This window comes from Vibrio sp. T9 (assembly GCF_003123985.1).
Classification (GTDB): Bacteria; Pseudomonadota; Gammaproteobacteria; order Enterobacterales; family Vibrionaceae; genus Vibrio; species Vibrio diabolicus.
Window position 1 is genome coordinate 346,029 of the sequence record NZ_NIGY01000005.1, and the last position, 57,170, is coordinate 403,198.

General features: G+C 45.7%; 56 protein-coding genes (1 of these 56 only partly in view). 26 read left to right on the plus strand and 30 right to left on the minus strand.

The features are described from left to right. Nucleotides 1-414 precede the first annotated feature (414 nt). Nucleotides 415-1,641, plus strand: coding sequence for a sodium/glutamate symporter (gene gltS, locus CBX98_RS12400; RefSeq protein WP_046875620.1), 1,227 nt, complete (start codon nt 415-417; stop codon nt 1,639-1,641). 154 nt (nt 1,642-1,795) lie between these two features. Beyond that, nucleotides 1,796-2,662, plus strand: a complete 867-nt coding sequence (locus tag CBX98_RS12405; protein WP_109169331.1) for a glycerol kinase — start codon at nt 1,796-1,798, stop codon at nt 2,660-2,662. Between the two features lie 90 nt (nt 2,663-2,752). Here the strand turns inward: CBX98_RS12405 and nagB are convergent, their stop codons facing one another. Continuing rightward, nucleotides 2,753-3,553, minus strand: coding sequence for a glucosamine-6-phosphate deaminase (gene nagB / locus CBX98_RS12410; protein WP_006740926.1), 801 nt, complete (start codon nt 3,551-3,553; stop codon nt 2,753-2,755). Nucleotides 3,554-3,927: 374 nt separating this feature from the next. Between nagB and CBX98_RS12415 the strand changes: the two genes are divergently transcribed. After that, on the plus strand, nt 3,928-4,179 hold the full coding sequence (locus CBX98_RS12415) for a DUF3081 domain-containing protein (RefSeq protein WP_005392042.1): 252 nt from the start codon (nt 3,928-3,930) through the stop codon (nt 4,177-4,179). A 151-nt stretch (nt 4,180-4,330) separates the two neighbouring features. On the opposite strand, the gene CBX98_RS12420 is transcribed toward CBX98_RS12415, so the two are convergent. Further along, entirely contained in the window at nt 4,331-4,684 is a 354-nt protein-coding gene (locus CBX98_RS12420; protein ID WP_005392041.1) for a DUF413 domain-containing protein, read from the minus strand. A 148-nt stretch (nt 4,685-4,832) separates the two neighbouring features. On the opposite strand from CBX98_RS12420, the gene CBX98_RS12425 reads away from it, so the two are divergent. Further along, on the plus strand, nt 4,833-5,726 hold the full coding sequence (locus CBX98_RS12425) for a LysR family transcriptional regulator (RefSeq protein ID WP_005374436.1): 894 nt from the start codon (nt 4,833-4,835) through the stop codon (nt 5,724-5,726). An 81-nt stretch (nt 5,727-5,807) separates the two neighbouring features. Here the strand turns inward: CBX98_RS12425 and CBX98_RS12430 are convergent, their stop codons facing one another. The 3 genes from CBX98_RS12430 to CBX98_RS12440 form a co-directional block, all read right to left on the minus strand. After that, nucleotides 5,808-6,503, minus strand: coding sequence for a pirin family protein (locus CBX98_RS12430; RefSeq protein WP_109169332.1), 696 nt, complete (start codon nt 6,501-6,503; stop codon nt 5,808-5,810). 9 nt (nt 6,504-6,512) lie between these two features. Beyond that, complete coding sequence (locus CBX98_RS12435; RefSeq protein ID WP_006740929.1) at nt 6,513-6,956, minus strand: DoxX family protein; 444 nt, start codon at nt 6,954-6,956, stop codon at nt 6,513-6,515. A 327-nt stretch (nt 6,957-7,283) separates the two neighbouring features. After that, nucleotides 7,284-7,487, minus strand: coding sequence for a hypothetical protein (locus CBX98_RS12440; protein ID WP_017633816.1), 204 nt, complete (start codon nt 7,485-7,487; stop codon nt 7,284-7,286). A gap of 194 nt (nt 7,488-7,681) precedes the next feature. On the opposite strand from CBX98_RS12440, the gene CBX98_RS12445 reads away from it, so the two are divergent. From CBX98_RS12445 to CBX98_RS12455, 3 genes are all read left to right on the plus strand, one after another. Further along, entirely contained in the window at nt 7,682-9,049 is a 1,368-nt protein-coding gene (locus CBX98_RS12445; protein WP_109169333.1) for an AlkA N-terminal domain-containing protein, read from the plus strand. Next, nucleotides 9,046-9,528, plus strand: coding sequence for a methylated-DNA--[protein]-cysteine S-methyltransferase (locus CBX98_RS12450; protein ID WP_109169334.1), 483 nt, complete (start codon nt 9,046-9,048; stop codon nt 9,526-9,528). Before CBX98_RS12445 ends, CBX98_RS12450 begins: the two co-directional genes overlap by 4 nt. A 100-nt stretch (nt 9,529-9,628) precedes the next feature. Continuing rightward, a complete protein-coding gene (locus tag CBX98_RS12455) occupies nt 9,629-10,447 on the plus strand; it encodes a hypothetical protein (protein WP_109169335.1) in 819 nt (272 codons plus the stop codon). A gap of 79 nt (nt 10,448-10,526) precedes the next feature. Here CBX98_RS12455 and CBX98_RS12460 read toward each other — a convergent pair whose 3' ends face one another. After that, the gene (locus CBX98_RS12460; RefSeq protein WP_006740933.1) at nt 10,527-11,135 is read right to left on the minus strand and encodes a YitT family protein; all 609 of its coding nucleotides are present in this window, start codon (nt 11,133-11,135) and stop codon (nt 10,527-10,529) included. Nucleotides 11,136-11,336: 201 nt separating this feature from the next. Between CBX98_RS12460 and CBX98_RS12465 the strand changes: the two genes are divergently transcribed. Next, entirely contained in the window at nt 11,337-11,732 is a 396-nt protein-coding gene (locus CBX98_RS12465) for a GFA family protein (RefSeq protein WP_053809316.1), read from the plus strand. Between the two features lie 37 nt (nt 11,733-11,769). On the opposite strand, the gene nhaD is transcribed toward CBX98_RS12465, so the two are convergent. After that, the gene (gene nhaD, locus CBX98_RS12470) at nt 11,770-13,200 is read right to left on the minus strand and encodes a sodium:proton antiporter NhaD (protein ID WP_053809315.1); all 1,431 of its coding nucleotides are present in this window, start codon (nt 13,198-13,200) and stop codon (nt 11,770-11,772) included. 420 nt (nt 13,201-13,620) lie between these two features. Continuing rightward, nucleotides 13,621-14,646, minus strand: coding sequence for an acyltransferase family protein (locus CBX98_RS12475; RefSeq protein ID WP_109169336.1), 1,026 nt, complete (start codon nt 14,644-14,646; stop codon nt 13,621-13,623). Between the two features lie 251 nt (nt 14,647-14,897). On the opposite strand from CBX98_RS12475, the gene CBX98_RS12480 reads away from it, so the two are divergent. Together CBX98_RS12480 and CBX98_RS12485 are read left to right on the plus strand one after the other, a co-directional pair. After that, entirely contained in the window at nt 14,898-15,488 is a 591-nt protein-coding gene (locus CBX98_RS12480) for a TetR/AcrR family transcriptional regulator (protein ID WP_046875612.1), read from the plus strand. Nucleotides 15,489-15,617: 129 nt separating this feature from the next. After that, on the plus strand, nt 15,618-16,475 hold the full coding sequence (locus CBX98_RS12485) for an alpha/beta hydrolase (RefSeq protein WP_109169337.1): 858 nt from the start codon (nt 15,618-15,620) through the stop codon (nt 16,473-16,475). 174 nt (nt 16,476-16,649) lie between these two features. Here the strand turns inward: CBX98_RS12485 and CBX98_RS12490 are convergent, their stop codons facing one another. Beyond that, nucleotides 16,650-19,196 (minus strand): glycosyl hydrolase family 18 protein, encoded by a 2,547-nt coding sequence (locus CBX98_RS12490; protein ID WP_109169338.1) that lies wholly within the window; start codon nt 19,194-19,196, stop codon nt 16,650-16,652. A gap of 369 nt (nt 19,197-19,565) precedes the next feature. Then, nucleotides 19,566-20,069 (minus strand): DUF2850 domain-containing protein, encoded by a 504-nt coding sequence (locus CBX98_RS12495; RefSeq protein WP_104972159.1) that lies wholly within the window; start codon nt 20,067-20,069, stop codon nt 19,566-19,568. A 326-nt stretch (nt 20,070-20,395) separates the two neighbouring features. On the opposite strand from CBX98_RS12495, the gene CBX98_RS12500 reads away from it, so the two are divergent. After that, nucleotides 20,396-20,680: a pyrimidine/purine nucleoside phosphorylase gene (locus tag CBX98_RS12500; RefSeq protein ID WP_005392006.1), complete on the plus strand. Its 285-nt coding sequence runs from the start codon at nt 20,396-20,398 to the stop codon at nt 20,678-20,680. Between the two features lie 131 nt (nt 20,681-20,811). Next, nucleotides 20,812-21,093 carry a hypothetical protein gene (locus tag CBX98_RS12505; protein WP_104972160.1) on the plus strand — a complete coding sequence of 94 codons (282 nt, stop codon included), beginning with the start codon at nt 20,812-20,814 and terminating at the stop codon, nt 21,091-21,093. A gap of 3 nt (nt 21,094-21,096) precedes the next feature. Here the strand turns inward: CBX98_RS12505 and CBX98_RS12510 are convergent, their stop codons facing one another. Beyond that, the gene (locus CBX98_RS12510) at nt 21,097-22,245 is read right to left on the minus strand and encodes a GGDEF domain-containing protein (RefSeq protein WP_104973238.1); all 1,149 of its coding nucleotides are present in this window, start codon (nt 22,243-22,245) and stop codon (nt 21,097-21,099) included. A 533-nt stretch (nt 22,246-22,778) separates the two neighbouring features. Between CBX98_RS12510 and CBX98_RS12520 the strand changes: the two genes are divergently transcribed. Next, the gene (locus CBX98_RS12520) at nt 22,779-24,119 is read left to right on the plus strand and encodes an MATE family efflux transporter (RefSeq protein WP_109169339.1); all 1,341 of its coding nucleotides are present in this window, start codon (nt 22,779-22,781) and stop codon (nt 24,117-24,119) included. A 96-nt stretch (nt 24,120-24,215) separates the two neighbouring features. On the opposite strand, the gene CBX98_RS12525 is transcribed toward CBX98_RS12520, so the two are convergent. The 3 genes from CBX98_RS12525 to CBX98_RS12535 all read right to left on the minus strand — a co-directional run bounded on the left by CBX98_RS12525 (nt 24,216) and on the right by CBX98_RS12535 (nt 27,493). Further along, a complete protein-coding gene (locus tag CBX98_RS12525; protein WP_109169340.1) occupies nt 24,216-25,895 on the minus strand; it encodes a pseudouridine synthase in 1,680 nt (559 codons plus the stop codon). Nucleotides 25,896-26,012: 117 nt separating this feature from the next. Beyond that, nucleotides 26,013-26,633: a DsbA family protein gene (locus CBX98_RS12530; protein ID WP_109169341.1), complete on the minus strand. Its 621-nt coding sequence runs from the start codon at nt 26,631-26,633 to the stop codon at nt 26,013-26,015. Continuing rightward, nucleotides 26,627-27,493, minus strand: a complete 867-nt coding sequence (locus CBX98_RS12535; RefSeq protein ID WP_109169343.1) for an MBL fold metallo-hydrolase — start codon at nt 27,491-27,493, stop codon at nt 26,627-26,629. Before CBX98_RS12535 ends, CBX98_RS12530 begins: the two co-directional genes overlap by 7 nt. Before the next feature lie 126 nt (nt 27,494-27,619). Here CBX98_RS12535 and CBX98_RS12540 point away from each other — a divergent pair, with 126 nt between their 5' ends. Continuing rightward, nucleotides 27,620-28,507 carry a LysR family transcriptional regulator gene (locus CBX98_RS12540; protein WP_109169345.1) on the plus strand — a complete coding sequence of 296 codons (888 nt, stop codon included), beginning with the start codon at nt 27,620-27,622 and terminating at the stop codon, nt 28,505-28,507. 95 nt (nt 28,508-28,602) lie between these two features. Further along, a complete protein-coding gene (locus tag CBX98_RS12545; protein WP_109169346.1) occupies nt 28,603-29,406 on the plus strand; it encodes an HAD family hydrolase in 804 nt (267 codons plus the stop codon). Nucleotides 29,407-29,511: 105 nt separating this feature from the next. Here the strand turns inward: CBX98_RS12545 and CBX98_RS12550 are convergent, their stop codons facing one another. The 5 genes from CBX98_RS12550 to CBX98_RS12570 form a co-directional block, all read right to left on the minus strand. Continuing rightward, nucleotides 29,512-29,901 (minus strand): hypothetical protein, encoded by a 390-nt coding sequence (locus CBX98_RS12550; protein ID WP_242446587.1) that lies wholly within the window; start codon nt 29,899-29,901, stop codon nt 29,512-29,514. A 24-nt stretch (nt 29,902-29,925) separates the two neighbouring features. Then, nucleotides 29,926-31,023 carry a GGDEF domain-containing protein gene (locus tag CBX98_RS12555; RefSeq protein WP_109169350.1) on the minus strand — a complete coding sequence of 366 codons (1,098 nt, stop codon included), beginning with the start codon at nt 31,021-31,023 and terminating at the stop codon, nt 29,926-29,928. Nucleotides 31,024-31,028: 5 nt separating this feature from the next. Beyond that, a complete protein-coding gene (locus tag CBX98_RS12560; RefSeq protein ID WP_005391987.1) occupies nt 31,029-31,484 on the minus strand; it encodes a hypothetical protein in 456 nt (151 codons plus the stop codon). Nucleotides 31,485-31,935: 451 nt separating this feature from the next. Then, on the minus strand, nt 31,936-32,775 hold the full coding sequence (gene fghA, locus CBX98_RS12565) for an S-formylglutathione hydrolase (RefSeq protein WP_047009747.1): 840 nt from the start codon (nt 32,773-32,775) through the stop codon (nt 31,936-31,938). Nucleotides 32,776-32,836: 61 nt separating this feature from the next. Then, the gene (locus CBX98_RS12570) at nt 32,837-33,985 is read right to left on the minus strand and encodes an S-(hydroxymethyl)glutathione dehydrogenase/class III alcohol dehydrogenase (RefSeq protein ID WP_005391984.1); all 1,149 of its coding nucleotides are present in this window, start codon (nt 33,983-33,985) and stop codon (nt 32,837-32,839) included. 293 nt (nt 33,986-34,278) lie between these two features. Here CBX98_RS12570 and CBX98_RS12575 point away from each other — a divergent pair, with 293 nt between their 5' ends. Together CBX98_RS12575 and CBX98_RS12580 are read left to right on the plus strand one after the other, a co-directional pair. Continuing rightward, nucleotides 34,279-35,085, plus strand: coding sequence for an arylamine N-acetyltransferase (locus CBX98_RS12575; protein ID WP_109169352.1), 807 nt, complete (start codon nt 34,279-34,281; stop codon nt 35,083-35,085). 80 nt (nt 35,086-35,165) lie between these two features. Then, complete coding sequence (locus CBX98_RS12580; protein WP_020841645.1) at nt 35,166-36,038, plus strand: LysR family transcriptional regulator; 873 nt, start codon at nt 35,166-35,168, stop codon at nt 36,036-36,038. Nucleotides 36,039-36,137: 99 nt separating this feature from the next. On the opposite strand, the gene CBX98_RS12585 is transcribed toward CBX98_RS12580, so the two are convergent. From CBX98_RS12585 to CBX98_RS12595, 3 genes are all read right to left on the minus strand, one after another. Next, complete coding sequence (locus CBX98_RS12585; protein ID WP_109169353.1) at nt 36,138-36,911, minus strand: siderophore-interacting protein; 774 nt, start codon at nt 36,909-36,911, stop codon at nt 36,138-36,140. Nucleotides 36,912-37,122: 211 nt separating this feature from the next. Further along, a complete protein-coding gene (locus CBX98_RS12590) occupies nt 37,123-39,045 on the minus strand; it encodes a S9 family peptidase (RefSeq protein WP_109169354.1) in 1,923 nt (640 codons plus the stop codon). 255 nt (nt 39,046-39,300) lie between these two features. After that, entirely contained in the window at nt 39,301-39,885 is a 585-nt protein-coding gene (locus CBX98_RS12595) for a LysE family translocator (RefSeq protein ID WP_006740964.1), read from the minus strand. A gap of 114 nt (nt 39,886-39,999) precedes the next feature. Here CBX98_RS12595 and CBX98_RS12600 point away from each other — a divergent pair, with 114 nt between their 5' ends. Beyond that, entirely contained in the window at nt 40,000-40,440 is a 441-nt protein-coding gene (locus tag CBX98_RS12600) for an Lrp/AsnC family transcriptional regulator (RefSeq protein WP_031813570.1), read from the plus strand. Nucleotides 40,441-40,655: 215 nt separating this feature from the next. Beyond that, nucleotides 40,656-41,834, plus strand: a complete 1,179-nt coding sequence (locus tag CBX98_RS12605; RefSeq protein WP_006740966.1) for a lytic polysaccharide monooxygenase — start codon at nt 40,656-40,658, stop codon at nt 41,832-41,834. A 116-nt stretch (nt 41,835-41,950) separates the two neighbouring features. Here CBX98_RS12605 and CBX98_RS12610 read toward each other — a convergent pair whose 3' ends face one another. The 3 genes from CBX98_RS12610 to CBX98_RS12620 are packed head-to-tail and all read right to left on the minus strand — an operon-like array spanning nt 41,951 to nt 43,581. Further along, a complete protein-coding gene (locus CBX98_RS12610; protein ID WP_046875594.1) occupies nt 41,951-42,571 on the minus strand; it encodes an HAD-IB family hydrolase in 621 nt (206 codons plus the stop codon). Between the two features lie 38 nt (nt 42,572-42,609). After that, nucleotides 42,610-42,921, minus strand: coding sequence for a cupin domain-containing protein (locus CBX98_RS12615; protein WP_029865421.1), 312 nt, complete (start codon nt 42,919-42,921; stop codon nt 42,610-42,612). Nucleotides 42,922-42,930: 9 nt separating this feature from the next. Next, on the minus strand, nt 42,931-43,581 hold the full coding sequence (locus tag CBX98_RS12620; protein ID WP_005391967.1) for a Qnr family pentapeptide repeat protein: 651 nt from the start codon (nt 43,579-43,581) through the stop codon (nt 42,931-42,933). Between the two features lie 496 nt (nt 43,582-44,077). On the opposite strand from CBX98_RS12620, the gene ompW reads away from it, so the two are divergent. From ompW to CBX98_RS12635, 3 genes are all read left to right on the plus strand, one after another. Beyond that, nucleotides 44,078-44,722, plus strand: coding sequence for an outer membrane protein OmpW (gene ompW, locus CBX98_RS12625; RefSeq protein WP_005391962.1), 645 nt, complete (start codon nt 44,078-44,080; stop codon nt 44,720-44,722). Between the two features lie 214 nt (nt 44,723-44,936). Further along, nucleotides 44,937-45,962, plus strand: coding sequence for an HlyD family secretion protein (locus tag CBX98_RS12630; RefSeq protein ID WP_006740969.1), 1,026 nt, complete (start codon nt 44,937-44,939; stop codon nt 45,960-45,962). Continuing rightward, nucleotides 45,959-47,449, plus strand: coding sequence for an MDR family MFS transporter (locus CBX98_RS12635; protein WP_109169356.1), 1,491 nt, complete (start codon nt 45,959-45,961; stop codon nt 47,447-47,449). Before CBX98_RS12630 ends, CBX98_RS12635 begins: the two co-directional genes overlap by 4 nt. Before the next feature lie 96 nt (nt 47,450-47,545). On the opposite strand, the gene CBX98_RS12640 is transcribed toward CBX98_RS12635, so the two are convergent. Next, nucleotides 47,546-47,791 (minus strand): Rho-binding antiterminator, encoded by a 246-nt coding sequence (locus CBX98_RS12640; RefSeq protein WP_005460845.1) that lies wholly within the window; start codon nt 47,789-47,791, stop codon nt 47,546-47,548. A gap of 180 nt (nt 47,792-47,971) precedes the next feature. Here CBX98_RS12640 and CBX98_RS12645 point away from each other — a divergent pair, with 180 nt between their 5' ends. The 3 genes from CBX98_RS12645 (at nt 47,972) to ygjK (ending at nt 53,137) form a co-directional block, all read left to right on the plus strand. After that, the gene (locus tag CBX98_RS12645) at nt 47,972-49,108 is read left to right on the plus strand and encodes an MBL fold metallo-hydrolase (protein WP_109169413.1); all 1,137 of its coding nucleotides are present in this window, start codon (nt 47,972-47,974) and stop codon (nt 49,106-49,108) included. Between the two features lie 455 nt (nt 49,109-49,563). Further along, nucleotides 49,564-50,331, plus strand: coding sequence for a transcriptional regulator (locus CBX98_RS12650; RefSeq protein ID WP_109169358.1), 768 nt, complete (start codon nt 49,564-49,566; stop codon nt 50,329-50,331). 115 nt (nt 50,332-50,446) lie between these two features. After that, nucleotides 50,447-53,137, plus strand: a complete 2,691-nt coding sequence (ygjK, locus tag CBX98_RS12655) for an alpha-glucosidase (protein WP_065764567.1) — start codon at nt 50,447-50,449, stop codon at nt 53,135-53,137. A gap of 133 nt (nt 53,138-53,270) precedes the next feature. Here the strand turns inward: ygjK and CBX98_RS12660 are convergent, their stop codons facing one another. The 4 genes from CBX98_RS12660 to CBX98_RS12675 all read right to left on the minus strand — a co-directional run bounded on the left by CBX98_RS12660 (nt 53,271) and on the right by CBX98_RS12675 (nt 56,723). Continuing rightward, nucleotides 53,271-53,783 (minus strand): O-acetyl-ADP-ribose deacetylase, encoded by a 513-nt coding sequence (locus CBX98_RS12660; RefSeq protein WP_005391939.1) that lies wholly within the window; start codon nt 53,781-53,783, stop codon nt 53,271-53,273. Between the two features lie 58 nt (nt 53,784-53,841). After that, the gene (locus tag CBX98_RS12665; protein ID WP_005391937.1) at nt 53,842-54,267 is read right to left on the minus strand and encodes a VOC family protein; all 426 of its coding nucleotides are present in this window, start codon (nt 54,265-54,267) and stop codon (nt 53,842-53,844) included. A gap of 154 nt (nt 54,268-54,421) precedes the next feature. Further along, nucleotides 54,422-55,264, minus strand: coding sequence for a LysR family transcriptional regulator (locus tag CBX98_RS12670; protein WP_109169360.1), 843 nt, complete (start codon nt 55,262-55,264; stop codon nt 54,422-54,424). A 151-nt stretch (nt 55,265-55,415) separates the two neighbouring features. Beyond that, nucleotides 55,416-56,723: a DUF1254 domain-containing protein gene (locus tag CBX98_RS12675; RefSeq protein ID WP_109169415.1), complete on the minus strand. Its 1,308-nt coding sequence runs from the start codon at nt 56,721-56,723 to the stop codon at nt 55,416-55,418. 141 nt (nt 56,724-56,864) lie between these two features. On the opposite strand from CBX98_RS12675, the gene CBX98_RS12680 reads away from it, so the two are divergent. After that, nucleotides 56,865-57,170, plus strand: partial view of a LysR family transcriptional regulator gene (locus tag CBX98_RS12680; RefSeq protein WP_029846112.1) — the 5' end (the start) only. The gene runs 609 nt beyond the window's last position; 306 of the gene's 915 nt are visible here — the first part of the coding sequence; its start codon is at nt 56,865-56,867; the stop codon falls past the right edge of the window.

The following is a 57,170-nucleotide window of genomic DNA, read 5'->3' on the forward strand; positions in this document are numbered from 1 at the left end:
AGTGAATCTCTTGGCTGAAATGGTGTTATATATAGGTATAACACCTAGTGTGCCGGAGAGAAAGTAATAATTTAAAATTAAGCGTATGTTCCAGCCTTCGCTTTCCCTAAATATCTACCTATGTGATAGCTATTTTGAAGACTTTATTGTGAACATAAATTAGACACTTCTCATAAGTTGAGAAGTGTTATTTTTCTAATCCAATCAAGGTATTTACCACCAGCTTGGTATTGGTATTCTCATATAATGATAATCAGTGGGATTTTGGGTGCATCCATTTCTTACTTGATGAGAATTTGTGGCAAATACACCCTAGAAAACAAAAGGTTCGAGAGGCAATCTGATTGACTTAGGCACCTATCTCACGTTGAGCGCTTGCTCAATGAATGAGAAAGAGGAGAGTAAAGAGGTCTCATGAATCAGGTAATATCTATCGGCCCACAAGAGTCGTTTCTCGTCGCAATTTGCGTGTTATTTTTAGGGCAGTTCATTAACACCAAATTACCAACCTTAAAGAAATTCAATATCCCAGAGCCAATTGTTGGTGGTCTAGTTGTGGCTTGCGTGATCACGACGATGCACTTAAATGGTGTGGATGTATCATTTGATTTGCCACTGCAAAACACCTTTATGCTGATGTTTTTTGCGACGGTTGGCTTAGCCGCGAATTACACCCAACTGATTAAAGGCGGTGCGAAAGTTTTCATCTTCCTTGTTGTGGCATCGGTCTACATTCTTATCCAAAATGCGGTCGGCGTATCCTTAGCAACCGCATTGGGGTTAGATCCACTCATGGGGTTGATCGCCGGCTCTATTACGCTTTCTGGCGGACATGGAACTGGTGCGGCGTGGTCGCAAACTTTTCAAGAAATGTATGGTTTGCACAATGTCCTAGAAGTGGCGATGGCTTCTGCTACGTTTGGCTTGGTCATGGGCGGGATTATTGGCAGCCCTGTCGCGCAAAAGTTACTCAACAAGCACAACTTAGAATCGGAATACGGACGCACCAACCAAAGCCATCAGAGTTTCCCTGAATTGGTGACCTATAACGAACATGAAGAAGATCGTGTCACGGCGAAAAGAGTTGTAGAAAGCTTATCCATTATTTTGCTTTGCGTGACAGGCGCGAGCTATCTAGAGAGTTGGGTGAGCAGTTTTGGCATCAAGTGGTTAATGATCCCAGATTTTGTTTATGCGCTGTTTATTGGTGTTGTCATCACCAACATCATGGAAGTGACCAAGGTGCGCAAGGTTGATTTAGAAACCGTTGATATTCTTGGTACGGTTTCGCTATCGCTGTTCCTTGCCATGGCTCTGATGAGCTTGAAATTGTGGAATATCTTTGATCTTGCGATCCCGTTCCTTATTATTCTTGCTATTCAGTCGGCCGTACTCGCGGTGTTCACTTATTACATAACATTCCGCATGATGGGCAGTAATTACGATGCCGCGGTGATCGCCAGTGGACATTGTGGTTTCGGTTTAGGTGCCACACCGACTGCGGTCATGAATATGGGCTCTATCGTGAGTCGTTATGGTCCATCACCACAAGCATTTATGGTGGTTCCAATTGTCGGTGCATTCTTCATCGACATTGTGAATTTAGTGATTTTGCAAGGATGCATCGCTTTTATTAAATAACATTCGCTTTTTTACCGAAATAACAAAGCCAGCACCTATACGCTGGCTTTGCTATTTGTAACACGAAATCTTGTTTCTCTGACTTCAAGCCGTGAAATCAATACGTTACTATGATGACATAGTGTTCAGTTTTACAGCAGCATGAGGTACCCACATGTCTGAAAAAATATCGACGTCGGCATTAGCGAAAATGCGTAAGGTTGAAGCCAAGCTGTTGTTTGCCGATCTCAAACGTGCTGGCTACATTGTTCGCCAAGACGAAAAATGGATTCTGACGGAAGAAGGCGCCAAGTTTGGCGGCGAGTATGTGGATCACCCTAAATTTGGCCAGTTCATCGTCTGGCCGACCAATTTACATATTGAGCTGACTTCCAGCTCAGGGAAAACATTAAGCGCCACGCAGCTGGGTGAAAAGCTGAAACTGAATGCGAAGCGCATGAACCAACTGTTGAGTGAGTTGGGGTGGATCGCCAAATCTGAAGAAGGTTGGAGTGTCACTGAAGCTGGTATACGCGCTGGTGGCCAGCAAAGAACCGATAAAGAGACACAAAATACCTTTGTCGTATGGCACGATGTGGTGCTGCGTAATAAGCGTCTTAAGCAGTCTGTCATTGAATTTTTAGGGCAAGATGCGGAGTCACACTCCACGGATAAATCTTACTCAAGCTTTCGCCAAAAGTTTGAAGCCAAACACCGAACATTAGATGGGCATTACGTGCGCTCTAAGGGGGAGTTGCTCATCGACAACTGGCTGTACTTGGCTGGTGTGGTGCACGCTTATGAACGTCAGCTGCCGATTGACCAAGATGTCACCAGTGATTTTTATTTTCCAGGCGGTAAAGTCTATTTACAGTTTTGGGGAAGTGATACTGGGGAGATGGCTGAGGCTGACCGTGAGACCATTCGTACTGTTTATGAGCAGCATCATTTTAACCTTATCGAAGTCGAACCGAGTGAACTAGACAAGTTAGATGAAGTGCTGCCTAAGCGTCTTCGTCAGTTTGGTATTAAAGCTTATTAACGACTTAAGCCCGCTGTTCAGATAAGAAAAAACCCGTGATTGATCACGGGTTTCGTATTTTAGTGTGCATCTAGGCTGTCATCCTATGGATTAAAAACCTTTGATGTTTTCCGCTTCTAGCTCCGAGAAGTACTTCACTGTCTTCACTTTCAGTTCTTGTTGAGCTGGCTCGTCACATACAATCACTGCTTTAGGGTGAAGTTGAAGTGCAGAAACCGTCCATAGGTGGTTTACACAACCTTCTACTGCTGCTTCAAGTGCTTGAGCTTTGTTATGACCTGTTACCAGAATCATCACTTCTTCTGCGTCTAGCAGTGTACCCACACCGATAGTCAGTGCGTATTTAGGCACTTGGTTGATATCGCCGTCAAAGAAGCGAGAGTTCGCAATGCGAGTGTCTTCAGTCAGTGTCTTGATGCGAGTACGAGAAGACAGAGATGACGCTGGCTCGTTGAACGCGATGTGACCGTCGTTACCCACGCCGCCCATGAACAGGTTGATCTTGCCGTAAGACTTAATTTTGTCTTCGTAACGCTTACATTCTGCGTCGTGATCGTCAGTGTTACCGTTCAGTAGGTTGATGTTTTCTTCTTGGATATCAATGTGATTAAAGAAGTTGTTGTACATGAACGAGCGGTAAGACTCTGGGTGATCTGCAGGGATGCCAATGTACTCATCCATGTTGAAAGTCACGACGTTTTTGAAGCTCACTTCGCCGGCTTGGTAAAGCTCGATTAAGGCTTTGTAGGTTGCTAGAGGAGTGCCACCAGTTGGTAGACCCAGAACGAATGGACGCTCAGCAGTAGGTTTAAAGTCGTTGATACGCTTAGCGATATGCGCAGCTGCCCACTTACCTACTTGTGCTGCTCGAGTTAACGGGATAAGTCTCATTTTGTGCCCCTAGTTATTGGAATTTACGATGTACCGAAACATTAATTCGCATTATAAAATAAGTAATGACGAACTGCTATTGTTTTAGGTCAAAATTTTGCTTTTTCTTTAACCAGTGTTGATTTTATCGACTGTTTTTATATCTAAATGCTTTTATAAGCCGATTTTTTACAAAGAAATTGCATTATGAAACTGACGAATTGACAGATAAAATTTATGATCTAAATTAAGTTCTGTCTTCGCACTTAACCTTGTTTTTTAACAACCTACAGAGTGTGAAACCGCACACGAACTTCAAATATTATGGGATGGACATGGCACGACGCTCATTCCTTAACCATAATTGAAATGTGTAAACCAGTGAGGAATTCGGTATGAAAAATGAGTTAGATCCGAGCAAAGTACTACAGGCTTACGAATGTGTGATGAACAACGGTACACCAACCGAATTTGGCAAAATGTATGAAGGTGTAGAAGCGTTTTCCGATTACGACGGGTACAACGTTTTCTTACGAGGGAATGGTGTTGAGCTAAAGGTTGGCTTCCACAATACCTATCAATTGGAGTACGACCAAGAGCACTTGAAAGAGAGCTTTTTGAAAAAGATCGCGATGCTTGCCAAGTAGACTAGCACTAAATACTAAAAAAGCCCTTGGGAGAACGCGCCCTTGGGCTTTAGGAGAAGAAATGAGCTTGTTTTGCTCGCTCAGTCAAACCAAACGAGCTTTCGCCTATTACCTACTGCTAGAAAAAGGCGAGAATTAGTTTATTTGGTTATTAATCGTCTTCGACCAAACTCTCTTCAATGTAATCTTCTGTCGCGTCAGGCTTATTACGACCATTTAGCGTGTGGAAGCGCTTGCGACCACGAGCAAGTTGGGTGTACTTTAGCCACGTACGCTCAAGTTTTGTTTTTGCTTTGCCTGGGTTTTCTAGCACCTTGATGAAGTGTTTCTCTTCGCTATTTTCAGGTGTTAATTCGCCTGACTCTAAGCCAAGCATAGTATCCCCATAAATTGTTAGGATTTCCTCTTCCGAGAGAGTAAAATCGCCAGACTTTGCAAAGCCGCGTGGGAATTTTACGTTGTCGTAAAAACGTTTTTTGCCATGACGGAATTCAGTGTCAGACATGTCAACAGCCTCTGTAACCGTTATTGATGAATGTAGTGAACTACGGCGAAAATTAGGCGTAAAGCTAACAAAAGAAAAACAAAACTTTTTTGTCGTCATGATTTTAATTAGTTGTTAATCTGGTTTTATATTAACCAGGAGATGGTTTATGGATGTAAAAGTCTTTCGAACATTTTTAGAGCTGGCAAGGGTTCGTCACTTCGGACGCGCCGCTGAGAATCTTTATATTACCCAAGCTGCAGTGAGCGCACGTATCAAACAATTGGAAAGTTACTTCGATACGCAATTGTTTATTCGTGATCGAAATAACATAAAGTTGACCTCTGCAGGTGAGCGCTTAATCAGTTATGCAGAGGTGATGGTCACCACATTGCAACAAGCGAAGCTAGAGTTATCGCTTGAAGATGGCAAAGCGCTGCAATTAACGTTAGGCGGTACGCCAAATATTTGGGACGCCTACTTGCAGAACTGTTTAAGTGTCGTCACAGATTCATTTGGAGGCTATGGCTTCATGGCAGAAGTGATGGGGCGGGAAATGCTCAGTCGCAGCTTGCTAGAGCGCACGTTAGATATGGCATTTGCGTTCGACCAAATCAAAGCTGATGAGCTTAACTGCAAAAAAGTGGCCGATGTTGTTCTCGTTCTGGTATCGACTGAGAAAGACTCTTTAGACACCGTTTTTGAAAACAAATACGTGTATGTGGATTGGGGAACGCGCTTCTCATCAGAACATTCTGAACGTCACCCTAAGATCCCGGCTCCGTATCTGCGCACCTCAACAGCGCGTATAGCATTGGACTTTATTTTAGAGAAGGGCGGTGCCGCTTACTTACCCATCTCTCTGGTAGAGCCCTTTATCGCCAATGGGCAGCTTCACAAGGTGTCTGGCGTAGAAGATTGGTGTCGCCCTATCTATTTGAGCTATCGTAAAGCTAGCTCGTCTGTAGACGCGATTAAGCAAGTGGAAGAAATTGTCAAAGAGATTGATCCACTGACGGCTTACAGTTTTCAGCAAATTGGTTCCGGCACTTCCGACGAATAGCGTTGAGTGAAAAGTCAGAGAAATTAAAAAGCCGCCTTGGAAAATCCAGGCGGCTTTCTTTTTATCTCGATGAATCGATAGTTATGGCAAGTCAAATAGCAGGGCGGTTGTGCTCTCGTTCGATGTATTGCGTAAAACAACCTTACTTTGCTGTTCGACCTTCGCGCCGTCGCCCGCCGTCAAGGTGGTATTGTCGATGCTAAGGCTTCCCGTTACTTGGTGAACGAATAAGTTTCTACCCGATTCTATCTCAAAGTTAAGTTCGCTATTTGGTTCAAGAATTAACTGATGTAATGTGGCATCTTGCTTAATAAGTAGCGTACCGTTTTCTCCTGTTGGAGTCGCGATAGTTGTTAGTCCAGGCGTGCGACCAAAGTCTTTTTGCTGATAACCTGGTTTGGTTCCAAATGTATTTGGCTGAATCCAAATTTGTAGAAAGCGCAGCGTGTCGCGGTTCGACGCATTGTACTCACTGTGGTAAATCCCTTTCCCTGCCGACATGAGTTGGAATTCCCCGGCAGGTAATGTTTTCACGTTACCTTCGCTGTCTTTGTGCGCGATAACACCTTCCAGCACATAGCTGATGATCTCCATATCACGATGGCCATGTGTATCAAAACCTGCGCCAGGTTGGACTACATCGTCATTAATGACTCTCAGCTCAGAAAAGCCCATATGTTGAGGATCGTAATAGCTACCGAAAGAAAACGTATGTCTGCTATCAAGCCAGCCAAAGTTTGCTCGACCTCGGTCTGCTGCATGTCTTACCGTAATCATAGAGCCTCCCTAAGAGAGTTTTTTGTTCAAGAAGTTATCTAGCGCGGCCTTACCTGCGCCAGAAAACGCCAGTGAAACACTTGCTGCCAGTAAAGCTAAGCCAAACTCGTAACCGTTGTTTGCCATGAACAAACCGTTTTCAAAGTGGACGGAGAATATCGCTACCACCATCGTGAACGCTAAAGCAACGGCTGCTGGGCGAGTTAGTAGGCCAAGCAAGATGAACAAGCCGCCAAAGAACTCTGCGCTGCCAGCAAGGAATGCCATTAGCACGCCAGGACCTAAACCGATGGATGCCATCCACTGACCTGTACCTTCTAACCCATAGCCACCAAACCAACCAAACAGTTTTTGTGCGCCGTGCGCCATAAAGATAATGCCGATTGGAATGCGAAGTGATAGTGCGCTGTAACCTGCGTTTGAAGTGGTGATTTTCTGTAATAGTGCTTTCATGATTCTGTCCTCTGACTCTTTTCAATGAGTGGGAAGCGTGTGCTCCCGTGCTGTTGAGAACAGTTTAGGTGGCGGTGAGAATAAAAATAACGGGAGTATTTTGATAAACTCGTTCTAAAAAATTGAATAATGGATTTTTGTTATTTTTAATCAGTTGCTTGAGTGTTTTTTATGAGTTTTTTATGCCAGTTTTGTCGTGTTTTAAATCAGGTTCCATCATTATTTTCGATAAACATTTTTGCTGTTAAACAAAAAAAAAGAGCACAGGTTGCTGTGCTCTATTGCTTTCGCTATTTACAAGGGAGAAAGGTGTGTTAAAGAAAACCGTCAGAGGTTCATTAAGCTCTCTAGTGACTCCTCTACATTGTTGTAGTGATAGGTTCGAATATTACGTCCATCCGTGGCATTAATTTGAATTTCTGAGATCTCGTTATCTGAGTCTCGTTCGATAATTCCAATTGAATGATCTACGGATTTACTGGTAATAACCTTTTGGTTTCTTAGTACAATTACGCAAGTGTGTAAGTCCATGCCAATTCCCTTTAGCCGACGTTGTTGTGATGTTCTGAATCTAACTTTAGTGTACAAAAGCGCTAATGCCAATAAATCTCAATATTGAGTTCCGAAAATGGCTAATTGTAGACGCTTAAGCAAGCTACAATAACATTATATTGAACTATGCCTATGAACAATAAATGACAAAAGGCATGAGCAAGGAAAGCACTATGTTTATTCACCCCCATACCTCACTGACTTTCGAGCAGTGTCATAAGGCGCGAGTCGCGCGAGACAGCCGCTTTGATGGGCGATTTTATGTGGCTGTGAAAACAACGGGGATCTTTTGTCGCCCAATTTGTCCGGCTAATTTACCTAAAGAAGAAAATGTAGAGTACTTCACCGATAAAGCGCAAGCTCTCCAAGCGGGGTACCGTCCTTGTTTGCGCTGTCGACCTGATAGCGCGCCGGGTTCCTGGGCATGGAAAGGCGTAGAAACGACCTTTCAACGAGCGATTTCGTTAATTGATCGAGGGGAGTTGCATCACCACTCGGTGTCTGAGCTAGCAGGGCGTGTTGGGATTTCGGATCGCTACTTACGTATGTTGTTTGAGCAGTATCTAGGCATGTCACCCAAGCAGTATGCGCAATATCAACAATTAATGTTCGCCAAACAGTTACTTCATTCCAGTTCTATGTCGGTCACGGAAGTAGGCTTCGCCGCCGGTTTTAATAGTACACGCCGCTTTAACGATGCTTTCCAAAAGTTTCTCAAATTGACGCCTTCTCAAGTCCGTCGCAAAGAGTTTGACGGTATGGGTAGCAATCGAATTGCCTTGCCTTATCGAGGTGAATTGAATTGGCAGCACATGTTGAACTTCTACCGTTTACGAGCGATTGAGGGGGTTGAGCTGGTGAGTGATGAGAGTTATCAGCGCAACGTTTGTCTGGATACCAGTAAAGCATGGTTTAAAGCGACCAAAGGTGAAGGGTACCTAGAGCTAGCGTTTGAAATTGAAGATGTAACGAAGCTGCAAAACTTGGTGTCTGACATTCGTCGTATGTTCGATCTCGACGCCGATATTTGTACTGTCGAGCAGCATTTGGATTATGTCGCACCAGGGCTTGTGTCGAGTAAAGGTATTCGGATTCCTGGTGTATGGAATGCATGGGAGGCTGGAGTTCGAGCGATTTTAGGCCAACAAGTGTCGGTTAAAGCGGCGATTGGTCAACTTAACTTATTGGTGACCACACTTAGTGGAGAGTCAGAAAAACGCTTTTTCCCGACACCAGATGCGATAGCGAATACCGACGTGAGCTTTTTGCGCATGCCGCAAAGCCGTAAAGAGACGCTAGTGCGCTTCGCCCAGTTCATGCAGGACAACTCAGAAGCCGAACCTCAGCAGTGGCTAGTCTTGAAAGGCATTGGACCTTGGACAGTCAGTTATGCTCAACTGCGAGGGCAATCTCAACCCGATTGCTTTTTAGATAAAGACTTAGTGGTGAAAAAGGCGATGCAGCGTTACCCATCACTGAATACGCATACTGCGGCCCCTTGGGGAAGCTACGCAACGTTTCACTTATGGAATCAATCATGAAAACATTTTATACCGAAATGCCGAGCCTATTAGGAACGGTGACCATCCAATCTAACGCTGAGGGCTTGCTTGGCATTTGGTTTGAAACATGCACCACTAAGCCGAGTGAACTGGGAGCGCGAGACGATCAACATCCGGTTTTGCGCCAAGCTGTTACCCAGTTGAATGAATATTTTTCTGGCCTACGCAATGAATTTGATCTGCCTTTGGCGGCTACAGGCACGGATTTTCAAAATCGAGTTTGGCAGGCACTAACGACCATTCCATACGGCGAAACGTGGAGCTATCAAGATCTCGCCAACGCGATTGGCAACCCTAAAGCTGTGCGCGCTGTTGGGTTGGCAAACGGCAAAAATCCTATTTCTATCGTGGTGCCTTGTCATCGCGTTATTGGCAAAAGCGGTAAATTGACAGGGTATGCTGGTGGAGTAGAGCGCAAGCAACGTTTACTTGCGTTGGAGCAAGGTACACCGCTTTAAGTGAGGCGATTCTCATATTGTGACTAAGCGTGCTGCACAGGGGAAACGATAGTGTAGAGTTTCATATTCGTTATACGAATAGAAAAAGGATAATAAGGACATGCCTTTCAAAACGGATTTTGATGCATTCATGAGTGAGTGTTGGCAGCATCACGAAGCACAGCCCGAACAAACTTATGCTCAATTGGAAACGGCTCTGAGTGAGGTGGAAAACGTTAGCCACCTCGAGCGAATATTCGCATTGATGCTGCACACCGCGATTGGTCACCTCCAGTGCCCAGAACAGTTTCTTACCTGTTTAGAGCACTTTGATGAACGCAAGGTTGCCGAGAGTTCGGCATTGCAACGCAGTATTGCCGTTGCGCGCTTTTTCGTTGATGGCACTGACTGTGTGGGGTTGTTAGCAGAGCAAGACCAACGACGAGTTTACGCTTTGATTTCGAATGAACTTTCTGCGCTTGCTCAGCTTGAACTGGCGAGCCAATGGCTGGCGAAAGCCGCGCTAGGTATGACACCACAAGATGCTGAAGGGCCGCTAGCAAGCTCTATTGCAATCACAGCAAACAACTTGGCGTGTCAGTATGAAGCGCTGGCTGAGCGCACGAATGTGGAAAAATCGAGGATGCTAGAAGCGGCCAAGCTCGCGTTGGATTACTGGAAAGTGGCGGGTGGTTGGATGCAAGAAGAACGTGCAGAGTATCGCTTAGCGATGAGTTTACTCAAAGCGGGTGAAGCCGGACAAGCCAAGCAGCATGCCGAGCGCTGCGAAGCCATTTGTCAGCAAAATGGTGGCGACGCGTTTGAGCTGTTCCATGCGCATGATTTGCTGATGCAAGTACACTTCCATCTTAGCCAGAAATATAAAGCTCAAGTGGATGTGGGGATGCAGCAATACTGCGCAACGAGTTCGTTGACATGATCTCAACGTTGAATAAAAAAGCCCCGAGCGAATGGCTCGGGGCTCATATTTTGTAAGTTCACTCATTACACGATGTTGATTATGCTATTTGCGCTTTTGCCTGGTATCGTCCTGGTTTATGGTTCATCGCCAAAATCAAGTTTGTCGCCACGGCACCCAGGACGGATAGAGCGATAAGGTGCACATCCACAATGAACAGCGACATCACTACGATGGCACAATCGAGCGCCATCTGAACTTTACCAGCTCGAATCCCAAAACGTTCCTGAAGGTACAACGCTAGAATGTTAAAACCGCCTAAACTCATCTTGTGACGGAAAATCACCAACATACCTATTCCAATTAACCCACCACCTAGAAGTGCTGCATAGAAAGGTTCGATTCGTGAAATTTCAATCACATGGTGCAGATGATCGACCGCAAAAGAAACAATCGAGACCGCAATGAAGGTATTAATGGTGAAGCGCCATCCCATGCGCATTACAGACAAAATATAAAAAGGGAGGTTGAGAGCGAAAAATATCTGACCAAAGCTGAAGTCACTCACTTTGGTAAGGAAGATCGCCAAACCAGCCGTACCGCCGGTGAGCAATCCTACTTTGCTGAAAAATATTACCCCAAGCGACACTAACGCACTGCCGAGCGTCAGAGCCAAGAGGTTCTCTCTTAGGCTATGATCTTTATCCATAAAATTTTTTCCTTGGTTTAAAAACCGCGCCGGAGACAACACGTCCATCCAACGAGATAAACAGTTGCCAAAATAGCAACTAACAAATCGGCCAATAAAATGTCGCGAAAAGTGATGAATGTCGAGTTTTTGGACAAGATTGTGCTGATGCTAGCCTGTTTAACATAATGTACACAGGTAGAAAAACAACAAGGAAAAGTTATGATTAAGAAAGTCGGCACTACCCAAATCAACGCATTACATCGACTGAGTTGTCACTGCGGAAAAGTTGAACTGGAACTTGCATTACCTAATGGTATTGAGAAGCCGAGACGATGTGATTGCTCCATGTGTCGACGTCGCGGCGCGATTGTGGCATCTGTGCCTCTGAATGGTATTCGTATCGTGCAAGGCGAAGATGTTTTGAAGCTGTATCAGTTTAACACTCGCACAGCGAAGCACTTTTTCTGTGGCGAATGTGGTATTTATACGCACCATCAGCGTCGCTCTGACCCGAGTGAGTACGGCTATAATGTCGGCTGTTTAGAGGGCGTCAACCCATATGAATTGGGAACTATCGAAGTGATGGATGGCGTTAACCACCCATCCGACAGTTAGGTTATATCGCAAGTTAAGCGCCTGACGCGCGGTGCTTTTAGGTAAATAAACCGCTATTCATCCACAAGTGTACCGCAATACTGGCGGCATAACCCAAGGCGATGACGGGAGCCCATTTTAGGTGGCCAAAGAAGGTATATTGACCACGCGCGGCTCCCATTAATGCGACACCTGCCGCAGAGCCTATTGAAAGCAAGCTGCCCCCCACACCCGCAGTCAATGTGACAAGTAACCAGTTCCCCATCGACATGCTTGGTTCCATAGTCAGTACAGCAAACATCACCGGAATGTTATCGACGATGGCAGATAGAACACCAACCATCACGTTGGCCCAGACAGGGTTCCATTGGTTGTACATGATGTTTGAAACCAGTTCGAGATAGCCAAGTAAGCTCAAACCGCCGACACACATCACTACGCCGTAGAAGAACAGCAAGGTGTCCCATTCTGCGCGAGATACACGGTGGAACACGTCAAACGGAACGACTGAACCTAAGCGTTTTAATGCGTGATCGTCGCCATTGGCAATTGCCATGGCCGCTTTTTTTGCCAAGGAATGTTTGAGTGTTTGGCGTAAGAAGTAGCCGAAAAATTGTAAGTAGGCCAAGCCCATCATCATGCCCATAACTGGTGGGAAGTGCAGCAAAGCGTGGAAAGAGACTGCGGTGGCAATCGTCAGAATGAATAGTGCGACAATACGTCTCGCGCCGCGTTTCAGTTCTACGTGTTGATGAATCGTATTCGGTTTGGTGTTTGGAACAAAGAGTGACATCAAAAACGCAGGAACCAAATAGTTCACCAGTGACGGGACGAATAACGGGATGAATTCAGCAAAGCTGACATGCCCGGCTTGCCACACCATCAGGGTCGTAATGTCACCAAACGGGCTGAATGCACCGCCAGCGTTGGCAGCGATAACAATGTTGATACAGGCAAGATTCACGAATCTAGGATTATCACCAGAGACTTTCATCACCACAGCGCACATCAAGAGGGCTGTGGTTAAGTTATCGGCAATCGGTGAAATAATAAAGGCGAGAAACCCCGTCAGCCAAAACAGCTTTTTGAAGCCAAAGCCTTTGCCGACCATCCACGCCTGTAAGGCATCGAAGAGTTTGCGCTCTTCCATAGCATTGATGTAAGTCATCGCTACTAACAAAAACAGCAGCAGTTCCGCGTATTCCAACAAGTTGTGTTCTAGTGCGGATTTGGCGATTTCTGGCTGGTTGTGTTGAGCAAAGGTGTAGCCAATCAGAATCCAAATTAACCCTGCAGCGAGCAGCACAGGCTTGGATTTTCTCATTTTCAGATACTCTTCCAACATAACCAGTATGTAAGCAATCGAAAAGATAATGAGAGCCGCGTAACCGACACCAGAATTAACAAGGTTCAGTTCATTGGTGGGTGCAGCAAAGGTGGCGCTAGAGAACAACAAACAGCAGAAAGCCACAATTGGATAGATTGGCATAGACATTTCTCCTTTGTCTGGTTGGAGAAATATTAGCCACAAATTAATGAGTTAGTTGTGAGAGAGCTCGAATTAACAGTAGGAGTTAGGAAATGATAGTGTGCGCCACTATTTTCTGAGTGACGCAATGCTTGCTGCGCCAAATAAAACCACAGCGGCATACAAACCGTAAGTTAACCAATGGCTAATCTCTAAAAAAGGAACGAGTCCTTGACCTGCCCACATACAGCCTCCGTTTAATGAGCAATGTTGTAATATTCGAGCCAATTTAAAGGAAATGAACAATGTTTTTTGTGAGTGACGGCAAATTCTGAAGGATTAGAAAGTCAAAAATTGGTCAGTGAGAGAGAAATCTCATTTTTAACTGGCTAGCTCTAACCCTTTTGAGTTAGAGCTAGCTATATCGAGCGCTGAATGGATTTAGCGCAGCAGCCATTTTCTCAACGGTGAAGCCTCAATTGCTTTCACAAGCAGTATGGTTGCGACAATCGTTGCAAGATAAATAAACACATCTTTCGCAAGGTATTGCAACCCGATAAATCCAGCGACATTCATCATAATAATTATCACAAGCAGATGGCTAACATAAATGCCTAACACGCTAGGAGATAGTTTGAATACCCAAGGCATATCGCCAAAATGTGGGTGGACTAACAGCCACATGAAGACACCCAGGGCCCAGATAACAGTACCAAACAGGAAGTCGTGAGAATTAAAAGCGACCTCGTGTTGCATTAGCCAATAAGCTTCACCAAAATGCAGCGCCATACCAAGAAGAATGCATCGAATCGTATTGTTTCGCGACCATCGCCACTGTTCTTCTCGTGCTAGATAACCCAGTGTTACCAGCAAAGTACTGAAAAACGGCCCATTACGAGTAAAGAAAGGCGCTGGCAGATCGGTAATAGTCGAATAACTGCCAGCAAACACGCCGTATATGTATAGTAATACGGCGGTTGGCAGTACCAATTGAGCCATATTGATATGCACGAGGAAGGCAATTAAGGCAACGGCAATGACCAGAGCTGGAATAAACCACAGGTGAACGAGCCCGCCTTCGACGAGTGAATTGAGCGGGGTCGACATTAAGTAGCCCCAGTAGCCCTGCCTTTCGGCGAGATACCCCGCCTCAGCGACAGTTTGCCACTGGAATGGCATCAATAAACTGAGCACGCTCCAAATGAGCCAAACCTTCATCAGTGGTTTGGCGTAGTTTTTTAGTGTTTCGATAGGTGCGCGGCTTAGTTTGGGCTGGATAAGATAACCAGAAATGAGAAAAAACAGTGGCACAGCAAAACGAGCCAATTGGTTGAGCATATAGCCAACCCACGGTATTCCATCCCATTGCCAGTATGTCAGGGCCATCTGGCAGTGCAATCCTATAATTGCAAACATCGCAATAATACGCGCAAACTCTAAGCTGGCTATTTTTTGTTTCTTTGCCATTACATTACTTACCTAAATAAAAAAACTTAGGTGAAAGTAGCAGGTTGTGGCTGAATTAATGCGTGAAAAAGTCAACAGACTCGCGCTTACACTGAAGCTGTGTTTAAATTTAAGACTTACTTCAAACTTCTTAATTATTAACCCATTAACCAACTCAATACGTGATTAGCGAGTCGAAAATGACACTAATGTATGGTTAGACCAGTTAACTCTAGATTGCAAAAAAGAACGATCGTGCTAAAAATAAGATTATGCAAAAAGGAAAAGTGACAAAAGAGTTTATTCTGCAACGGGCTTTTGAGATCGCCAGCGAAGACGGATTAGAAAGTCTTACGATTGGTGAGTTAGCCAAGCAATGCGGTATGTCGAAAAGTGGTCTGTTTGCTCACTTCAATTCGAAGTTGAATTTACAACTATCGGTATTGGAGCACGCCAATAAAGTGTTCGCTGCTCGGGTTATTGAGCCTGTTCGTGAAGCAGGGGATGGCAATATCGAACGTAAAATTCGAGGGTTGCTCGACTCTTGGATGACTTGGAACCACGCATTTCAAGGAAGTTGTATGTTTCTAGACGCTTGGAATGACACGGCAGATAAAGATTGCCCACTTCAGGCCGGACTGCGTAAATCCATAGACACTTGGCTGAGCTATTTGGAGATCCAAATAACGAAAGGCAAAGAGAAGCAAGAATTTGCAGCAGACATAGATACACGCCAAGCAACGTTTGATTTATACGGTCTTTATTTGAGTGCGCATGTTTTTTACTCAATTAAAGGTGAGGAAGAAAGCTTGCGCCTGTTTTGGCAAGGGATCGACAACTTATTTTCTCGCTGGAAAGGCTGATACCAGTTATTCGCTTTCCAGATTTGTAGACATAAAATCATAAAGAGCGGCTGAGTTCGCTCTTTCTTATCAGCATAAAAAGCACGACCGTTCTATTTTTGTGCTTAGCTGATAGTTAAGGACATAATCATGAGTGAAAAAATTTACTTTAATACATCGCAACGTTTCAGTATTAAGCGCAGTTTGGTGAACATCAGTACGCGTTTACACCATACGCTGGCCCCTTCCCATGCAAAGAATACCGCGCGTAAGTTGCTCCTGACACCTGCTCGCACAGCACCTAAAAACACCGAACCTCAAGGACTTACCAAGGGTGAAATTAAAGGGCATGCAGGCATTATCAAAACCTACACTTTGGGCTCTGGACCTATTTGGGTGTTAACTCATGGTTGGTCTGGCACCGCAAGTCAGTTTTATCCGTTGATGGAACATATTGCGTCGAAAGGGTTCACCGCTTTGGCATACGATCATCCAGCACATGGTGAGAGTGAAGGGCAGTATGGGCACATTCCGGGTTTTGTCAAAGGGTTAGAAGATGTGTTAGATACGGTAGACGATATTGTTGGTCTAGTTGGGCACAGCATGGGCACCGCTTCTGCTCTTGAGTGCAGACATAGCAAATTAGAAAACAAGCCTTTACTGCTTATTGCACCGGTATTGAATTACGTAGAGAACCTATTCGGTAGCATTGCGCGTTCAGGTTATTCGATGAAGCTTTTTAATGCTGTGGTTTCAGAAGTTGAAGATCAATTTGGTTACCCATTACAGTCAATTGATCCGCTAAAGCGTTTGGCTGAGCGCTCGTCTCCAGCCATCATTGTTCATGATGAGCAGGATAAGTTCACTAAGTACAGTATTTCTGCACAAGCCGCTGAAGAGATTGAAAATGTTGAGTTAGTGACAACGCAAGGTCAAGGCCATGGCCGAGTGATGAAGTGTGCACAAGTCTTCAGTAGTTTTGACCGTTTACTCGATCGTTCTTGGTAATCTTCATGCTTGCTAATTGGCTCGGTCCGTTTTGGGCTAATTCGATTTGAAATCAATACCTAGGATTGTTTTTCGTCTATGGTATCGCTTTTCTCGTTATGAGATAAAAACAAAAAAGGACAGCCGAAGCTGTCCTTTGATCGTTAACTTTACAGAAAGTCTGCAAGGTTGGGCTTAGTTACAGTTAGCTACGCCAACTTCTTTCCAAACGCCCCATTCGCCAGATTGGCTAGGATCGTCACCCTGAGTCCACCATTTCGCTTCCCAAGTTTTACCTGCATGAGTGACTTGGTTGCCGCCTGTGTACACTGCGCTTGCATCCCATGCGTTGTCACAGGTACCAGGGTTTGGATCGGTGGTATGCTGTGCAACAACAACAGTTGCGCTTGCCGTTGAAGACGCTTTGCCGTCGCTCACACTTACGGTAAAGCTTAGGCTAGTGTCTTGCGGGTATTCAGCAGCAGTGAAAGTTACTTTAGAACCTTCAACCGTTGCGTTCAAACCTTGAGGAAGCGTCCAGTTGAAAGTAAGAGTATCGTTGTCTGCATCGCTAGAGGCTGACGCATCTACAACTACAACGTCACCAGCGTTTGCTGTTGCTGGAGCAACAACTTGCGCTACTGGCACATTGTTTGCTGGGTCAACCACACCTGCTGGCTTCACAGTTACTACAACAAGGTCAGATGCCGTTGCACCTTCGTTGTCAGTCACCGTTAGCTTGAAAGTTAATTGCTCCTCAACGGTAACTTCTGCTGCATCAAAGCTTGCTTTCGCAGTGTTGGCGCCTGCTAGTACCACAGCAGTGCCAGAGACTTGCTCCCAAGCGTAGCTTGCGATAGTGCCGTCAGAGTCTTTCGATAGGCTGCCATCTAGAACCACACTTGCAGGGCCAGTTACAGATTGATCTGCGCCAGCAGCTGCGGTTGGTTTACGGTTTGGTTGAGGAACTACACCGCCAGCCATACCTTCGTGCATTGCGTTGAGAATGTCACCGTTATCCGCGTCGATTTCCCAAGAGAATAGACCCGCAAGACCTAGAGACTTCGCGTAGCTACCTTTTGCTAGCACTGAGCGATGGTCATCAAATGTGATCAACTCACCCGTTGTGCGGTTCCACACCCATGGTGCTTCTGCTTGGGCATCGTAGCCGTACTCGAAGCCGTTGATGCCAGTGTTGTTGGCACCTAGCATAAATGATTTAATGCCTTTGTAGTCGATTACGCCATCTTCCCAAACACCTTGCGCTGTGCTGCCCTTCAGTTTACCTGTTGCAGTACCTGTCATTGGGTCATTTGGATCGGTTAGCGTATCTGGAGTTACGCCTTCCCAGCCACGACCGTACATTGCTGTACCAAGTACTAGCTTGTTCGCAGGAACGCCTTGAGCAAGAAGAAGTTGGATGCCGTTATCTGCTGTGTAAGCAGGACCTTTGTACGGTTCGCCGTTCTCATCAACGCCACTACCGTCACACTGACCAGGGCGCATGAATGAACCACAGTAAAGCGCAGTTTGGTGACCAGGAACGTTGTTCCAACCGCCATAGAAGTCGTAAGTCATCGCGAAGATGTAGTCCATGTATTGAACCGCATCTGCATAGTCTACGTCTTCAATCTTGTCGTAACCGACACCGATAGCTGACGTTAGCTCGTAAGTACGGCCTGTCTCAGCTTCTAATTCATCAAGCATTACGCGCAATTCACGCATCAGTGCGATGTAAGCAGGGCCATCGTTTACAGGGTCGCCCTTATCCGCGGCTGCACCGCCGCCACCTGGGAATTCCCAGTCGATATCAACACCGTCATAGAATTTCCAAGTTTTCAGGAACTTCTTAACCGATGCGACGAATGTGTCTCGGTTTTTCTTGTCCACGAAATCGAAGAATGGGTCAGACAGCGTCCAGCCACCGATAGATGGGATGATTTTTAGATCAGGGTTACGTTGTTTCAATGCCATTAGCATTGCGTAGTTACCCTTGATAGGTGTGCTGTATTCATGACCAGCTTGTGGGAAGCTCTTCTGATAAGCGGCCCAAGGGTCGTGGATCACGACTTCGTAGTCAGGCACGCCTGTACAAGCGGTTTGTAGTGCATTGAAACTGTTGCCGCCAACAGACTTCACAGACTCATTTGGGCCACAAATTGGGATAAAACCGTAAAGGATGTGAGTCAAGTTGTCGACTGGCATGTTATCGACCGTGTAGTCACGACCATAGATGCCCCACTCAACAAAATACGTACCCATCACGACGCTTGGATCGGTATTGTACGTTTTGTTGTTTGGATCAACGTTCATCGTCAGTGGCTTCAAGTGAGAACCATCGGTATCTGCAATCGTGATTTCAGCTGGTGCGCTTTTCGCACAACCTGTCGCATCACATGCCTCGATTTCCATTTGGTATAGGCCGCCCTGACCATATTCAAATGTCGCTGTTGTTTGGCTACCAGTGATTGGGCCGGTTGCTACTTTTGCACCATCAAAATAGACGTTGTAAGTATCACCTGGCGTGCCACTCCACTGGTTAAACTTAACAGTGATCTTCGCTTGCTCATGGTATTTCACCATGTCGTAGTAGCCTGACGTGGTTTCCATCGCGAGTTCAATTTTAGAAAACTGAAGGTTGTTGGAACCGTACATATCGATACTTGGTGCGGTTGGAGCCGCAACTGCAGCACCTGATAGTGCTAAAGCAACGCCAGCTGCACATAGGTTAAATCGAATCATAACTTCTCTCTCAATCCTTGGATTCATGTTCTACCTAGAACATAGGCTGCTCTTGCACCAGATAAGATGATTGGATTTACTCCATGTGCAAAAGCATCACACTCAGCATTTCAGAGAGTTTTTTTTCGTCAAAAAAAATTAAGACGGTTTTCGAGGCACTTGAGAGAACTTAACTAAAACTCGCACTCTGTTACACAGAAAGTGTCAGACTGAGTCAATAATTTATAAAATCTCAGCAGAAACTAAAATTATTGTTTACTCAGTAGCGAGTGTGATAAATGCGATGAATACCTTATTTCATTGTTTATTAAGGTTTTGTTTCATCGAAATAGAAAGAGAATTGAAAGGAGAAATAGCCGTGAAGACGTGCTAGTCACGGCTGAAATGTTCACTTAATGCAGCGCGACGTTTTGAAGCCGCTCCGGTTTCTGAGCCTTGAACGGTATGCTCAAATCCCTTACGGATGAATCGTTGGTCTGGAATAAGAGGCTCAATACGGCGAATCTGAGGTGAAAGGTGAGAGCCCGAGATCTGGTACGCGGTTTTTCCTAATCCGGTGTTCAACGTGATGACCTTTCCATCGAATTCAAATTCTGTCGTGATGAGTCGATGGTTTCGATATACCCCATCCTCCGTGAAAGTCAGACGTTCTGTTTGGTAGGGTGGCGCGCCGATCTCAATCCACTCGCCGTAGACTTTTTCCGGGTCAATATGGTCTTGATAGGATAGGTGGATTTGATAGCTGAAAAACGTCAAAAGACCCACCCCAAAAACGGCAAATGTGCTTTTGAGGACTTTGGATTGGTGGCGAGCCCAAAATGAAAGTTTTGGTTCCTGTCTTGTTTTCCGCCTTCGGCGAGCTGAGTCCGTCATTGGTCTACTTTTCTTCCCTTTTTTAATATGGTGGAAACCTTCCTTCTCAAAAACAAACAATCCCGCCATTAAGACTAAGAAATTATGATCTAATGTCCACTTTTACATTCGGATACACTCTTATTGATGGTTTTATTGTTTGCTAGCGTTAACTAATTCACCGACTTTATCTCACTAATTACGTCGTCTGGTTAAGCCTAGAAAAAGGTGGCCTCGCTCAGTAGCAAAGGATGTGCTTTATAACGTTGAGCTTAATGGCTTTCAGGGCTTGAGTAACAGGAAGAAACAAGGTAAAAAAGAGCGGACTTTTGATAAGGAAACCAATAATGAGTATTAAGGAAAATAGCTATTTTGCAGGTAGTGTAAAATCACTAGGCTTTAACCAGAATGATCAGGACGTTAGCGTTGGTGTAATGCTTCCTGGTGAATACACGTTCGGCACTCAAGCGCCTGAGCGTATGACGGTTGTAAAAGGTGCACTTGTGGTCAAGCGTGTCGGCGAGAGTGATTGGACGACTTACCAAAGTGGTGAGTTTTTTGAAGTGGAAGGGAACTCCTCATTTGAGCTTCAAGTGAAAGACGCGACTGCGTATTTATGTGAGTACTTCTAAAGCGTCCTTTTTGCCTGTAACAAAGCCACCTTCGGGTGGTTTTTTCGTCTATGTCCTTCACTTATAACGCATCTTTTGGTTATTTGGGTATATACTTAATAAAAATGTACCCATCGACCAGGGAGGAAGTGATGGCAGTACAACGCAAGCATTCTGATCTCCCTCCTCGTTACGAGGACAAAGATCTCACCAATGAGCAAAGACATCGTTTTACCGAGGTCGCCAATGCAGCCCATAAGAGACGTGAATTCTATCGACGTGCTCTAGGGAAAGGCTTAATAGGCAAAGTGAAGGACCGTGCGTTTAAAGGCCAATTCAGTCGCCAGCAAGATAAGCCGAGCAGAGTGCTGCAAGCTGTGTGGCTAATCGTATTTCTGGTGCTGGGGCTATGGGTTATGCATGTATTCGCTTAACCATTAGCAAGCTTCTGATACAGTCGGTGTTTCAGAGGCTGACTTCTCTTCGGTATTGCAGTGCTCGTAATACGCGTATTGGTTTTTCCCTGTGTGTTTAGCCGCATACATTGCTTTATCTGCGCACCGAGTCAATTCAGATAAATCCTTCGCATCTTGTTTGTAGATAGCAGCGCCCACACTCATTGTTAACTCGTTAATCATATCGTAGCTTCGGTAGCCTTTTGGGAATAGATTCACAATACGCTTCAAAATGCTGTCGAGGTCATCTTTACTGTTTATGTCGTACAGCATGAGCACAAACTCGTCGCCCGCAAATCGAGCGATGGAGTAGTCGTGTTTGTCGGTTTTTCTGTCTTTATGGCGAACATTGTTTTTTAATCGAGTTGCAAAGGCTTGAAGCACTTGGTCACCAATATCGTGTCCGTAGGTATCGTTAATGTGTTTGAAGTTATCAATATCTAGGAAGACCAGAGCAGTGATACTGTCATCAGATGAATGGTTGATCTCATCGAGCTTTGCACGTGCCCAAGTTTCAAAGCTCCAGCGGTTGGCAAGCCCTGTGAGTTGGTCAAAATACGCCAACTCTTCAATCCCTTCACGATAAAGTGTTTGAATGTAGTTGAGGACTTTTGTGTAGTAGTACGAGAATGTGTGACACACAAATGCAGTTGCTATCAGGGTCAGCATAAATCGTCGTTCTATGATGTCACTGGCTGTTGGTAGCCGATCTAAAAAAACGACGCCAAAAAAGATCAGTAAGATATAGGTGCCACTAAACAGCAGACCGACTTTAAACTCATTGATCAGCACCAGAGTAGCGACAATGGGGTATAGCCATAGCAGTTTGCCTGAGGGGGCATCGTTATACAGAAGTAGCAATAACCCTTCGAACATCAATACTGCACTCAGCCATAGGTCGGCATATTGATGATGTCGTTGAACCTTTATCACATAACTGATACCTAAACAGGCTAAGGCACACAGAGCATGGAAAAAGCTTAATCCCCAATTATCCTCAAACAATTGAGCAATGGAGCCATAAGTTAAACATGCCGCGGCGATACTGGAGCATAAAAAGACAATTTTCTTTTTTCTTGTTGAGCGGATATCCGCCATTTCCTCTAAGCGTGCTCCAGCCAATGTCGACATTACGTATCCTTGCTTAATTAACGTGTACGCTTATTCTAGGCGGTATTTTAGCGATGAATAGAACAACAAAGTTTCCAAATGTGATGTCAGTCATTTTTAGTATGGGCCTAGAAGTGTGGTTTGGTGAGAGTGCTCAAAGCGCAACAAAGGCTTATAAAGTTTTCCATGGCGGATCTTTATGGCTTCAGATGGTTCGATTAATAATTCAAAGTAATGCATTTCCACCGCCGTATTTGCAGGATCTATCCTGACTCAACTCTGTTGGGAATAGCATGAACTGCGCCTTCTACCTATTGAGCTCATTGTTCGTCAATCGACGATCTCTAAATTCCGGCAATGAGTTTTTCGTTGTGAAAAAGCATTAGAAATATTTTTCCGAAACAAATCGAAATATTGTTGTCGTTGTGACCAATATGCGACTAGAATCCGCGCTAAATCACGACCTCATATCGAGCTTCATTCGAGTTACTCTTTTTCCAAACTGCTTCACACATTTTGTGAGGCAGTTTTTAGTTGTAGGAAAGGTTAAAAACATGCCTAAAAGCCAAAACATCAACCAACGAATGTCCATCGTGGCATTGGCTTGGCCGATTCTTGTCGAAATTTTGCTACGGACGGCTTTAGGAACCAGTGACGTGTTCATGCTGAGTGGCTACTCAGACAAAGCGGTATCCGCTGTTGGTGTGATCACGCAGATTACCTTTTTCTTAATCATCGTTTCGACGTTTGTCAGCAGCGGAACGGGGATTTTGATTGCCCAATACAACGGCGCTGGGCGCGAGCAAGAGTCTGTGAACGTCGGCGTTGCAAGTATTGTGCTGTCCGTGATTGTCGGTGCGTTCTTGAGTGTGATTGCCGTGCTTGGCGCGATATTCCTGCTCCCGTATTACGGTTTGGAGGCACAAGTCGAGCAATACGCACGTGAATATTTGCTGATCAGCGGAGCGATGACGTTCAACGTCACCATAGGCATAGTCTTTACGACCATTCTGCGTAGCCATGGCTATTCGCGCTCTCCAATGGTGGTGAACTTGATCTCGGGTGTGTTCAACATCATTGGTAACTATATTGCGCTTTACCAGCCATTCGGTTTACCTGTGTATGGTGTGCAAGGTGTAGCAATAGCAACCGTCGTCAGCCAAGTCATCGGTACGTTAATGTTATGGTTTATTCTAGCTCGCAGCAGCATTGAACTACCAATGTCGACCATGAAACAAGTGCCCGCAGAAATTTACAAAAAGATCTTAAAAATCGGCGGTATGAACGCGGGTGAAGTGCTGTCTTACAACGTGGCGCAAATCTGCATTGTGTACTTTGTGGTGCAAATGGGGACGGCATCGTTGGCAGCTTTCACTTATGCGCAAAACATTGCCCGTTTCTCGTTTGCTTTCGCGTTGGCAATTGGTCAGGCTGCGCAAATTCAGACTGGTTACTACATCGGTAAAGGTTGGGTGAGCAGCATTTTAAAACGCGTACAAATCTACTTCTTAGTGGGATTTGTGACATCAACGGCGGCAACCACACTGATTTACCTGTTTAGAGAAGAGATTCTGCGCGTATTTACCGATCAACCAGAAATACTCGCATTGGCAGGTTCGTTAGTCATGGGCTCAATTTTGCTCGAGGCCGGACGTGTGTTTAACCTGATTTTTATCGCGGGGCTCAAAGGCGCGGGTGACATCAAGTTCCCAGTGCAAATGGGTATTTTGAGTATGTGGGGACTAGGCGTGCTTTTCTCTTACATCTTTGGCATCCACTTGGGTTATGGCGTTTTAGGGGCTTGGATGGCAATCGCACTCGATGAATGGGTACGTGGTATCATCATGGCAAGGCGTTGGCGCTCTCAGGTGTGGACCAAGTTTAAGGTGAGCTAACGGTTTTCGGTATCGCGCATCACGCTTATTCTGTTGTTAGAAACCAAAAAAGGCACTGTTAGTCAGTGCCTTTTGTTATTTAAAATCTGGAAGACGTTAGAATTCGCACCCAGCTTTGAACACCATGCGCTCTTTACTGTATGGATGATCCAGCTCTAGCATCTCAGCATGCAGGTGTAAGCGATTCGCTTTTTCGCCGTATAAACCATCACCAACCATTGGCATGTTTAATCCCATATGATGAGCACTGTGTACACGTAGTTGGTGAGTTCGCCCGGTTTTCGGATACATGTATACCTTGCTGCGTCCATCTTTGACTTCAATCAGCTGCCAGTAGGTTTCTGCATGTTTCCCGTGTTCAAAACACACCAGTTGACGTGGGCGGTCATCTGGGTCACCACGCATTGGCAGTGAAATTTCCCCTTCCGGCTCGTTCAATACGCCTTCGAGCAGTGCCATATAACGTTTTTGTACGCCGCGAGCCATAAACTGTTTTTGCAGGCTTTTGTTCGCGCGCTTAGTTAAGGCAAACACCAAAATGCCAGAGGTCGCCATGTCGAGGCGATGAATCACAAACGGCCCTTCCACATCAGGGAACATCGCTTGTAAGCGCGTATAAGCAGAGTCTTTGATGGTTTTACCCGGCACTGAAAGTAAGCCCGATGGCTTGTTGACGACGACCATAGCGTCGTCTTGGTAGATTATCTCTAGTTCTTTGTCTTCTGCCCAATTCTCCGCTAATGGGTTAGGTTCGACATCCAGCCCTTGCATCATATGGCCCAAAATCGGCTGACATTTGCTGTTGCACGATGGGTAGAACTTTTTGTGTTGGCGAACTTCAGACTTTGGCGACACACCCCACCAAAATTCTGCCAGCGCCAGCGGTTTGAATCCGTATTTAAACGCGTATTGGAGCAGTTTGGGCGCAGCACATTCCCCTGCACCTGCTGGTGGTATTGGGTTTGTGGTGTCCGAAAAAATGTCCACCAAGTCGCGTGTTTCGCCATGGCTGTTTAGGAAGCGGTATTGTTTATGCAATTTGTGCTGTAAAGCGTTGGAGAGCGTCTTGCGCTGCTCTTTCAGGTGAGCAAGTTGCTGCTCTAACTCGGCCAATCGTGCTTCTTTGATTGCAAGCTTTTCATCCCACGCTTGCTTTAAGTATTTGAGAACATTTTTCTCGGCGACACTTTGCTTACCCAACTCATCCAACAAGATTTTGAGATCATCGGCATTGAGCGTTTGCTCGCCCTGTTGGCGCTGTCGTTTGCGTGCGGCGCGGCCGTCTATCATCACTTGGCGCTGTGTTTGCTCCTCTTGCTGATAAGCGGCTCGGTCGGCTTGGATTTGCGCTTTAAGATCCGCTAATTCCGGATTCGCAGCACAGGTTTTGTACTCCGCATTGGCGGCGTTGATGGCATCCGTTTCTGCGCGGAAGAAGCCTTCATCGGTCAGCATGTCGTACACAGGAGGGACAAATCCTGGAATCAAGTTTTGGTCAGCAATTTTGCCAGAAAATGCACTTAAAAAGCCGAGCTCGCCTTGAGGGCTTTCTACCAGCAATACGCCAAACATTTTGCCTCGCCCCGTTTCTTCATTAACCAAACCAAAATCGTGTTCGAAGTCGGTTTGCGCTAATAAGTGCTGTTGCAATTGCTTTGCGGCCAAAACGCAAAGAGGATGCGGCGTGTAGTAGAACGGAAACGTAAACTGCGTTGGTAATTCATAGTCAGAAGTATCAGCAGTAAAACGTGTAAAACAATGTTCAGGCGAGTGCATGGTGGTTATCCGCGCGAGTAAAAATTCGAGCGAGGATTGTACCTGTTTGAGTCAGGATTGCCATGTCGGTGTGTGCACTCGCTCTTGGATTAAGGACAAGAGCGAGTGGGGAAGAGTTTATTGCAGTTTTTGTAATGCAAGCTTCCACTGTGCCGGTTTGTCGTAGTAGGCCGAGTGCGGCAAGGTCAAGTACTCGCCATTTACTTCTGCAATCAGGGTTGGGTAACCACCAACGTTTAACTGGCGCATCAACTGTCGGCTAGAGCGAATTCTCTCGTTTAGTTCGGCTTCGCTTAACGTCATGTTTTGCTCCCACGCATCGTTTGCTAAACCTAGCGATTCTGCAATGGCTTTGAGCGTCGATGCTTCATTCACTTTTAACCCGAGCTGATAATGCGCGGATTGGATGGCCTTTAGCATGTGCCATGGATTCAGCCCCATTTTCTCCGCACTCAAGATCGCTTGTGTTGGTAGATAAGAATCAAGAACAAACGCATCGTCGCTTTTCACGCGTTGCAGATATGCTTCACCAAACGTTGCTCCGGTTTCGGTTGCGATACGAGCGTCACTGTTGATGATGTGCTGACGAAATTCAGGCTCAATTGCGCGCTTCTCAATCATGCCGCCGGGATGAAGCTCCACCTTAAATTGAGAGGTGTCCATCAAGGCTTCGATGAGTGGTGATGCCCCGTAGCACCAACCACACATGGGATCGAAGAAGTAATGCACGGTTACCATGACATTTCACCAGTATGCACTTTCGCACCGATTTCTAGCGCGATTGGCAATTGAGCTTCTGGGTATTTCGCTGACATGGTGTCAATGAGTTGAGCACTGTTATTGCTGTGTTTTTTCGCTTGCTGAAAATCCTGTAAGTATTGTTGCGAGTAGCGAATGGTGTCTGCGTTCAGCTTTGTGCCTGCTTTCATGTGACCAGGAATGACCACTTGAGGTTTAAGCGCAAGCATCTCGCTAAGCTGCTGCTCCCAAGCATTGATAGCGGTTTGGTCAGCGGCATCTGCCATCCATAAATGCACGTTTGAGTACACGGCTACGTTACCTAGAATCGCTTTGTTATCTGGAATCCATAGGTAAGGGCGGTGTGCTGATGTGCCATGGTTACCACGGATTTCAATCTTATGACCTTCTAGCTCTAATGATGCTTTGTCGTATGCGACAGGGATTACTGGTTTTACCGGTGCGTTTGCGCCAAGCTTTGGTCCCCAGTACGCCAACTTTCCAGCCAACTTCTCTTTAATAATTTTTTGAACCGCTGGCGTTGTGATGATCTGCGCATCAGGGAACTGTTGGTGTAAGGCCTCTGCGCCAAAGTAGTAATCTGGGTCCGCTTGGCTGATGAAAATGGTTTTAAGCGTTTTGCCTGAGTCCAGCACTTTAGCGGCAATGCGCATCGCGTCAGCTTTGGTGAAGCCAGTGTCGATGACCATGGCATCAGTCTCACCGTATACCAAGGTTGAGTTAACGTGGAAGCTGTTACCATCGGCGTTGTAAACCTCAAGAGTAAGGGGAGAGTGGTTTGCCGCTAGAGCAGGGCTTGCCATTAAAATGGATGCAGCAATCAAAGTGAATTTTTTCATAATAAGCTCCTAAAGAATTTGGGGCCAAGCGACGATGGCTTGGGAACGGGAGCTATATTAGAAAATTGATACGCTCGGAAAAATACACAATAATGTGCATCACTATTTCTTATTTCGAGCAAATGTATGGACAGAGTAACGGCAGCAAAAGTATTTGTGGATGTGGTGTATTCTGGCAGTTTTACCGCTACCGCCGAGCGGTTAGACATGTCTCGGCCAATGGTGACTCGTTATGTAGAGGCGATGGAGAACTGGCTACAAACTCGTTTGTTGCACCGCACTACGCGCAAGGTGTCACTCACCACCGCAGGGGAGCGCAGCTTGCCTCAGATTGAGCGCTGGTTAAAACAGGCCGATACGTTGACGTCGAACATTGCCGTTGATGGTGAGCTGTCCGGAAAAATCCGTCTCGCGTCGAGCACTTCATTTGGGTTCTCACAGTTGATCCCAGCAGTAAACAGTTTTATGCAAAAGCACCCCAAAGTGCATATCGACATAGATCTGCAAGACTCAGTGAGTGATCTAACCGAGCAACGCATCGATCTGGCAATCCGAATTGCGTCAGATCCCGATCCTTCTTTGATTGGTAAGCCGATTGCGGTGTGTGAATCGGTGTTGGTGGCATCGCCGCAATACTTGCAAACTCACCACGCGATCGCGCATCCCCGAGATTTATCTTCACACGACTGTTTGGGTTACAAAAACTTTGAGCGTCACGTATGGCATTTGTCGCAGGGCGAGCAGTTCGAATCGGTGGGAATTGAGTGTCGCCTAACCAGCAATGAGGCCACGGCGTTATTGCATGGCGCTTTACAAGGCATGGGTATTTCGATGTTGCCAACCTATTTGAGCAATATCTATCTGCAATCGGGTCAGCTTGAGTCGGTGTTGCCGAATTGGAAGCCAAATGATCTCAACATTTACGCGCTGTATTCATCGCGTAAACACTTGTCTCCTGCTGTGAGAGCTTTCATCGATCACAGTGAAGATTACTTTAAACTACACCCTTGGTAATCGCGAAAGGCGTCGTCATCCCGACTTGAGATTCATACAAGATCCTGTACCTTACATGGATATATTTTTCGCAGCGTCATTTAGAGTTTTAGTTAATGTCACAAGTTCGCATCAAATTTATTGCTTCCGATATGGACGGCACTTTGCTTGACCAATACGGTCGTTTGGATCCAGAGTTTTTCGATCTGTTTTTGCAACTGGAAGAGCAAGGCATTTTGTTCTCCGCTGCGTCTGGTCGTCAGTATTACAGCCTGCGAGACACGTTCGCGCCAATCAAAGAGCGAGTGTTGTATGTGGCCGAAAACGGCACCTTGGTGATGTACCAAGACAAAGAGCTCTACAGTTGCACCATTCCTAAAGCGGAAGTGGCGGAGATTGTGAAAGCGGCTCGTGAAATTGACGGGGCGAACATCGTATTGTGTGGCAAGCGCTCGGCGTACATCGAAACGCATGATCAGCAATCGCTGGAAGAGTTTCAAAAGTACTACCACCGCTGTGAATATGTGCCGGATTTGCTTGAGGTCGAAGACGAGTTCATTAAGGTGGCAATTTGTCACTTTGACGGTTCGGAAGAGCTCCTGTTCCCGACCATGAACGCGAAGTTTGGCGAAACGCATAAAGTCGTAGTGAGCGCAAAAATTTGGCTGGATGTGATGAATGCCGAGGCGTCTAAAGGCGCGGCCATTAAGCATCTTCAAGAGACGATGAATTTTACTCCGGCAGAAACCATGACGTTTGGTGATTACCTCAATGACCTCGAAATGCTGCAAGTCAGTGAGCATTCGTACGCGGTTGCCAATGCGCATGAAGAGATTAAGAAAATCGCTCGTTATTCTGCGCCAAGCAACCAAGAGGCTGGGGTACTCAAAGTGATTAAAGAGAAAGTGTTAGCGAAGTAACGCCCCCCTTTCGATGTTCTTTTCTTGTTAACGTAAAAAGCCCGGCAGTGCATGCGGGGCTTTGTTTTTTTGTGTGGTGGGAGGGGGTAGTAATGTTCCCGTTTTTTAGCGCACGTAGTTGGCAGTTGCGCTGACCAAAAAGTGCTGCAACTTTCCATCCGATTTTGGTACCCACAAGTCGTTGTGGTATTGGTAGATATGGCCATTGACGGTCACAGACAAGGTGTTATCACCCGTTTGTTCCATGCGAATAAACTGATCCGAAGTGACCAAAAACGGCTCTTGCTCTTCAATGCTCTGGCCAGTTGCCAATACGAAGTAGCCGAATCGGTTGCCAGCATCCGGATCGGTTGAGTAGATTCGATGCCCAACGAGGCTGTAGTCGTCGTTGAGTGCCTGCTCAAGCGTTTTTTGCCCGATGGTTTCGTGCGATGGAATAAATACCCAAGCCAACACACCTGCCGCAATGACTGCCAGTAGAAGCAGTATTTGCATGAACTTTTTCATCATAAATACCGTTTAACGTTGAAATTTCATTTTGTACATGCGCTTATCCGCTATGCTGATAAGAAAGTCAACATTGTTACTGTCTTTTGGGTATTGCGCTAAGCCCATGCTGGTTGATAGTGTCGCGACGTTGTCGGAGTTTAGTATTGGCGCATCAAATACCGCATTGATATGCTCACGAACGCCTTCTTCATCAACATGCTCCCCTTCGAGGATGACGGCGAACTCATCGCCTCCCATGCGATAGACGGTAAAATCATTCAACGCCATAGATTTAAGCCGTCTAGCAATTTCACGCAGTACGGTGTCTCCCACTTGATGACCGTGTGTATCGTTGACGCTTTTAAAACCATTTAAATCTAAAATCCACAGAGAAAAAGGCCTTTTCTCTTGAGTGAGCTCATTCAGGTTGATAAATAGTGCATTGCGATTTCCAAGATGAGTCAGTGGGTCGCTGAGCGCCAGTTTTCTATGGAAATGGGATTCACGATAAAAGAAATAAGTCAGAGACAGGATCGACAAAACGAATGTAGCAAACAGCATATACTGCGCTTGCATTAACCGTTGCGTTTCTCCTTTCTGTGCCTCATAGACTTTGCTGCTGAGGCGAAAGTTCTGATTAACGAAATCGACCAAGCTTAAGTACAGTGTTTGAGTGGATCGATAAAATTGAGCCGCAGCTTGACTATCGCCAGTTCTTGCTTCAACTAATTGCGCTTCCAGACCCTGAAATTCCTCAAAAAGATCAATGAAATACTGATGCATATTATTTCGAGAGAAAAAAGTGTAGGCTTCATTACTACTAATTAATAAATCGAACCTACTCCAGGCCAATTCATATTGTAGCTCTGCACCTTCGATATTTAATACATTTTCATCGACTCGTCTCGCTTCTCCGACAAGCTCCGAAAGCTCTTTAGAGAGTTGGAATAAAAACCAGGTTGCTTGTTTTTGCTCATTATTAAAGTTTTGTGACAGTGCGCGTGTCTGCTGCAGAAGCAATACATTTGCGAGAAGCAAAGAAGTGGCAAACACCACAAGTAACATTTTACTGGTTGTAGAGTATTGTGGTGCTCTCTGCTTTTGATGGGTGGGTTCTGATAACTTCATTCTTATTATTTTGCTTTCATCTCATTTACTTGCCAGACCATTTGCGCGTGATATTTATTGTAGTTGAGCTCAGGATAGAGACTAAGAGAGTATATTACCCAAAATGGCCCCTTATTCCTGACTTTTATATAGTGTTGATCTTGTTGGTAAGCCAGTATTGGTTGGTATCTAAGAATGTCTTGTCGAGACAGTGTCGAGTGATAGTCATTCAAGCTACTGACATCAACTTGTTCTGGCACTTTGCCATAGACGTGGGTGAGGAGCGTGCTAAGTTTGACCCCAAGAAATTCAGAAGAAGCAGGGATCCAAGGCAGCGTGGTTGTGTAGCTGGTGGTTGGTAAAGATTGAATCTCTTCCAGTTTTAATGTGACACTAGGTTGTTGGCTACTGCTAAATACGATCGTACTTGCAGATAAGAATGGCGCAACAAAAAACAGACCTAGCGCGACTATCTTTTTCATCATATGCCCTTTGAGTTTTATTCTTTTTGCTGAGCTAGGACAAAGGTGCTAGCGGTACTTTATTTGTAATTGTAATAATAGAGCCAACCGGATGAGATTTTATAATATGTTATGTTTGAAAAGTAACTGTCGGTTTACTGTACGTCAAGGTTATTAAGTGACTTCTTAATTAAAAGGTCAGAAATATGCGTTATTATTTCGCTCTATAACGAATTCGTGTCAGTTCGCAGATTTTTAATGGAAATTAATCCTATTTTCAACCGATGAATTGTATTGTGAATGAGAATTAGAAGGGTTAATGATTGAGGTATAAGCGAACCCGGTTTCATCCTTACATTGTTCTCTATCTATATTCCAATGTTATTTAAGATTAGTATGTTAATACGCACCAAAAATAAAGCCACCTTGGTATGTGACTTTATTTTTTAATTCATCAAGTTACTTCTATGAATTAGGCAAACAAATACTTCGCATGGAAGTTGAGATGATCGTCAATAAAGCTTGAGATGAAATAATAGCTATGGTCGTAACCAGATTGCATTCTTAAGTTCAGGTTTGAATCATGCACTTTTGCTGCAGCAACCAGCGCTTCTGGCCTAAGTTGCTCGTTAAGGAAGCCATCAGCATCACCTTGATCAACCAAAATAGGAAGTGGTGATGGTTTTTGCTTGAGAAGCTCACTTGCATCGTATTGCTTCCAGCTCTCAATATCTTTGCCTAAGTAAGCAGTAAAGGCTTTTTGTCCCCAAGGGCATTGGACTGGGTTACAGATAGGGCTAAACGCCGATATTGAGCGATATTGTTCTGCGTTTTTCAGACCAATGGTTAATGCTCCGTGACCTCCCATGCTGTGCCCAGAAATGGATTTTACTTCTGAGACAGGGAAATTGCTTTCAATGATCTCTGGTAACTCTTTAGTCACGTAATCGTACATGAAGTAATGCAGTGACCAAGGGGCTTGAGTCGCATTAAGGTAAAAGCCAGCTCCTTTACCCAGGTCATAGTTTTCATCGTCAGCGATACCTTCGCCTCTTGGACTCGTGTCTGGTGCAATGATCGCAATACCAAGCTCAGCCGCCATACGAAATGCGCCCGCTTTCTGCATAAAGTTTTCATCGGTGCAGGTTAAGCCCGACAACCAGTACAAAGCGGGTACGGGGTTCGATTTAGTGGCATTCGGTGGTAAGAAAATCGCAAAGCGCATCGTGCAGTTTAGGGCTTTGGATTCGTGTGTATATTGTTTGTGCCAACCGCCAAACACTTTGGCCTGGCTTACATTTTCAATGGTCATGAATAAACTCTCTAACAACAGAATGAATTCAGGCTCCCCAAAAGGAGAGCCTGAGGCAGCATTATTGATCCATATGAATAACAGTACGGATGCTCTTACCTTCGTGCATCAGATCAAACGCTTTGTTTACGTCAGCCAATCCCATTGTATGAGTAATGAACTCTTGCAAGCCAAACTCACCAGCCATGTAACGGTTTACGATTTCTGGAAGCTCAGAGCGGCCTTTAACACCACCGAAAGCCGAGCCACGCCATACACGACCAGTTACGAGCTGGAATGGACGAGTTGAGATCTCCTGACCTGCACCCGCAACACCGATGATCACCGACTCACCCCAACCTTTGTGACAACACTCAAGTGCCTGACGCATCACGTTTACGTTGCCGATACATTCGAATGAGTAGTCAACACCACCGTCAGTCATTTCAACAATCACTTCTTGGATAGGCTTGTCGAATTTCTGTGGGTTAATCACATCGGTTGCGCCTAGCTGTTTTGCAAGATCGAATTTGCTTTCGTTGATATCGATACCGATGATGCGGCTTGCACCCACCATGCGTGCACCGATGATCGCTGAAAGACCGATGCCGCCCAGACCAAAGATCGCAACCGTGTCGCCTTTTTCAACTTTTGCCGTATTCATAACTGCGCCCATACCGGTTGTTACGCCACAACCTAACAGACACACTTCTTCAAGTGGTGCATCTTTGTTTACTTTCGCCAGTGAGATTTCTGGAAGAACCGTGTACTCAGAGAAAGTAGAACAACCCATGTAGTGGAAAATAGTCTCACCGTTGATAGAGAAACGGCTTGTGCCATCTGGCATCAGACCTTTACCTTGAGTTTCACGAACTGCCTGACATAGGTTGGTTTTGCCAGATTTACAGAACTTACACTCGCCACATTCTGCGGTGTAAAGAGGAATCACGTGGTCGCCAACCTCAACGCTGGTAACGCCTTCGCCCACCATTTCAACAATACCGCCACCTTCGTGACCAAGAATAGAAGGGAAGATGCCTTCTGGATCGTCGCCTGACAGAGTGAACGCATCAGTATGACAAACACCTGTTGCGACGATGCGCACTAGCACTTCACCCGCTTTAGGAAGCTGTACATCCACTTCTTCCATTTTCAGTGGTTCGCCAGCGGCCCATGCAACCATTGCCTTGGATTTGATGTGAGTTTGACCAGGTTTGATTTCAACAGTCATTGGATTTTCCTTTATATTCTCAGTATATGGAGTGACGTAATAAGCGTAGTTAAGGTTTGCTTACTGCGCTGCGTCGTTTTGTTGGTATCTATTCTAGGTGTTTCAATAAAAATGATAATCCGTCCATTTTGAAAATGATTTTTACATATACGTAATAATGGTAAGGTAAGCAGATTATAAGAGTGTGATGCCTCCTCAACGCGGAAGGGAAAGCGGAAAAGGCAGTTGACCTGAAGTTAGGTAGAGGGGCTAGAGTAGAACGCAATCAACCCATCAGCGAAGTAAGAGTGATTATGAACAAGACGGATCTGAATGCCTATTTAACCAAGCTCGGTTTGCCAAGAGAGCTACCTGCCGATTTAGAAACATTACATAAAGTACACGTGGCGCAGCACCACAGCCTGCCGTTTGAGAACTTTGATATTGCGTTGCAGCGCGGCATTTCTGTTGAGATTGAAGACATCATTCAAAAAACCGTGTATCACTCTCGCGGTGGTTACTGCTTTGAATTGAATGGCTTAATGCTTGAGGTACTCAATACTCTCGGATTTGAAGCACGCAGTTTACTAGGACGTGTGCATGTGTCGGGCACACCAACGGGCCGTAGTCATCAAATCACGTTGGTAACGCTGGATGAACAAGCATGGATTGTCGATGTGGGCTTTGGCTCCAATACGCCGCGTGCGCCATTGCCGTTTATCCTCAACCAAGTGATTCAGACGGATTTACAAACCTTCCGCTTTGTCGAAGATGCTCAGTTTGGTTGCTTCCTTCAAGTGTTGTCAACGGATGGAACGGACACATGGAACAACCTTTATAGCTTCGATTTAGAGTTTGTGTTTGCGGGTGATATCGCGTGTGGCAACTTTTTTACTTCCACTTCTCCTCACTCGCGTTTTACCAGCGCAAGAGTCGCGGCGAAAGCAACAGAAAGTGGGTTGGTGACATTGCTTAACTACACACTCAAATACACCAGCCAAGGTGAGCAGACAGAATTGGAGTTAGAGCCAGGCCAAGCCTATCTGGATGCATTGAAAGAATACTTCGGCATTGAGCTTGATGCGCAGTACGGCGATCTTCGTCCGTTGCCTGATGCGTAAAATTCTCCCGTTTTCAAAGCGTAGCGCGACGAGAACATTTTCATCACTATTTGTCTAAAAGAGGTCGACAGGAATACAGCATGGCGAATTGGGAAGGGGTCAGCGAATTTGTTGCTGTGGCGGAAACCAACAGTTTTACCGGAGCAGCAGCTAAGCTGAAAACATCGGTGGCACAAATCAGTCGTCGGGTATCAGCACTTGAAGAACGACTTGCGGTGAAATTGCTGCATCGCACGACGCGAAAAGTCTCCCTGTCTGAAGCCGGACAACTCTATTACCAGCAGTGTAAACATTTGGTGGAAGGGTTAGAACTGGCCGAGCTTGCCGTAACGCAAATGCAGACCGAACCGCGCGGTTTACTGCGCGTGACGGCTCCTGTGACGTATGGGGAAATGAACCTCGCGCCGCTTTTGCATCAGTTTTTGGAAAAATACCCGCGTGTGGACCTTGATTTAGTGCTGACCAACCAAAAGCTGGATTTGATTGAGCAAGGTGTAGACGTAGCGATTCGTCTTGGCCGCTTGCAAGATTCCAGCATGATCGCCAAGCGTCTTTCCTCACGTCAAACCTACGTGTGTGCCAGTCCGATGTACTTGGAGCGTTTTGGTGAGCCACATACGTTGTCGGAATTGGGACGGCATCAGTGCTTGGTTGGCTCTGTCGACTATTGGCACTTTAAGGAAAATAAACGCGATAAATCTTTACGCGTGTCGGGACGGATTAAATGCAACAGCGGTTTTGCTTTGGTGGACGCAGCGAAGCGCGGTCTGGGTTTGGTGCAATTGCCGGACTACTACGTGCAAGAGGCGTTAGACAGTGGTGAGTTGGTCGAGGTGCTGACCGATTACCGCGACGATCGCGAAGGCATTTGGGCGCTGTATCCGCAAAGTCGCAATTTGTCGCCAAAAGTGCGGTTATTGATCGACTTTTTGGCGCAAGAGCTTGTTGATTAGCGGTTTAAAGTGCCTCATTACAAGGTATGTTGCTAAAACGCCCGGTGGTGCCGGGCGTTTTTATTGGGATGAGAGCTGGAATCGAAAAGACATGAACCACTATTGATTGGATTCCGCGTCTTCACGTTTAATCACTTTGTGCCCATCTTCAGACACGCCTTGCTTCCAATAGCTGCTGATGTAGATATTCTCGCGATCGACTTCTTTCTCATTGCGGAAATATTGGCGCAGCGCACGCATTGAATCGAACTCACAGGCACACCATACTGCGGCGTCCCCATCTAGCCATTTTTGTTCGCGTACCGCTTCTGCTAGGGTTTGACCTTCTGTAAGCCAAATTAGCTCCATACCAGCTGGTGCGTGCAGAGGCTGGATGTCTGCCGCAGACATCACACTGATCACGGCATAGCCTTTTGCCTCTTCTGGTAGCGTACGAATTTTCGCTGAAAGAGCAGGAAGTGCTGTCATATCGGCGGCCATAAAGAACCAGTCAGCCTCGGTATTCAAATTAGAGATACTGCCTGGACCTACGATATTAATCGTATCGCCTTTTTGTGCGGCCATCGCCCAACGCGCGGCAAAGCCACACTGTAAATCTTGTGTGGTGTGGCGGACAAAATCGACTTCGATGGTGTGTGTTTCCGGATGGAAACGACGAATAGTATAGGTTCGCATTAATGGTCGGTCATCGTCGCTTAGCGTGTTCAAATCGGTACCGCCCATCTCATTGAACAATAGCTTGATGTAGCTACCTTCGCAGTCGCGTGGAAACTGGCTTAGCGCTTCACCTTGCAAAGTAATACGCTGCATATTTGGGGTAATTGTCTCTGTATTTGTGACAACAATCGTTTTAGGTTGAGGCTTCTTCTTCATCTTTGACTCTACTCGATAATTATTCTCTTTCTCATTTAAGATTATCAAGATCTCTCATAAGAGGGTAGTGTCTTTATATAAATTTACACTGTGAATTGAGCTGGATTATTGGAGTATTGCAGTAGTACTGGGGACTGGGTCGAGCAAAATACGTAGAAAAAATAAGAAAGGGCACGCCAACATGCCCTTTCGAACTTAACGATGTAAAGGCTTACTGAGTTTGCTCAAGTAAATGTGTTTTTAGGAATCTATCCATCGCTTGGTAACCATCAAGACGGTTCTCCAAAGAGCGGAATCCGTGCCCCTCATTTTCCTTCACGATGTATTCGACCTCGACGCCTTGTTCGCGCAGTGCATCAACGATTTGGTCTGACTCGCTCTTCACCACGCGTGGATCTTGTGCACCTTGTAGGACCAATAAAGGTGCCTTAATTTGGTCGACATGGAACACTGGTGAGTAGGCTTTCATCATTTTCGCGTCTTCAGGATCATTCGGATTGCCTACTTGCTCGTGTAACATTGCAAGGAATGGTGCCCAATAAGGTGGAATGGAGTCCATAAAGGTAAATAAGTTAGATACGCCAACGTAGTCGATTCCGCACTTATACAAATCAGGAGTGAATGTCACCCCCGCCAGAGTTGCGTAGCCGCCATAAGAGGCACCATAAATACATACGTTGCCATCTTGTGCGTAACCTTGTTCGGTAGCCCATTTGACACCGTCGGTAATGTCATCCTGCATGGATTGTCCCCATTGCTTAAACGACTTCTCCCAAAACTCGCGACCATAACCAGTTGAGCCCCTGAAGTTCATTTGCAGCACGGCGATACCGCGGTTAGCGAATAATTGCACCTCAGGCTGAAATCCCCAGTGATCACGAGCCCATGGACCGCCGTGTGGGAGCACAAGCAAAGGCAGATCTTTGGCTTCTCGACCCTTCGGCAGCGTTAGGTAGCCATGAATGGTTTCTCCATCGCGAGCGGTGTATTGGATAGGCGTCATCTTCGCCATATGTTCTGGCTTATGCCATGGAGCGTTTTCTGCCAATTTCTCCAATTTGTCTGCTTTACGATCGTAGAAGTAGTAATTTGGTCGATCGACATCGCTGTAGGTGACGACAATCATTTTACTTTCATCTCGCGTCGCACTGGTTACAGAAATTTCTACATTTGGCAGTTTCTCTGAGAGGCGTTCGAAGGTTTGTTGGTAGGAATCATCTAAGAAGTGATAGTGGTTTTTATCTGTCACGTAAGAGACTGAAACCAGCTTATTAAGCGCTTCAGAGTAGTGAGCGCTATTCACGTCAACTTCCGGGTGAGAGAAGATTTCTCGTATTTCTTTATTGGCTTTTACATCGTATTCAACGATGGCTGATTTATCACGCGTAATTCGTGATGCCACATATAAGTTTTTGTTGTCCGGCGTGAATGAAATGGGGCTAAAGCTCTCTTTGAAAGTGAGATTCTTTAGCGGCTTAAATTCATCTTCAACCGTATCGCGATATAAAACGGAGGTATTAACACCATCTGATGTGGTGATGACACGAATGTTGCCATCGTGATCGGTACCCCATGAGCGCACATTGCCCGGGTTTTGCGCGACGAGAGTATTTTCGCCTGTTTTTAGATTATGTCGATAGACATCAAAGACTTGCGGGTTACGCTCGTTACTCGAAATCAAAATGTCATCGGGTTGATTGTCTAGTGTGTCGATAACGTATGCCACAACACCGGATGTCGGTGTGATGGTTTTCTCTTCGCCTGTTTTGACATTAACCGTCACGAGATAAAAGTTCTCATCTCCTCCCGTATCACGAGAGTAAATTACGGTGTCTTCGCCAACCCAGTAGTAGTATGCGATGTCGCGCCCTGTTACGGATGTGACGCGTTTTATCTGATCGGGGTTATCTGTGGGATAAACAAAGACGTTCTTACGGTCTTGCCATGGCTTCATCATTGAGATGTAGTCACCAGCAGGAGAGATTTGATAGCTAGAAACTTCGCTGTTTTTAAAGAAATAATCCACTGGATACTCGGGTGGAATGACTTCAGCATTGGTTGTGGTGGATGTTTGACTGCAACCCGCCAATAATAATCCAAAAGTGGCAGCAAGAATAAGCTTGCGAGTGTGCATTGTGTAACGCTCCTTGTGTAAAGGACCTTAAGCTCATGAGCTTTTGGCCAGGGTGATAGATTCATCGCAGTTACTGCGAGCAAGCAACGAACATTAAAATAGCTGTGGCTTATGATTAGTGTGCTTTTAATAAATAGCGCATTGCTTCGCTACTATGACCCTGGCATTGTCCAAAAGTGGCGTTAGATTATGATTATTGATTCAGTATCTACCTGAACTTTGTATTAGATCACGGTTTTACGGATATTTTGTCTTCTATATCATTGGGATAGTCGACAGCAGTAAAAGCGCTGCCATCCCATAGTTAAACCCTTTTACACGCCTAGATGTGGTCAACCAGCGTTGAAGTTGCATGCCTGCCGCAGTCCAAAATGTTACCGATGGCAAGTTAGCTAAGCAGAAGATACCCGCGATAAAAGTCAGTTCAAGCCAAGAACCGCCACTGGTGTATACCGTAATGGCCGTCAACGCCATCGACCAACCCTTCGGGTTCACCCATTGGAATGCCACCGCCCCTAAAAAAGACATTGGGCGAAAATCGTGTTTTGCTTCGGTTTTGCCGCTCGTGGCGATTTTGTACGTCAAGTACAGCAAATAACTCAAGCTCAATACTTTCAAAATGGAGTGAGTAATCGGGTAAGCGTTGAAGAGACTCATCAAACCAATGCCTACTAAAATCAGCATGGCACCAAAACCGAAGGTAATGCCCAACATGTGTGGAATGGTGCGTTTAAATCCAACATTTGCCCCTGAGGTCATCAACATAATGTTATTGGGACCCGGCGTAAAAGTGGAGACAAAAGCGAACAACGCCAAAGCGCCCAGTTGATGATATTCCATAGATTGTTCCTTGAATCAGTTCTCGATAAGTTGAGAACAACTATAAGTAGAACTGAGGTCAATATTGTGCTTTTATTTGATGATTAGAAACTAAATAAGCAATGAAACATCATCATGGATAGATTTGACGAAAGAATATTGCAAGTGCTCAAGCGGGACGGAAGAATCTCCAATGTAGAGCTGTCGGAACGCGTTGGCTTATCTCCGTCTGCAACCTTACGTCGAGTGCAAGATTTAGAGCGTAAAGGCGTGATAAAAGGCTACCGAGCGGTACTGGATAATCAGCAACTTGGCGTGGGTTTTGTCGCTTATGTGTCGATTGGTTTGGCCTCGCACTCTAAGCAAGCACAGCTTGGTTTTGAAGAACACGTACGTTTTGTGGATGAAGTGGTGGAATGCCACAATATTACGGGAGCCAATGAATATTTAATACGCGTAGAAACGCAAAATTTGGCCGCATATAAAGCGTTCCATGCCGATGTACTGGGTGAGTGTGAGCACGTCAAGTCGATCACAACCATGGTGGTAATGGACACACCGAAAGACGAACGTTAGTCGGTCAAGCGTGGCATGGTTTTGTGGCACATGAATTTGAAGTGACTCGAAAGAGTCAGTCGAGTATGAGATAAATACACAACAAATGCTGGAAAGCAGATGGCACTCTTACAATTTCCACCTTTATTCTCACCTTCGAAATAATCTCATCCTGCTAGTTTTGCTTAAACCGCTTGTGTTCATGAGCGGCGAGTCAGCAAATTTAAGGATGAACGATGAAATCACATGTAACACTTCCTCTTTTGAGCTTAAGCGCTGTTGCCGCATTGAGCTCATTTAACGTCAACGCCCACGGCTGGGTAGAATTTCCAAGTGCTCGTCAGAATACGTGTTATTTAGACGGTGGTTTTTGGACCAATGAGATCCCCAACCAAGCGTGTAAAGCGGCTTTTGAAGAATCTGGTGCTTACCCGTTTGTGCAACGCAGTGAAATTGCAGCAAACGTACCAAATTACCGAGATATGGAGCATGTTAAAGCCGTAGTCCGTGACGGCGAACTGTGTTCTGCCGGCGATGCCGCTAAGAAAGGCTTGAACATTCCTTCTCCAAACTGGCAGCGCACCAATGTTACGCCAGATGCAAATAACCAGATTGAATTGGTGTTTTACGGCAAGGCGCCGCACAACCCATCATACTGGGAATTCTATCTCACCAAGCCGACCTATGATGATTCAAAACCGCTTACTTGGAGTGATTTAGAGCTGATCGACACCGCAGGTGATGTGTATGTTGATGCGGAAAAACGCTACCGTATTCAGGTGACTTTCCCAGCTGAGCGCTCGGGCGATGCAGTGCTTTATACTCGTTGGCAGCGCATTGATGTGGCTGGTGAAGGTTTCTACAACTGTAGTGACATTACGTTAAACGGAACAGGTACGACGCCGCCGACTGACCCCGTTGATCCAACCGAACCGGGTAATAATCTGACATCTCTGGGCTACTTTGTTCAGCAAGGTTTTGGACCAGTAGAAGCGGGTGACACCATCCGTTTCCGTACGTTTAATGCGACAGGCAATGAAATTGTTGATATTTCACTGCCAATCAGCGCAAACAATACGACGACTTGGGCGGCAGAAATTGCGGATCAATTTAACGCGCAGCAAACGGGCGATTGGTATGTGGGCATTTGGCATCAAGAGATGAACCACTACATGTTCGATAGTAAGAACGTGAATGCGAACCAAGTATTAGCGCCAAGCGCAGACTTCAGTTATGCGTTGTCACTGATCAAAGCGGATGTACCGCCACCAGTTGAACCAACCAACTTGTGGGACAAGACGGCTGTTTACGACCAAGGTGATGTGGTGACGCACAACGGTAAAGAATGGACCGCTCAGTGGTGGACGTCTGGTGAGGAACCAGGCACAACGGGTCAATGGGGTGTATGGCGTTAAGCCATTTATTCGGGCCCTGATCAATAAAACCCTTCTCATGTGAGAAGGGTTTGTTTTTTCAGTCTAAAACGACCACTTTGGTGGAGTGGTTGTCTTGAAAATCAGAGCACATATCGTTATTCGCTTGCTCTCCACTCGATCCAGTTGAGCATCGCGTAGTCTGCCAGTTTGAGCATCGGAATGTCTTCGTGTGTATCACCGTAGGCATAAATAGACTCAAACTCGTCGAGCGAAAACGCCGCCTTAACGCGCGAGACTTTTCTTTCTAAACTGCAATCACCTTGCTGGTAAAAGCCACTCAGTTTTGGCTGTTCTGAGATCAGTTCACTGCACAGCAAGCGGTAACCGTTCGCTTCACACCAAGGCTTGAGATACGCATTGAGTGATGCCGACACCACCACAATGGTATCGCCTCTGTGTTGATGCCACGCCAACCTTTCCATCGCTTCTGGCCGTAAGTACAGCGGGATCACTTCATGGGCAAACTGAGCGCCAATCGCTTCAATTTGCTGCTTTTCTTTCCCTGAAAATGCAATAAAACTGCTGAGCGGACGCATAAGACGAGCGGGTAACACTCCGAGTTTGTACAGCGCATAAAATGGCATGATAGCGACCTTTCCTACTCGCTTGCGCAGGCCATAAGCAGAATAGTGGAGGAAAAGGCTAAACATATCCTCTCGGGTAATGGTGCCATCAAAATCAAACAGTGCCAGTGACGGCTTGGTAGTATCGAGCAAATTCAGCGCCTATTTTTCGATTTAAGATCGTTTTGTGTTTATTGATAAAACACTGCCAACCAAATGGTTTCTTGCGTTGGGTCAGTCCAGCTCACTTTGTGTTTGGTATGAGCTGGAATCGTAACGTGATCGCCTGCCTCAAGTCGTTTCACTACACCTGATTCAAAAGTCAGCTCTCCAGTTCCTTTAAGAACCAATACCCATTCATGTTCTTCTTGATCGTACCAGCCACTTTTGGGCGAGGTTTGCCCTGTTGAGACAATGCGTTCTATACGCAGGTTTTTGTGGGTCAGCAGGTCTTCGAACACTTCCTCGTCGAGGTTATTCGGTAAGTCTTTAAACAGGTTCATGGCCTTTCCTTAGATAATGATCAGTCCAAAAGGCGCAAGCAATTGCTCTTGTTGCCAATCACAAATTTTAACACCAAACAGAGAAACGCGGCGAACATCCAGCCCGTCTAGTTCGACATGAGTCAGATCACATTGCTCAACGTTAAAGGTTCCCCATTGTTCTGGCGAGAATTCGCAGCGAGATAAATCCGAGCCTTTAAGAGTTGCCCCCGCGAGGTTCGCTCCGTTCCAACGGTTTTCAAAGAGGTCACATTTTTCTAGTAACACTCGCTCGAAGTTACAGTAGGTGAGGTTGCAGCCAGTAATAAAAGCAGAACAGAAAAACATGGTGTTACTGACGCGATTAGCAAAGTTCGCACCTTGGAAGTTTGCCCCTTTGAGATCGCACTTACGCAGCTCCAAGCCCATACAATTTGCGCCGTTAAACAGGCTCATCGCCAACATACAGTTCGTGAAGCTGGCATCTTTTAAGTTCGCGAAGCGAAAACTACACCCTTCTAGCGCTTTGGATTCGATAAAGCGACAGTCGATGAACTTAGCATCGCGCAGATCGGCATGGTCGAAACTGCACATATAAAAGTGGCAGTTTTTAAAGGTGGCATTCTGAAAATCGTGGTGAGAAAAGTTTTCTCGTTCAAAAATGAGATCGGTTTTTAACATGTCTTCTCCTTAGCTGCGAGCAGACTAGCACTCCAAGTGACTGATTTTCCAGAAAAATAACTTCTTGTATTTCAGTATTTTACAAACCCCTCAAATCGCAATTTTAAGGGGTCAAACGAGCGTTTTAAGTGGGTTGTTTTTTGAAAATAGAAGACGTAGAGGAAGAAAAAAGTTTTTGCTGGCTACGAGCCCTAGCGAGAGGATTCGTGTTTTTGAGTAGGCATGGCTTCTCACACGCACAGTTTGCATTACAGAATTGTATCCGATTTGCATAATTTGTTGATCGGTATGGCGTTTCTCTATACAAAAAACCTATATTTTTCACAAATTGATTTCCATCAAAATAGTAGGGTTTCTATGTGCTAGATTGCGCGCAGCTCAAAAAAATATAGATGCCCGTGTGCTTCAAGGCGCTGAGTTTACTTGAAATCTAAGGCCAGTCAGCAGGCACACCTTTGGGTACGACATAACGAAGCCCTATAAAAGGAAATAAAAAATGAAAAAAACAATCTGCAGTCTAGCAGTGGTTGCTGCACTCGTGTCACCAAGTGTTTTCGCTCATAAACAAGGTGACTTCGTTCTTCGTGTTGGTGCGGCGTCTGTCGTTCCTAATGACAGCAGCGATAAGATTCTTGGTTCTCAAGAAGAATTGAAAGTGGATTCAAATACGCAGCTTGGTTTGACGTTTGGCTACATGTTCACAGATAACATCAGCCTAGAGCTTCTAGCAGCAACACCATTCAGCCACGATATCTCAACAGATTTGTTAGGTCTTGGTGATATCGCGGACACCAAACACCTTCCACCAACGCTTATGGTTCAGTACTACTTTGGCGAGCCACAAAGTAAGTTCCGTCCATATGTTGGTGCAGGTCTCAACTACACCATGTTCTTTGATGAGGGTTTCAATAGCACGGGTAAAGGCGCTGGCCTTTCAGATCTTAAGTTGGATGACTCATTCGGTCTAGCAGCGAATATTGGTGTGGACTACATGATCAACGATCAATGGTTCCTCAACGCTGCTGCGTGGTACGCAAACATTGAAACAGAAGCAACTTACAAAGCAGGTGGAGCGAAGCAAAAAACCGACGTCAAAATTAACCCTTGGGTATTTATGATCAGCGGCGGTTACAAGTTCTAAGAAAAACCAGTAGTTACACGCACATTACTATTATTGGCATGACTTTGGGGGCGGTTACGGGGACTGCCCCTCTTTTTTATCCTCGTTTTGATTGCACATCATTTACTCAACTTAGCAACATGCAAAATTGGATCTTTACCTTGCAAATCATTTTATTGTCCGAAGATCGAAAAGTCCTACACTGATCACATAATTGAACAAGTGGACAATATAAATGAGCGGCGACATCGCGAAGCATTCTTCCTCCAGATCTAAGCTGGTAAAAACTCTTTTCTTTACTCTCTGTGTTATCGCATTTGGTGCGATGTATTGGTCTTGGCAGTATTCAGACAGTCATCCAAGCACGGAAGATGCCTACGTTAGGGCAAAAATTTTGTCGGTAGCGCCTCAGGTAAAAGGCCAAGTGGTTTCTGTGGATGTCAAAGATTTCCAATCTGTTAATAAAGGTGACCTACTGCTGAAGATAGATTCACGCCCATATTTGTTGGCGGTGAAGCAAGCAAAAGCGGCATACCAATTGGCGGTCCAGCAACATGACGTTGCCGATAAGCAGGTAACTGAAGCCGTAGCGGGCTTAGATGCGGCGCGCTCTAACCTGACAGAAGCTCAAGTGGAGTACAAACGTACGGATTCCTTGGTGAAACGCAAACTGGCGTCGGACCAAGATTTAGATACGGCGAAAAACAAACTCGCCAATGCCCAAGCGAGCTTAGAGCAAGCGCGCGCGACGGTAGAAAAAGCCATTGCGAACCGTGGTGAAGAAGGCGCAGAGGCTGCGGTCGTTCAACAAGCGGCAGCTCAGTTAGCGCAAGCGGAGCTGAACTTGAGTTACACCGACATTACGTCACCAGTGGATGGCATTGCCGGTGAAATCAATACGCACGTAGGCTCGGTCGTTAGCGTGGGTCAAACGCTGTTCCCTGTGATTTTAAAAGACAGCTATTGGGTACGCGCGAACTTTAAAGAAACCGATCTTACTCATATTAAAGCTGGCATGCATGCGGATGTGGTGATTGATATGTACCCAGACGTGGTGTGGAAAGCAACGGTAGAACAGCTGTCGCCTGCGAGTGGTACATCGTTCTCCTTGATGCCACCAGAAAACGCAACGGGTAACTGGGTTAAAATTAAACAGCGTTTCCCTGTACGTTTGGCATTAGAAGTACCGGCCGATGCGCCGCAACTTCGCGTTGGTGCGAGCTCAGAAGTCACCATTGATTTGCAAAGTAGCGTGCAATGAGCCATCAAATTACGGCAGACAAACGGGGGATTGCCACCGTCGCCGTGATGCTTTCTGCCATCATGGTGTTAATCGATATGACCGTTGCGAACGTGTCGCTATCGCACATGATGGGCGCGTTGGGCGCAACGGCAGACCAAATTACGTGGGTGCTGACGGGTTACAGCATGGCGGAAGCGATCTTCATTCCGATGACCAGTTTCTGGGTGTCGCGCTTTGGTGAACGCAAAGTCATGCTGGTTGCTGTGATCGGTTTTGTGATTGCCAGTGCGCTTTGTGGGCAAGCACAGTCGCTTGAAGAGATGGTGCTATTTCGCATTATCCAAGGCGCTTTCGGCGCGTCGGTGATTCCATTGGCGCAGTCGACGTTAGTACAGATTTATCCGTATGAGCAAAAAGGCAAAGCGATGGCGATTTTCTCCATCGGCATTTTGCTTGGTCCTATTTTGGGCCCAGTTGTGGGTGGCGTGATCACCGACAACATCAACTGGCGCTGGATTTTTTACATTAACTTGCCATTCGGTTTGATCTGTACCTCTTTGATTTATCGCTATATCCATATCGACAACAAATCCAAACCTAACTTTGACTGGTGGATCATCGGTTACATGGCGTTAGGTGTGGGCGCGTTGCAGTTTTTGTTGGATAAAGGTAACGAAGAAGACTGGCTCAACTCACGCATGATCCAGACGGCGATATTGCTCGCAGTCATGGGATTGGTGATGTGGATCTATCGTAGTTGGAAAACCAAAAGCCCAATAGCGCCATTATGGCTGCTTAAAGACCGAAATCTTATGGTCTCGTCGTTGATGATTGCCGTGGTGTCGATGGCGATGTTTGGTCTGACGACTCAACAACCGATGTTGTTGGAAAGTTTGCTGGATTATCCGGTCTCAACCACTGGCTTATTAATGGCACCGCGTGGGTTGGCGTCAGCGGCGATGTTGATTTTGGTGATTAAGCTCAATCCGCAATTCGATCCCAGAATCAAAATAGTCTTTGGCTTGAGCTGCATCGGGATTGGTAGTTATTTGATGACGCAATACTCACTGCAGATCGATACATTTTGGATTGTGATGCCGAGTATGATTCAGGGCATGGGGCTTGGTTTAACCTTCTCGACGCTGTCCACCTTGGCGTATTTAACGATTCCGAAAGAGCAATCTGTCGCGGCGGCAAGTATTTACAATTTGTTCCGTACGATTGGTAGTTCGTTTGGTATCTCTATCGCCACCACTTTCCAATATCGTGATAGTCAGCAGCAATGGCATGCGCTGGGAGAGGGCATTAATCCTTATAATCCTAACTTGCATGACTGGGCTGCCAATCAGGGGCTTTCCATTACCGACCCGGTTGCGTTAGACCAATACCAACAGATGTTGCAGCAGCAATCGCAAATGGTCGCGTTTGTGCACACCTTCCAGCTTGTGGGAGTGATGTTCGTGATCATGATGCCGATGCTGGTTTTCATCCGGTCGCGTGAATAACAACAAGTTCCGATGAACCGTGTAAGAGAACGCCTCTCAAGTTGTGTCAGCTTGAGAGGCGTTTTTTGTTGGACGGCGTCAGTGAAAGAAGGACGTTTACTCAAACGTCACTTCGTCAAAATGCGGATTGGCTTTGAGCGCGCGCATTGCGACTAATTGTTCAGTCGGGAAGGCGGTGTGCTCACCATCCATATCTAAAAACAAGCACTCTTGTCGCTGCATGTCGTAGCCTGTGTCGAACGCGTTGCCCTGATGAGTTTCACCATTTTTTAGTGTGATCTCGATAGGGAGCTTAAACATACAGGCGATTTCAATAAAATCGTATTGGCTGCAAGTCACCATAGTTTTCTCCTTTCAAACCGACGCAGTATTCAGAAGGTTTGAGAACCGTATCCTTAAATAGAAGACGTTTGATTGAAACTGAATCTTCATCTTACACCTCATTTTGGTCACGAAATAGACATACACGCACGTTTTAATAAACCTACTGTTGAGCGTTCGCAAGCGAGACAAAACTACGATATGTCTGAGACGATACTTAAGCGCACATACCTAACGAGTGAACAAAAGACACAAAAGCCAAGTTCACTGATTCCGCCTAAAACCTACCATGCGCAGTTGGCGCACCGTATTCACTACTCGCCTCAATTTGAAAACGGCCGCGTTAAAAACGAGATGCCAAATGTCCCTAGTCCGCAATCATTCTGGCAGGTGTGTTGGAGTTATCTTGGTGGTAGAACGCCGTTGAGTCCTAACGAACATCTGCCACATTCCCCACTTCAACCCACGCAGTTTGCGCAGCGAAGTGAATCGATGCGCCTTACTTGGCTGGGCCATTCCACGATGCTGGTGGAGGTCGATGGCATTCGAATTCTGACCGATCCGGTATTTGATTACGCTTCTCCTTTCATCGCAAAAGCGTGGTTTGAACGCAATATTCCCAATACCCATGCCAGAGATCGTTTGCCGATTCCTGAAATTATCGTGATTTCGCACGATCATTACGACCATTTAGAAGCATCGACCATACGTTTCTACGCCGATAAACCCGTGACGTTTTATGTGCCCTTAGGGGTTGGCAAGCATCTGATAAAGTGGGGCGTTTGCGCAGACAACATCGTGGAATTCGATTGGTGGGATAGCGTGCACTATGCCGGAATTGAACTGATTTGTACGCCCGCTAACCATAATTCGGGTCGTACTTATTTCGATAAAAACTCGACCTTGTGGGCTTCTTGGGTCATCAAAGGCAAAGAAGAGACGCTCTATTTTAGTGGCGATTCAGCTTACGACTCGCACTTTTCCGAGATCGCACAGCGATGTGGACCAATCGACATTGCCTGTTTGGAAGTGGCTGCTGATGTGAAAGGCCAAGGTTATCCGGTCGAAAACTGGGGGCACATGCAGGCTCATCATACCGTGCAAGCGTTTCGCGATTTAAATGCGAAAAAACTGTTGCCAGTACATTGGGCTACATACGAACTGTTTACTCACCGCTGGGACGAACCGATTTTAGATTTGCTTACCCATTGTCAAAAAGAACATATAACGCTGCTGACGCCAATGCCGGGGGAGAGTTTTTACGTTCATCAAGAACATATAAATAAACAATGGTGGCGAGAAAAAGAAATATGTGAGCCAGATATAATTTTGACTTAATAACATGATCTTACTTCAATAATTATTTTATAAATTAACCTTGTTATTTTCAGAATATAACAAGGTTTTTACTGGTCATTGAAATTCAAAATTTCCATAGGTTCACTTTCCAATTGTGATCTCACGCTTTTATAAATCGATTGGTGTCATTTTTTGATACTTTTCATCTGAAAATTTGCGCTCTTATCAGAAAAGTTTTAGTAAAAATCTTTGCCATCTTAATTTTACTCTTCAAAACAATTATACTGACTATTATCTTGATAAGCCCATAGAACAATGGCTATAACTTGTTCGTGGTGGGTAAAATGTATCCAGTTAAAGAAAAGTAAAAAATCTAATGGATAAGACATGTTTTATGCCAACAAGATAGAATATTGAGACCAAAATCACAAGAGTAGGACTCTCTTGAATTTATCATCATGGATGCTGAATAAATAAAATACAGGCATTGTTAGATGAATAATTCTGCAACGTATTTACTTGCTGCTTTACGAGAAAAAATAAAAGAAAAAGGCATTGGATATTCCGAGCTTTCTATTGGACTTGGAATCCCGCTTTCTACTATAAAAAGGCAGCTTCACAATACGTCTCTTGGTTTAGATAAAATCTTGTTGTACGCCACGCATCTTGATACGGATTTGGTTGAGTTATCCATGCGAGGTAAGCAGCTGCAGCAAGAGAGTGAACAGTTTATCACCGACACCAACAGTGAGATTTTCCATCAATATCCTCACTTATTTGATTTTCTTTATCTTTTGCGTCGACCTGAGTGGCCTTTAGAAGAGATCGCTCGGATATACCAGCTGAGTGATACTTCCGTTGCGCTCTATTTACGTGCACTAGAAATGATGGATTACATTGAACTGAAAGGGGATAAACACTATCAATTTAAAGATACAGGCCGCTTTATTTTTGAAGAAGGTTCAAATTTAGACACGCTATTTGCACAGCGCTTTCGTGAAGAAGTGTTTAGCCACGATATTCGACCTCCAATCTGTGTTGGACGCATTGCGATTACCGAAGAACAAGAAGAAAAACTGGCAAATGAAGTGTACAACAAATTAATTGAGTTTGATGTTCAAAATAAAACCAGTGAAAACAGTCAACGCCTAAAAAACGTTTTACTCACTTTTACGCCTGGTAATCAGATATTTTTGGCTGACACAATTCCGAATATTAATGGCGATTTATTAAAAGCCATCACTGTCGCTAAAGAAAAATAAAAGAATAATTATCAGAAGCTTGTGCTTATTTAGTGCGAGCCGGGCTTCTGCACACTAAAAACACTCATTTATATAAATGAGAATATAAAAATAACGTAAATAATAGGGAAAAAGTATGTTTAAAAAGAGCACACTTGCCATTCTGATCGGGGCTACTATTTCGCTTGTTGGATGTGGTTCCAATGATAAAACTGAAATCCGTTTACCACAGGCGCCAACTTCGGAATTTACTAACGTGATTGATCGTACTGGTAATCCAACTTACCTGCGTGATTACGACAGTTATTCGAACCTGAAGTACAACGCGTTGACGGATAACGGCGCGTGGCATGGCCATTTGCTACCTGAAGATGCGGCGGGTTATGGCGCTTTCGGCGGTATTATGCAAGTGACGCAAGAGTACGCGCATTTTATGTCTGGCCAAACGTTCGACAAGCTCACGTTGACCGACAAAGTGAGTGGCCAAACTTACGACTTATCGAACGCAGAAGCGAAAGTCTATTCCATTCCAGGTGCATTAGTGCAGGTGTTGGACTTGGACGATATTCACGTGCAAATGGTGCTGCGCTTCGTGACTGACCGCTCTTCGCTGGTGGAAACGCTCATCACTAACAAAACTGATCGTGATATGAACTTGGCGCTGGAGTGGGACGGCGAGTTGGTGAAATACGCGTTGTCGACGCGCAAAGACCAAACCGTGGCGCAGTACTACCCAGATTACAAGCGCCAGATTTCGACCATTGAGAACGGCATTAAAATTAACTTTAGCGAGATGAAAGACAACTGGGCGATCCGTAATGACCGCGATGCCGAGTTCCGCATTACTCGTTCTCTACCAACGAAGACGTTCACCAACGAAACCTCATTCAGTTCTACCGCGGAGATGAGCCTACCAGCTGAGCAAACATCGGCGGTTTATACGGCGTATTCTAACCTGCACAATGCGAAAGAAGTGCAGTCAGAATCGTTGAAATTGCAAGATGTATTGGCGAATCCAACTCAATACATGGAAGCGTCGAAAGCGCGTTGGGACGGCTATTTAGCGAATGGTCTTATCAACAAAGAAGCGACAGCAGACCAAGCTCGTGTGGCCGTAAAAGCGATGGAAACCCTAAACGGTAACTGGCGCTCTGCGGCGGGCGATATTGAACAAGCGACAGTCACGCCATCGGTCACTGCACGTTGGTTCTCTGGTAACTTAACATGGCCGTGGGATTCGTGGAAACAAGCGTACGCGATGGCGCATTTCAACCCAGATGTTGCGATGGACAACATTCGCACGGTATTCCAAGAGCAAGTTCAAGCTGATGACAAGATTCGTCCGCAAGACAAAGGCTACTTGCTGGATGTATTGACGTACACCAAACCTGTTAGTCGTGGTGGTGCTGGCTCTGAAAACTGGAACGAACGCAATACGAAACCATCGTTGGCGGCATGGTCTGTGATGGAGGTGTATCACGCTCTCGTGAACCAGTTTGATCGCCCAGAAGACGCGCAAAAATTCATTGATGAAATGTATCCGAAGTTGGTGGCATACCACGATTGGTGGCTATCAAACCGCGACCACAACCAAAATGGTGTGCCTGAATACGGCGCGGCAGTGGACCCAGCACACAACACGGAAGAAGGCGTGATGTACGTTTGGGTAGAAACGCGCGATCCTAACTTCACGACCATTATTCCGGCAGAAGACATCATCGAGCAAAACGGCAATTCTTATAAAGTAAAAGGCATGGCGTCTTACAATAAGATTCTTGATGAAGTGGATTACATGACGATTCACGTCGGCGCACAAGAAGCGGCTGGCTGGGAATCGGGCATGGATAACGCGGCTCGTTTTGGCTTTATCTACAACATCCACAACATGAATTCGCAAGCTGAAGATATCAACAATCCAGACAAAAATGTGGATCAACTTGGTCGCTACGCGGCAAGTGCGTACGGCTTTGATAACAGCATCAAGCTGGAAGGCGAAGAGTGGGTGTACAGCAATACGTCAGCGGAAAACTTAGCGAAACTCGATCTTGCGAAGAAAGATTGGGAAGTTCGTTTTGCAGAAAACCGCACCAACAATAACGCTGCGGACGGCGAGCTGCTTGGCTTCTCTATGCTGCAAGAATCGGTGGATCAAGCCTCTTACATGTACTCAGACAACAAATACTTAGCGGAAATGGCGAAGTTGGTGTCCGATGGCGTAGAAGGTAAAGATCGTGCGCAAGAATTCCTTAACGGCGCAGAAAAAATCAAGACGTACATTAACCAATGTATGTTTGATGAAAGCACAGGATTCTTCTACGACATTCACTTAAATGTGGCTGAAGATGGCACTACTCCTGCGCCTCTTGCAAATGGCTGTGCGGGTTTGCCGATTGTAGAGCGTGGAAAAGGCCCTGAAGGTTGGTCGCCGCTGTTTAATGGTGCAGCAACGCAAGAGCATGCCGATAAAGTGATCGCGGTGATGCGTGATCAAGACGAGTTCAACACGCCAGATAAATTCCAAGGAACGGGTGTGCCTTTGCCGACCGCATCGCAAACTAACCCTGCTTACGGTAAAGATGTGTACTGGCGTGGTCGCGTGTGGCTAGACCAAGTGTACTTTGGCTTCCGTGCGATGGAAAACTACGGCTACAAAGAAGAAGCGATTGCGATGGCGAATGAGCTGTTTAACAACGCAGAAGGTATGACGGGTGACATGCCAATCCGTGAAAACTACAACCCAGAGACGGGCGCGGTACAAGGTGCGTCGAACTTCTCTTGGTCTGCGGCGCATTTGTACATGATGTACAACGGATTCTTCAAAAACTAGATCGCACACATTAGGCGCTTTGGATGACCCCCCTAGCATTCGTAGCGCTTAACGAACGATAATTCATTGATAAATAAGACAAACCGGACTGTATTGGCAGTCCGGTTTTTTTATGTCTCTTGTCACAAAGATTTTAGTGCTGGGTCAGGGCGTGTTGCCATATCGAAAGCATCTCTTCACTAAACAAGTAAAAGCGCATGTCGAGTGCCGCGTATTCCGGTCTTTGACAAACGGCCATCGCGACTTCTGCTGCTTCTTGAGGTGGGTAACCATACACTCCGCAAGAAATCGCAGGCAGCGCCACACTTTGGCAGTGGTTGGCGAGCGCGAGATCCAGCGAACGTTGATATGCAGATTCCAACACCGCTTTTGGATCGGCGAATTTATCGTAAATCGGGCCAACGGCATGAATGACGTAACGCGCGTTTAAATTGCCAGCCTCAGTAATGCGTGCGTCACCAAACGGGCATCGAATACCGTCGACATCATCAACGGCATAACACGCATTGATAAGCGCAGGCCCAGCTGCGCGATGAATGGCACCATCGACGCCACCTCCGCCGAGCATTCTCGGGTTTGCTGCATTCACGATGGCATCGACATGTGCGGTGGTGATGTCGCCTTGGACTAACGAGATCGCGTTCATTTTTTGAGCCTTCTACAATGATGAGAAACAAATGGTCAGTAACACAGTTAAGTGTAGCTTACTCATCAATGACTTGAGGTTTTAACTCGACGACATTTCCTTCCGGATCATGTATATAGAGTGATCTACCGAACCCTTGTGCGCCATACCGCTTCGCAAACTCTTCGGTTTCAATGCCGTTCGAACGCAGATATTCCAGTATTTCATTTTCGGAAAAAGGCGCTAGTTGCAGGCAAAAATGGTCAATATTACGACCATTTTGAACTGGTGGCTTTCCGCCAAGTTGCCCTAACTCGCTGTCTACCGTCACCACATCAATCAATGCGTTACCAGCCCTGAGCTGGGTTAAACCAAGCTCCATTACTTCGCGCTCGACAGGGCAGCCCAAAATATCTCGATAGAAATGCAACATGGCGTCGAGGTTGCACGTTCTTAGCACAACATGATCAAGTGCTTGGATTGCGATTGGGTTGTTGGTGGGCATGCTTCACTCCTTTTGTGCGGTTATGGAAAAGTATACGACCTGAACGTCCATATTGATCGTTAAGCCATTTTTAACATATGCGCATTTAGTCATAAAGAGTGCGTTTAAGAAGAGAGAAAGAGTTTTTGGCGAAACGCCTTGATGTGCGACCGAGTCAGGCGTTTAGGCCTGTAGCAAATTGGTCACGCGCCCAAGCTCGCAAACATTGATGGGAAGTGCTGGATTCATCTCGTTTATGGAAAATCAGTTTATAGCTGACCGGCTCAGAAAGCATTGGAGTTTGAATGACTTGCAGATTCAAAGCCGATTGCCATTTCTGCGCCAAAGACAGGGGAAGCAAGCCTAAACAATCGTGTTTCGCCACATAAAGCATCATGCCAGAGAGCGATGTTGTCATCATTTCCACATCACGCTCTTGCAGCCCTGGCTGGTGAACTTCGGTGTTGCTAACTGGGAAGTCTTCGTCTCCGACAAACCGACAGTGCTTTTCAGAATAAAACTGTTCTTGTTCGATTTTTCCTGCGATACGTGGGTGATCTTGACGACAAATCACCACCATTGGCTCTTCAAAAACTGATTCACTGATAAACGATGGGTCATGAATGGTCGTTGGGCTAATAATCAAATCGATCTGTTTAAGTCGTAGATCATTCAATAACGAAGGTAAATCCGTATCGGCGCAAACGCTGATCGTGTTGGTTGGTGTGATGCGGTGGAGCAGCGCTTCGTTACAGCTCAGGCGGAAAGTGCTTTGATCGGAAATGGCATCATTGATCATCGCAAACGCCTGATGAAATTTAGGTAGCAACTGATGCGCTACAGAAGTGAGTTTGATTTGTCGCCCATCCTTCACAAATAACGATTTGTTGGTTTCTTTTTCCAAACGCTTCATGGATGCGCTAATCGCTGGCTGAGTTAGCCCTAGGTGCTCTGCGGCGCGAGAGTAAGATTGATATTCAGCAACAATTAAAAAGGTTTGGATTAGATTAAAATCCATACGATACCTAAATAAAAATAATCACTAGATTCAGTGGGTGGCTCTTTGATTTTTGGGCTTGATGTTCGCCCTAGACACCCACCTTGAAATAAGCCTCCTTAACGCACTTACGAGCTAAGGAGGCGACAGAGCAGTGGTTCGTTAAAACGAATTATTTAACTACTTTGATCTCAGGCATTTGATACTCACCACTTTGGATTGCATCGTCTGCGCCGTAAAAACGCATGATGGCGTAGAACGGTTTTTCAGGTACTGGCAAGAAGTTTGGATCGTCTGCACGGCCTTTCTCGTTCGCACTCATGTAAATGGTGTAGTAACCGTCTTTGTCCGCTTTCATGGTTCGGTCGCCACGGCTGTGACGGTTTAGGTCGTTTTTCGCCATCAAACGGTTGTCGTTGCCGTAAATAGTAACAGACCAGAATTCGCTGACGTTCGGCGCTTTAAAGCGCATCACGTAATCATGCTTCGAACCATCCAGTTTTTGACCAGTGCTGTCGAAATCTGATTTACGGTAAGACGCTTCGATAGGTGGTAAGCCCCACTGACCAAGGTAAGTACCTTCTGCAAAAATATCGCGTGGCGCATCACCCAAGGTATCGCGTGTACCAAGCAATGTACGAGCATCTGTCATTTTAGGTGCAAGTTCGACGAGGTGTTCCATGCCTTTCTTCTCACCAACTTTTGCCAGTTTTAGCTGCTCAGGTGTGAAGTCAGTTTTGCATGGTTCAACACCGATAGATTGGTATTTGTCCAACCACTGTTTGTCTGCATTGCCCATCGAGCCATCACATAGCACGAAGTTCACGCGTTCAAGCCATGTTGAATTTTTTGGATCTGGATACGTTCTTTGTACTGGTTTTGGCCCGTTCTTACCTAAATATTCCGATAGGGTACGAATGTTCCATTGGTCCATGTAGTTAAGCGCTACTTTTGCATCTTCGTCATTCACTGCCATGATGCGACCCATCAGCTTCACAAGGTTGCTGTCTACGCGAACCACTTCGTCGACAGAAGCTGGCACTTCACCTTGCCAATCTTTTGCTGCAAACATGAACTGGCCGCCTTTTGTGCCGCGAGTACGAGAACTGAACGCTGCGTTGGTGTAGTGGCCCATGTCCATTGTGTGCAAGATCCAGTAACGGCCTTCATCCATATCAGGCACGCTCACAATGACAGGTTCTGCAGCAACATCTAACCAGCCCATAAGGTGAAGCGTATCGTTATTAATGGTTGGGTGAGCAGTGTAAGAGTCATCAGCTAGAGCACGAATATTCTGAAAGCGGTTGAGCGGATAGTTGTTTTCTACCGCCGTGTGATAGAAAAACTTGTACGCTTCATCGATAGAGTAGCCGTAGATATAAGCATCTTCTGCAAGATCAACATTGGTGTTAGCCGCAAATACAGAGCTGGCTCCTAGCGCTGATAATCCCAATAGAGTAACGAGTAATTTTTGTTTCATGGCTGGTTTCATCCATTTGTTTGTGAGGATATGTTTCCAGCTAAGCTTAGTCGTTAACCCGTTTATTACAGAAATGAATTGTGAGTATTTAGTCTATATCAAAAGTGATATGCTTTGAGAAAAGCTAAAGAGATAACTTTGATGAACTTTGATTACAATTTGCTCAAGGTGCTTGCAGTGATTCTTGAAACACGCAACACCACAACGGCTGCGGAGCGTTTGTGCACCAGCCAGCCTGCTGTGAGTCGAAGCTTGCGTAAAATTCGGGATTTGTTTAACGACGACATTTTAGTGCGTAAGGGCACCAATATGGAGCTCACGCCGAAAGCCGAAGAGATCAAAGCGCAGCTTTCTGGGATCATCAACGACATCGACAAGCTAGTGAATGTTTCTCATAGTTTTGATCCCGCGATCGAAAGCTGTGTTCTGCGTGTTGCGATCAACTCG

Bases quoted from the DNA above. Each gene is read 5' to 3' on its own strand.
- CBX98_RS12630 (WP_006740969.1), top strand. From the start codon at position 44,937: ATGAGCGGCGACATCGCGAAGCATTCTTCCTCCAGATCTAAGCTGGTA.
- nagB (WP_006740926.1), bottom strand. From the start codon at position 3,553: ATGAGACTTATCCCGTTAACTCGAGCAGCACAAGTAGGTAAGTGGGCA.
- CBX98_RS12635 (WP_109169356.1), top strand. From the start codon at position 45,959: ATGAGCCATCAAATTACGGCAGACAAACGGGGGATTGCCACCGTCGCC.
- CBX98_RS12675 (WP_109169415.1), bottom strand. From the start codon at position 56,723: ATGAAACAAAAATTACTCGTTACTCTATTGGGATTATCAGCGCTAGGA.
- ompW (WP_005391962.1), top strand. From the start codon at position 44,078: ATGAAAAAAACAATCTGCAGTCTAGCAGTGGTTGCTGCACTCGTGTCA.
- CBX98_RS12605 (WP_006740966.1), top strand. From the start codon at position 40,656: ATGAAATCACATGTAACACTTCCTCTTTTGAGCTTAAGCGCTGTTGCC.
- nhaD (WP_053809315.1), bottom strand. From the start codon at position 13,200: ATGCCAATCTATCCAATTGTGGCTTTCTGCTGTTTGTTGTTCTCTAGC.
- CBX98_RS12445 (WP_109169333.1), top strand. From the start codon at position 7,682: ATGTTTATTCACCCCCATACCTCACTGACTTTCGAGCAGTGTCATAAG.
- CBX98_RS12475 (WP_109169336.1), bottom strand. From the start codon at position 14,646: ATGGCAAAGAAACAAAAAATAGCCAGCTTAGAGTTTGCGCGTATTATT.
- CBX98_RS12560 (WP_005391987.1), bottom strand. From the start codon at position 31,484: ATGAAAAAGATAGTCGCGCTAGGTCTGTTTTTTGTTGCGCCATTCTTA.
- CBX98_RS12455 (WP_109169335.1), top strand. From the start codon at position 9,629: ATGCCTTTCAAAACGGATTTTGATGCATTCATGAGTGAGTGTTGGCAG.
- CBX98_RS12500 (WP_005392006.1), top strand. From the start codon at position 20,396: ATGAGTATTAAGGAAAATAGCTATTTTGCAGGTAGTGTAAAATCACTA.
- CBX98_RS12615 (WP_029865421.1), bottom strand. From the start codon at position 42,921: ATGAACCTGTTTAAAGACTTACCGAATAACCTCGACGAGGAAGTGTTC.
- ygjK (WP_065764567.1), top strand. From the start codon at position 50,447: ATGTTTAAAAAGAGCACACTTGCCATTCTGATCGGGGCTACTATTTCG.
- CBX98_RS12600 (WP_031813570.1), top strand. From the start codon at position 40,000: ATGGATAGATTTGACGAAAGAATATTGCAAGTGCTCAAGCGGGACGGA.
- CBX98_RS12520 (WP_109169339.1), top strand. From the start codon at position 22,779: ATGCCTAAAAGCCAAAACATCAACCAACGAATGTCCATCGTGGCATTG.
- CBX98_RS12650 (WP_109169358.1), top strand. From the start codon at position 49,564: ATGAATAATTCTGCAACGTATTTACTTGCTGCTTTACGAGAAAAAATA.
- CBX98_RS12450 (WP_109169334.1), top strand. From the start codon at position 9,046: ATGAAAACATTTTATACCGAAATGCCGAGCCTATTAGGAACGGTGACC.
- CBX98_RS12430 (WP_109169332.1), bottom strand. From the start codon at position 6,503: ATGATTACGGTAAGACATGCAGCAGACCGAGGTCGAGCAAACTTTGGC.
- CBX98_RS12645 (WP_109169413.1), top strand. From the start codon at position 47,972: ATGTCTGAGACGATACTTAAGCGCACATACCTAACGAGTGAACAAAAG.
- CBX98_RS12440 (WP_017633816.1), bottom strand. From the start codon at position 7,487: ATGGACTTACACACTTGCGTAATTGTACTAAGAAACCAAAAGGTTATT.
- CBX98_RS12530 (WP_109169341.1), bottom strand. From the start codon at position 26,633: ATGGTAACCGTGCATTACTTCTTCGATCCCATGTGTGGTTGGTGCTAC.
- CBX98_RS12665 (WP_005391937.1), bottom strand. From the start codon at position 54,267: ATGCCCACCAACAACCCAATCGCAATCCAAGCACTTGATCATGTTGTG.
- CBX98_RS12420 (WP_005392041.1), bottom strand. From the start codon at position 4,684: ATGTCTGACACTGAATTCCGTCATGGCAAAAAACGTTTTTACGACAAC.
- fghA (WP_047009747.1), bottom strand. From the start codon at position 32,775: ATGACCATTGAAAATGTAAGCCAGGCCAAAGTGTTTGGCGGTTGGCAC.
- CBX98_RS12405 (WP_109169331.1), top strand. From the start codon at position 1,796: ATGTCTGAAAAAATATCGACGTCGGCATTAGCGAAAATGCGTAAGGTT.
- CBX98_RS12660 (WP_005391939.1), bottom strand. From the start codon at position 53,783: ATGAACGCGATCTCGTTAGTCCAAGGCGACATCACCACCGCACATGTC.
- CBX98_RS12585 (WP_109169353.1), bottom strand. From the start codon at position 36,911: ATGAAGAAGAAGCCTCAACCTAAAACGATTGTTGTCACAAATACAGAG.
- CBX98_RS12595 (WP_006740964.1), bottom strand. From the start codon at position 39,885: ATGGAATATCATCAACTGGGCGCTTTGGCGTTGTTCGCTTTTGTCTCC.
- CBX98_RS12535 (WP_109169343.1), bottom strand. From the start codon at position 27,493: ATGAAAAAATTCACTTTGATTGCTGCATCCATTTTAATGGCAAGCCCT.
- CBX98_RS12545 (WP_109169346.1), top strand. From the start codon at position 28,603: ATGTCACAAGTTCGCATCAAATTTATTGCTTCCGATATGGACGGCACT.
- CBX98_RS12425 (WP_005374436.1), top strand. From the start codon at position 4,833: ATGGATGTAAAAGTCTTTCGAACATTTTTAGAGCTGGCAAGGGTTCGT.
- CBX98_RS12480 (WP_046875612.1), top strand. From the start codon at position 14,898: ATGCAAAAAGGAAAAGTGACAAAAGAGTTTATTCTGCAACGGGCTTTT.
- CBX98_RS12640 (WP_005460845.1), bottom strand. From the start codon at position 47,791: ATGGTGACTTGCAGCCAATACGATTTTATTGAAATCGCCTGTATGTTT.
- CBX98_RS12620 (WP_005391967.1), bottom strand. From the start codon at position 43,581: ATGTTAAAAACCGATCTCATTTTTGAACGAGAAAACTTTTCTCACCAC.
- CBX98_RS12415 (WP_005392042.1), top strand. From the start codon at position 3,928: ATGAAAAATGAGTTAGATCCGAGCAAAGTACTACAGGCTTACGAATGT.
- CBX98_RS12525 (WP_109169340.1), bottom strand. From the start codon at position 25,895: ATGCACTCGCCTGAACATTGTTTTACACGTTTTACTGCTGATACTTCT.
- CBX98_RS12670 (WP_109169360.1), bottom strand. From the start codon at position 55,264: ATGGATTTTAATCTAATCCAAACCTTTTTAATTGTTGCTGAATATCAA.
- CBX98_RS12490 (WP_109169338.1), bottom strand. From the start codon at position 19,196: ATGATTCGATTTAACCTATGTGCAGCTGGCGTTGCTTTAGCACTATCA.
- CBX98_RS12590 (WP_109169354.1), bottom strand. From the start codon at position 39,045: ATGCACACTCGCAAGCTTATTCTTGCTGCCACTTTTGGATTATTATTG.
- CBX98_RS12460 (WP_006740933.1), bottom strand. From the start codon at position 11,135: ATGGATAAAGATCATAGCCTAAGAGAGAACCTCTTGGCTCTGACGCTC.
- CBX98_RS12510 (WP_104973238.1), bottom strand. From the start codon at position 22,245: ATGTCGACATTGGCTGGAGCACGCTTAGAGGAAATGGCGGATATCCGC.
- CBX98_RS12435 (WP_006740929.1), bottom strand. From the start codon at position 6,956: ATGAAAGCACTATTACAGAAAATCACCACTTCAAACGCAGGTTACAGC.
- gltS (WP_046875620.1), top strand. From the start codon at position 415: ATGAATCAGGTAATATCTATCGGCCCACAAGAGTCGTTTCTCGTCGCA.
- CBX98_RS12465 (WP_053809316.1), top strand. From the start codon at position 11,337: ATGATTAAGAAAGTCGGCACTACCCAAATCAACGCATTACATCGACTG.
- CBX98_RS12550 (WP_242446587.1), bottom strand. From the start codon at position 29,901: ATGCAAATACTGCTTCTACTGGCAGTCATTGCGGCAGGTGTGTTGGCT.
- CBX98_RS12495 (WP_104972159.1), bottom strand. From the start codon at position 20,069: ATGACGGACTCAGCTCGCCGAAGGCGGAAAACAAGACAGGAACCAAAA.
- CBX98_RS12580 (WP_020841645.1), top strand. From the start codon at position 35,166: ATGGCGAATTGGGAAGGGGTCAGCGAATTTGTTGCTGTGGCGGAAACC.
- CBX98_RS12485 (WP_109169337.1), top strand. From the start codon at position 15,618: ATGAGTGAAAAAATTTACTTTAATACATCGCAACGTTTCAGTATTAAG.
- CBX98_RS12555 (WP_109169350.1), bottom strand. From the start codon at position 31,023: ATGAAGTTATCAGAACCCACCCATCAAAAGCAGAGAGCACCACAATAC.
- CBX98_RS12540 (WP_109169345.1), top strand. From the start codon at position 27,620: ATGGACAGAGTAACGGCAGCAAAAGTATTTGTGGATGTGGTGTATTCT.
- CBX98_RS12570 (WP_005391984.1), bottom strand. From the start codon at position 33,985: ATGACTGTTGAAATCAAACCTGGTCAAACTCACATCAAATCCAAGGCA.
- CBX98_RS12575 (WP_109169352.1), top strand. From the start codon at position 34,279: ATGAACAAGACGGATCTGAATGCCTATTTAACCAAGCTCGGTTTGCCA.
- CBX98_RS12505 (WP_104972160.1), top strand. From the start codon at position 20,812: ATGGCAGTACAACGCAAGCATTCTGATCTCCCTCCTCGTTACGAGGAC.